This window comes from Ornithinibacillus massiliensis, from assembly GCF_018310345.1.
Classification (GTDB): Bacteria; Bacillota; Bacilli; order Bacillales; family Amphibacillaceae; genus Ornithinibacillus; species Ornithinibacillus massiliensis.
The window spans coordinates 1-57,671 of sequence record NZ_JAGXBY010000009.1 but is presented as its reverse complement, the minus strand read 5'-3'; the positions used below and the strand labels follow the sequence as shown (position 1 = coordinate 57,671).

The following is a 57,671-nucleotide window of genomic DNA, read 5'->3' as shown; positions in this document are numbered from 1 at the left end:
TCGTACGTAATGCTAGTCTTTTTCATGAACTCCTTTTTCCATTGCTTTCCATGCTAGGGTTGCACATTTAATTCGGGCTGGGAACTGTGATACACCGCTAAGTGCCTGTGCATCTCCTAAGTCCAAATCCGACTCAATTTCTTCCCCAAGCATCATGTCAGAAAAGAGCTTAGACATTGCCAATGCTTCAGATACTTTCTTTCCTTTAATTACTTGTGTCATCATCGATGCAGAGGACATACTGATGGAACACCCTTCTCCTTGGAACATCGCGTCCATTACGATTCCATCTTCTACTTGAAGCTGAAGTTGAATTCGATCTCCACAAGTAGGGTTGTTCATATCCACCGTTAGTGCATCACCCTCGAGTTCTCCTCGGTTTCTTGGATTTTTATAATGATCCATGATGACTTGTCTGTACAGTGTTTCCAAATTGTTAAAAGACATGACCGAAAAACTCCTTCGTCTTCAAGAGTCCGTCTACTAATTTTTCTACATCTTCTTCGGTATTATATAGATAAAAGCTTGCTCTTGCTGTTGCTGTAACATTTAACCACTTCATTAATGGTTGGGCACAATGATGTCCCGCTCGAACAGCAATACCAAAGGAATCTAATGCAGTTGCTACATCATGTGGATGAACATCTCCAAGATTAAATGTTACAAGAGCAGCTCGGTGTTCTGGTCCATATACTTTAATTCCTTCAACAGTACGTAATCGGTCCATGACATAATCCGCTAACTTTTGCTCATGTGCTAATATATTATCCATGCCTACTTCTTCTAAAAAGTCGATCGCAGTAGCTAGACCAATAGCACCGCCAATAATTGGTGTACCACCTTCAAATTTCCAAGGAAGCTCTTTCCAAGTGGAATCTTGGAGGGAAACAAAATCAATCATTTCGCCTCCAAATTCAACTGGTTCCATTTCTTCTAATAACTCTCTTTTTCCATAAAGTACACCAATACCAGTTGGTGCAAGCATTTTATGTCCAGAAAAAGCATAGAAGTCACAGTCCAAATCTTGAACATCCACTTTCATATGTGGAATACCTTGTGCACCATCTACTACTAGAATAGCACCCTTTTCATGCGCAATTTTAGCAATTTCTTTAATCGGGTTTATTGTACCCAATACATTGGAAACATGTGCAATTGCTACAATCTTCGTGTTATCCGTAATTAATTGCCGATAATCTTCTAACGCTACTGTACCATCATCCTGTAATGGAACATAGGATAATGTCGCTCCAGTTGCTTTTGCTGCTTGTTGCCAAGGATTAATATTACTATGATGCTCCATAGGCGTAATTAGAATCTCATCACCTGGTTTTAAGTTAGCTCGCCCATAGCTTAAGGCAACTGAATTAATCCCAGTAGTAGTACCACGATTAAAAATAATTTCTCCAGTACTTCTTGCATTAATGAATCTCCGAACCTTTTCTCGTGCACCTTCATATTGATCCGTAGCACGAGAACCAAGCGTATGAACACCTCGGTGGACATTAGCATTATCAAAACGATAGTACTTCTCAACAGCTTCAATAACAGAGATTGGCTTTTGAGAAGTAGCAGAAGAATCCAGATAAACTAATGGATGGCCATTGACTTCCTGATCAAGAATCGGAAACATTTGTCTGATGGCTTTTATATCCATTAGTTAACTTTCCTTTCAATTACTTGTTTCAATTGCTTCTTAACTGCAGCAATAGGTAATTGAGATACTACTGGATCTAAGAATCCATGAATAATTAAACGCTCTGCTTCTTCTTGTGTAATACCACGGCTCATCAAGTAATACAATTGCATTGGATCAACACGTCCTACAGATGCGGCGTGTCCTGCTGTTACATCATCTTCATCAATAAGTAGAATTGGGTTAGCATCTCCACGGGCTTTTTCACTTAACATAAGGACACGAGAGGTTTGCTCATTATTCGCACCAGATGCACCGTGCTCAATTTTCCCAATTGCATTAAATATTGAAGTTGCACTTTCTTTCATAACACCGCGTTGCAGGATTTGTGCGTCCGAATTTTTACCCCATTGGGCAATTTTTGCAGTAAAGTTTTGAATCTGTTTTCCACGTCCAACTGTTACAGCATTTGCATTGGAAACGGAGCCATCACCAATTAGGTGTGTCACATTCTCCGATACAGTATTACCATCGTTCATTTGGCCAAGAGCCCAGTCGATAGTTGCGTGACGGTAAGCGACACCACGACGATTAATATAAGTAGTGGTTCCTGCAGCAAAGTTATCCACCGCACCGAAAGATATCTTCGCATTATCTAGTGCAATTACTTCCGTTACAATATTAGCTACAGTTGCTTCTTCTTTGTTATTTGAAATATAGTTTTCCACATACGTTACTTCACTATTTTCATCTGCAACTACTAGTACATGGTTTACAAGTGCTACTTCTGGATCCTCTTGCCAGAATACCGCTTGAAGTGGTTCTTCAATTTGTACGTTCTTCGGAACATATACAAAGATTCCACCATTCATTAACGCTGCATGTAAAGCAGTTAATTTATGTTCATCAATGGATACGGCATCTTTCATGTAATACCGTTTCACTAAATCCTCATGCTCTTTTAAAGCCGTGAAAATATCAGTGAAAATAACACCTTTACTCATTAAGTCTTCATTAAGTTTAGCGAAAGCTACAGTATGATTACGTTGAATAACAAGATTCTCTGGTAAGTTATCCACATCAAAGAAATCTTGAATTTCTGCAGGTAATTCTGTTAATGAAGAAATGGTTTCACCTGTAGCGACATGCTTGAAACGAGTGAAATTCCAATTACCAATTTTTGTTTTATCTGGTTTTGGTAATTCTAACGATTCAGCTTGTTCTAGTGCATTGACACGTAATTCTTTCATCCATACAGGTTCATTACGTTCGCTAGAAAACTGTTCAATATAACTTTTATCATAAGGTAGCTTTGTGTCTACAGTCATATTACCCCTCCTAACTATTAAGCGTTTTGTCCAACTGTTTCGTCTTCGATACCTAATTCTTCTTTAATCCAGTCATATCCTTCTGCTTCTAGACGTTGAGCTAATTCAGGACCACCAGATTTCACAACGCGACCTTGCATCATCACGTGTACAAAGTCTGGAGTAATATAATTTAATAGACGTTGGTAGTGTGTAATGATTAAGCAACCGAAGTTTTCGCCGCGCATTTTGTTAATACCCTTTGAAACTACTTTCAATGCATCAATATCCAGACCAGAGTCAATTTCATCAAGAATTGCAATGTCAGGCTTGATTTGCATTAATTGAAGGATTTCATTACGCTTCTTCTCTCCACCAGAGAATCCTTCGTTTAAGTATCTTGTTGCCATGCTTTGATCGATTTCTAGGAAATCAAGGTCTTTATCTAGATCCTTAATGAATTTCATTAAAGGAATTTCATCGCCTTCTTCTCGACGAGCATTGATTGCAGAACGCAAGAAATCAGAAGTCGTTACACCACTAATTTCACTAGGATATTGCATTGCTAAAAATAGACCTGCACGTGCACGCTCATCTACTTCCATTTCTAATACGTCTTCGCCATTTAATAGAACTGACCCTTCAGTAATTTCATACTTCGGATGTCCCATAATTGCAGATGCAAGAGTTGATTTACCTGTTCCGTTCGGTCCCATTATTGCATGGAATTCTCCGCCTTTAATTGTTAAATCAACGCCTTTTAATATCTCTTTACCTTCAATTGAAACATGAAGATTTTTAATTTCTAATGTAGATCCTGCCATATCGATACCTCCATATATTGTTATCTTATTTGGATATGATAAATAATGATATCCATTCTCAATTTATTCTCATTACAATCTTATAGCATTTCGAATTGATTATCAACTTTTTTAGGTTGTATAAATCGAATGATATTTTAATTGTTTTTCACTATGTTTTGTATTGATTTATAAGGTATTGCGAGTCCCCTTAACAGTCCGAATCGTCTAATACTTTCCTAATAGTAAGAAGTGACCTAAGCTAAACCTATCCTCCTTCCTACAGAAGATGCATAGGGAAGATGTTACTATGCAAAAGAGATGCCTCCTAAAAGCACTCTTATTGACCACTCCATCCGACATCTCCACATAGAAGGTAGAACGGTTGAACAAACAAATATAGCTTCGATTCCTATATAGTCCAAGTTACAGCAATTCCGACAAAAAAACTGAGGATATTCATTTGAACATCCTCAGCATCATTCACATTATTTAAAAAGATTACTATCAATTTCCGCCAATAGCTGCTTGCATTGGTTGTATTCTTCTTGTCTTTTCTTTTCAACTTGCATTCGATTGTCTAAGTTTCGACAGTATTCAGCGTACCCCATTTGATGTGATGCTTGCAATGCTTTTTCCATTTCAGAGGTATAGTTCATTTTTATCTCACTAGAAATAGTGAATCATCCCTTTTGTTTTGTATTTGACATGTTAATTTTAACACGCCAAATATATGACACCAAGTCGTGTTGAATTTCGAAAATGGATGAATTATACTATTTATCCTCATTAAAACGATATAGTATTATTTTCTACAAACATTTAACCAATTTCTTTAGATTGCTTCGTCTTCCTTTTATCATTTATAGGAGTCAATATCAAAACAAGGTTCTCGACCTTCCCTTATACATTAACATCCTATTTCATATCGAAATATGCATCCAAAATACGTTCACCAATGATAGCATTAACGTGCTCTCCCTGTCCTGCATGTGGTACTACAATAGCTAATGCTACTTCTGGATTCTCCATTGGTGCATAGCTAATTAGGGTAAGGTTTTCGGTATAATCTCCTTCAAACTCATTCTCTGCTGTGCCTGTCTTACCTACCGCATTGTACTTCTTATCATGAAACTCAGCAAAAGCAGTTCCATGGGGTTCTTGAAATACTCGGCGAAATCCTTCTTGAACACGTTTAATATTTACGAGGTCCATTTCAATCCGATTAATTGCTTCAGTATTCATATTCTTATATACTGACCCGATGGTTTCGTCTGAGGTATTCGGGTTTCGAACTTCTTTTAGGAAGTGGGGCTTAACTCGTAAGCCATCGTTTGCAATGGTAGAGACATACTGGGCAAGCTGCATAGTTGTATAGGTATCATATTGTCCAATAGCGAAATCCATAAGATTTCCTGCTACAGGATCTGTCCCCTTATAACCAGTCGCCTCATTTGGGAAATCAACTCCTGTCTCAACACCTAACCCAAATTGATAGAAATAATTACGCATCTCTTGAAACGCATCCATATTAAATGTAACCGGCATATTATATTGGTAGTTATATTCTCCACCCATCCGTAATGCAATATTAAACATATAAATATTAGATGATTCCTTTAGCGCATCTATTTCATTTAGCCAGCCTAGAGTGCTATTCGTGTAGGAGCTTTTTTCTGGGGTCCCTTTAATTTTCATAGGTTTATCATAAAACGTTTCACCTTGTACAACAACACCGGATTGTAATCCTGCTAATACGGTGGCTCCCTTTACCGCTGAGCCCGGAATATGCTGCTCATAGATAGTTTTGTATGCTACATTCTCAAATGTATCTTTTTCTCGATTATAGTGCTGACCAGAAACAGCTAATAATTCTCCTGTTTTAGGTTCGATGACCACCGCTAATGCCTCTGTCATATGCCGGTTATCGTGCGGGTATTTCTTAATAATCTTTCTTAATTCTTCTATTATAATCCTATCCACGGTCTGCTGTAATTCCATATCAATGGATAAGATTAAATCTTTTCCGCGTTGCCCTTCAACCACAACCTTTGTCTCTATAATATCACCTTGTCTATTTGTCTTATATCCAATTTGTTGTTTTCTTCCTCGAAGAATTGATTCATATTGTTGTTCTAATCCACTCTTTCCAACTCGATCATTAAAACTATACCCAAGTGATAAAAAATATTCTTTTTTATCAGCTGGAATACCTTCTCGATGGGATGTAACTGTTCCTAGTAAGCTTTTAATTGTAGAACCATAGGGGTATGTTCGATTCCAATCTAACTCAACATTAACACCTGGAACCATAGCCATATTTTCCGCTACTTTTGCATACTCTTCTTTTGTTACACCTTCACTTTTGATAATGTGACGATTCAATTCCATCGCTTTATCTAGCTCTTTTTTTATTCTAATAATTTCTTTGTCTTTAATCGTAAAACTACTAATATCTTCTTCCGTAATCAATTCCAATGTGGCATTATACTGTTCCCCGTTGTCCATATTAGCTCGCTTTTTTACAGATAAGCGATTGGTCGCTTTCTCTTTATTTAAAAGGTACCAATACTCTTTTAAATCCCGTTCTGTTAACTCTTTATCAAAATACATTTCGGGATTCTCTCCTTTTGGAACAACATTTATTAATTCGGATAAATTTTTTGCGACCAATAACCGTTGTTCTGCTGTGGTGCCTTTAGCTGGTGTGTAGGTAATTGCCTTAGACGGTTGATTGTCTGCGATTACGTGATAATTTCTATCATAAATTTTACCTCTGGGAGTTGGTACCTTTATCGTTTCTAGATTGGTTCGCTCTATATCAGCCCGAAATTCCTTTCCATTTAAAATTTGAATAACACCTAATTGGATAATTAATACGGAAAAAAGGATAAAGATAATAAGAAAAAGGATATTAAGTCGAGTTAGAAAGTTTGATTGTTTTTTCTTTTCCATTTTCCCCCAACTTTCCTCATTTACTGCCGGTAGAATTCAAAAATATCTCTTACCTTAGAAATTGTGTAGCTACTTCCGCCTCTTTGTTTTACATCCTCTATCATCATGGTTAAAAGAAGTTCAGGATTATCAGAATTAAATCCTATGAACCATCCATTTTCTGTTCCGTTTTGATCATCCTTACTAGATTTAATTTCAGCTGTCCCTGTTTTACCAGCAATGGACATACCTGGAATGAATACACCATGCGCAGTTCCAGCTGGATCTTCTACTACTTGAATCAAGTACTTATTTAAATTCTTAACGATATCAGGTTTAATCAAATTCTTCTTCCACACCTGTCGTTTCCCTTCTCCTATGATAAATGGATATAATACATTGCCATTATTCGAAAATGCCGTATAAATTGCCGCAAGATGGATTGGGCTCATCATCACTTCTCCTTGACCATATGCAGTATCCGCCAATTGAATCTCGCTCTTAATTCCATCGTTGGAGAGAGTAGAAGGCGAAATAGGAAAAGAAAACTCTATTTCCTCCTCAAATCCAAACATATTTGCTTCTTTTAAAAACGCATCTGTTCCCAACTCTAGAGCTTCTTGAGCAAAATAAATATTATCAGAGAATACAAAGGCATCTTTTAAATCTACTGATGACTTTTCATGAACACGTGTTACATAATAATCGCCCCACGACTCATCTTTTGCCCAGTGTAGTCCTTCAATCCGTCTAACTCCATCATAGCTAGTTACTCCTGTTTTTAAGCCTATTGCAGCAGTTATGGTTTTAAATACTGATCCTGGTGTATATCGATTTGTAAAACGATTTAAAAACGGGCTATCTGGGTTCTCGCTCCATTCTTTCCATTGCTCTTTAGATAGTCCTCGAACAAATGCATTCGGATCAAATGAAGGCGTGCTAACTAATGATAAGACAGACCCAGTATTAGGATTAAGTGCTACTGCAGTACCTGCATCTCCAGAAAGCTGTTGGTATATTTCCGCTTGTAAAATCGCGTCAATTGTCAATTGGATGTTCTTACCAGGTACTGGTTCTAATTTAGCTAGCGTTTCCTTGAAGCTTCCATCAGCATTTTTAATAAAAATATGTCCTCCATTATTCCCTCGTAACTCCTCTTCAAAAATAAATTCCAGTCCTATCTGACCTAAGAAATCCCCCGCAGTATAGCCATCATCTTGAAGTTCCGAAAGCTGTTCTGCATTGATTTCACGTACATACCCGGTTAAATGAGCGGCTGCTTCACCAAAAGGATAGGTTCGTACCACTTTTTCTTGAATAGCCACACCTGGAACTGCTAGATATTCCTGCAAGTCTTGTTCACCTATTGGAAGTGTACGAATAGGGACAAATAATTCGGGTTTCACCCAGGAAGCATTTAGTTCACCATCAATCTCCTCAACAGAAACATCTAGTAAATTAGCTAGTCTTTTTTTAGATTCATCTGGATTCTCGCCAAGTTTGCTAGGTACAATGCCAATAACATTTGCTTTAGCGTTGATAGCTAGACCACTTCCATGTCTGTCTCTAATCTCCCCTCGTGCTGCTTTTAACATTTGTACCGAAACCTGTTCTCCCTCCTCCATAGATGGAAAAATGAGTGATGGTTCCCAATCGATATACCAGCCTTTTCCTCTATCATTTTCTTCGTTCACTAATGTTGCTTTGTTTGTAAATTCAATTGGACCTGCTAATGTCTCCATGGATACCCTAAAGTCGAAAGTAATAGAATCTTGCTCGGGCATCTCTTTTTCCTTCTTCTCAATCAAACTTTCAACCTGTAGACTACTCACATTCATCCCTGAATAGATATTTTCATAGCGTTCTATAAACTTCTGTTTATCTATCGCTTCCATAGATTGTTTGGAAAGATATCCATACATAGCTTCAAAATCCATTTCTTCCCAACTTGAGAGATAAGAAGCGAAGACATCTTCAGGGTAATTATCCTCAGAACATCCTGTACTAGTTACAATTAATCCAATTAGTATTAAAACGATCCAGCACTTCCTCAAGTCACCAAACTCCTTTATCGTATAATTTTCACAAGATTACATCCGTAGTATTATACTACAAGTGTAGTCTGTGAATGTCAATTTCTTTCTCCACCAAAGTCTAATGACAACATAATATTTATGTGATTGCTAATGCGTGAGCGAAGTGCTACTATTTATGTATTACAAATGAAATCTCAAGAAATGGAGACGATTGCTTTGTTCCTTACTCAACTAACCATATGCCTCATCGTTTCTTCTTTTACCGTGGCTATAATATTGACCATTAAAAAAGTATTTCGAAATCAATTATCCGCAAAATGGCAATACAATATTTGGTTATTCATGTTGTTAGCGATGCTACTACCATTTAGCCCAAGTCACCTTCTTGATTTTGGTGAGAAATTTATTACCTTAGATTGGGATCAACGTGAAGATATAAATACTACTTCCATGCATTCCGAAGATGAGCGATTACAAGAGAATGAAAATTGGATACAGGACTTTACGATTTCTGTCAACCGTAGAGCACCAGAGACTCTAAATATAATAATCGGGAGTATATGGATAGCTGGCACGCTTGTTTCGACTATACTAGTGTCTATGGCATGGTTTCATTTAAGGAAAATAAAACGAAGTGTCTCTATTTTAAACAACAAGGAATATATGAAAATATTTGAGCAATCCAAGCAAACTTTAAATATTTCGAGGCAACTAATTGTAGGAGAATCCCAACTAATAACATCTCCGATGACCTTTGGATTATTCAAGACCTATGTCGTGTTACCGTCACATTTTGATGAATATCTCTCTAGGAGAGATATTTACTATATTTTTTTACATGAGCTGAACCATTATAAATCTAAAGATATTCTCTCCAATTACTGCATGATTTTTTTCCAAACTCTTTATTGGTTTAACCCGCTTGTTTGGTATGCATTTAAACAGATGAGATTAGATAGGGAAATCGCTTGTGATATAGCGGTATTGAAATCAGTAGGTCATGTCCGCTACTCAGATTATGGAAAAACCATTCTACATTTTATGGACCAATCCTCCAAGCGTAATTCTGTCCAATTTGTAACAGAACTGAATGGATCTAAAAAACAGCTAAAAAAACGTATTGAAAAAATTGCATCTTTCAATGGTGAGCCCAAACTTTTACAATTGAAAAGTATAGCCGTATCTATATTGGTCGGAGCAATAATCTTGTGTCAAGTACCATTTATTTCTGCCATGACCATTGACGAAAATCAATACCACTTTGAAAACAAACAAACTGAGTATATCGATTTAGAAAACTATTTTACAGGTTATAGAGGAAGCTTTGTATTATATGATAGTCAAGCGAGGCAATTCAAAATTTATAACAAAGAACTAAGTACTACGAGAATTTCTCCAGATTCTACTTATAAGATTTATAGTGCCTTATTAGGTCTGGAGGCTAATGTAATATCGCCAAATGATACATTTATAAAATGGGATGGTACGAAATATAGTTATAACGCATGGAATCAGAATCAGGATTTGTCAACCGCAATGGCAAACTCAGTTAATTGGTACTTCCAAACTATAGATAGAGAAGTTCAACAAGATGTGATTCAAGCATTTATTGAACAAATAGATTATGGTAATCAAAATCTGTCTAGCCGTTCAGAACCATTCTGGTTAGAGTCATCGTTAAAAATATCTCCAGTAGAACAGGTAAAATTATTAGATGCCTTTTACAACAACCGCCATGGATTTATTGAGGAAAACATCCAAACCGTTAAGTCTGCAATAAAATTAGAGGAGAAAGAAGGTGTTTCCCTCTATGGAAAAACAGGTACTGGGAAAGTAAATGGTAAAAATATTAATGGTTGGTTTATTGGATTTGTGGAAACAAAAAATAACACTTATTTTTTCGCAACAAATATTCAACGTGATGACAATACTCTCGGAAGTACGGCAGCAGCTATCACATTATCTATTTTGAATGATTTTGGCATTTACAAATAAGTATATTGACTTAGCTTTATAAGGAGGAGATTATATATGCCGAAGAACATACCAAATATCTCTGAAGCCGAATGGGAAGTAATGCATACCCTTTGGAAAAATAGTCCCCAAACAGCAAATGATGTTATTTTGGCTTTACAGAATAGAACCGATTGGAAGCCAAAAACAATTCGTACACTGTTAGATCGTCTTGTCCATAAAAAGGTTGTCGGTGTAAATAAAGACCAAAAAGTATATACTTTTTATCCCCTTTATTCTCAAGATGAATGCCAAAGAGCAGAAGCCCAATCATTTATCCAGAGAATCTATGGGGGCACACTAAAATCCATGTTGGTGCAATTTATTAAAGAGGATTCCTTGACTGAAGAGGAGATTAACGAATTGAGAAGTATTTTAGATAAAAAGGAAAAGAAGCAGTCATCCAATCAATGATTCATTACTTTGTACCTCTAGACGGAATTTAAATGCAAAAAAAGCCAGAAAATGGTTAACCATTTTCTGGCTTTTCTCCATATTAGTTATTCCCACCTACAGGTACTACAGCACCATTATAATTATCGATAATGAAGTTTTGAATTTCTTCTGACTGTAAGACCTCTACAACTTTCTTTAAGTCTTCATTATCTTTGTCTTCTGCACGTGCAGCAATAATATTAACGTAGTCTGATTCTTCTCCTTCAATAAATAAAGCATCCTCTAAAGGCGAAAGTTCTGCCTCAATCGCATAGTTTGTATTAATTGCTACAAGAGCATCTGCTTCATTATTATAAGCCTCAATTAAGAATTCTGCGTTCACTTCTCCAAATAAGAACTGGAGGTTTAATGGATTTTCTACAATATCTTCTTGGCTCGGGTAGGCTGTGTCTGCGTCATCTGCAATTTTTATTAGCCCTTGTGCTTCGAATAATTGCAGAATACGATAATGGTCAGGGTCATTACGACTAATAATAACCTCTGTACCTTCTGGAATATTATCTACACTTGTAATATTCTTAGAATATACTCCCATTGGTTCAATATGAACGCCACCTAAATTAACAAGGTCATAGCCTTTTTTCGGATCGTTGATGTCCTTTTCAAAGAATGGTATATGCTGGAAGTAGTTCGCATCAATAGTTCCTTCATCTAGATCAAGGTTTAACAAGTTGTAATCCGAATACTCTTCAATTTCAATAGTAATTCCTTCTTCTTCTAGTATCGGTTTAGCTTTTTCTAATACTTCTGCATGAGGAGTACTTGTAGCACCGATTTTGATAACATGGTCATCACTTCCACAAGCAGCTAACAAACTAATAAGTAAAATAGATAGTAGAACTAATAATTTCTTCATTTGGTAATCTCCTTTTATTTAATATATTTTATCTTTTATCCAATTTATTGGTAATAAAGTCACCAATGAATTGGAATATGAAAACAATAATAACAATTAATACGGTGCATACAAACACGACATCAAAGTCACGTCTAACAAAACCATGGTAATAGGCAAAGTCTCCTAGCCCCCCAGCACCGATAACACCAGCTACTGCTGTATACCCAATTAAGGCAATTGCAGTAACCGTTATTCCAGAAACAAGAGCAGGCATAGATTCTGGCAATAACACTTTAAAAATAATGGTTTTTGTTCTAGCTCCCATTGCCTGTGCTGCTTCAATAACGCCTCGATTTACCTCACGTAACCCAATTTCTACTAACCTTGCATAAAACGGAGCTGCACCCACTATTAACGCAGGAAGAGCCGCGTTTGGTCCCCTAATCGTGCCAATCAAGAAATTAGTAAATGGAATCAATAACAATATTAAGATAATAAAAGGAATGGCTCGAAATACGTTAACAATTGTTGCTACAATAAAATTCAACGCTTTGTTTTCCCATAGTCCACCTTTGGAGGTTAAATAAAGTAAAAGTCCTAATATTACTCCAAAAATAACAGTCCCTACTAAGGCTAAAAGGGTCATATAGAACGTTTCGCCGGTTGCCACTAGTAATTTCTCTATTACTACATTAGGAAATAATTCATTAAGCATGGGTTAAAACCTCCACTTCTACAGTGGTTTTTTCCGTAATAAATTGGATTGTATTGTTTATTTCACGGTCACTTCCGTTAATTTGTACTACTAGGGTCCCATAAGCACCAAGTTTAGTTTGAGTAATTTTTCCTTGAAGAATATTTACTTCAATTTCAAATTCCTTAGATAACTGACTGATTAATGCTTGGTTTGCAGAATCGCCGACGAAATGTAAACGAACAACCCTTCCACTTGTATAAACATCTAATAATTGACTCAAATCACCATCTGAGTCACCCATCACTTGTTCGACAAATTTCTTAGTAACGGGCTGCTTCGGTTTTAGGAACACATCTAACACATCACCCTGCTCCACAATCTTTCCTTTTTCCATCACAGCAACTCGGTTACAAATTTTCTTGATAACATGCATTTCATGGGTAATTAATATAATGGTAAGTCCTAATCTTTCATTAATATCTACCAAAAGGTCTAGTATGGAATCTGTTGTTTCTGGATCTAATGCAGAGGTTGCTTCATCACACAATAACACCTTAGGATTATTCGCAAGTGCTCTTGCAATACCAACTCGCTGCTTCTGCCCACCACTTAATTGAGAAGGATATGCATTCTCTCTTCCAGCAAGTCCCACAAGCTCAATTAGTTCCTTTACTCGATCTTCTCTCTCTTTTGCAGGAACTCCAGCAATCTCTAATGGAAATGCAATATTTTCACGAACTGTACGTGACCATAGAAGATTAAAATGCTGAAAAATCATCCCAATATCCTGTCTAGCAATTCTTAGTTCATTCTTCTTCATTGCCGTTATATTTTTGCCTTGAATGGTTACCTGACCAGAAGTAGGGTCTTCGAGACGATTTAGCAAACGAATAAATGTACTTTTTCCCGCACCACTATAGCCAATCACACCAAATATATCACCATCTTCAATGGTTAAACTTAAGTGATCCACTGCTTTGATTTCTTTCTGATCAAAGCGAAATACTTTAGTCAGATCTTTAATAGATATCATTCCATATCCCTCCTCTTTCTATGATGTACTAATTTCGGAAATGCATAAATACAATCGTATTTATATCACGTAATGGTAAGAATTGATTTTGCCCTTCCCAAATAAAAAACGCCTTTCTGTAAGAGAACAGAAAGACGTAATAGTAACTATTAAATCCTAACGTTCCCTCATCTTTCAAAGCCAATTGCTTTGTAGGACTTGGCACCTTTTTCAAACACGAAAGTTTGAAGGTTGCCGCGGTATCATAGGGCCTTTCCCTCCACCGCTCTGGATAAGAGATTTACATTATTCAATTTTTCAACAGAATTTACTATATCATCAGTATATAGACGTGTCAATAAAAAAATGCAATACAATTTATTTTTTATCTCGAAATAATTCTGGTTGATATTCTAAAAGGTAACGATATATATTCCCAGTGGATTGAAATGCATAGATTTTTTCTTTAATATCATGACCCTTTTTTATGACAAGACAAGGAACACTTTCGATTTTATTGTCTTGCATGAAATCAGGATACAAAGAGGCATTCATTTCATAAAATATGTTCTCCTGATGCACCGCTTCTATCTTATCTAACATTGTCCTGGCTATGTGGCAAGTACCACAAAAAGGGGTATATATATACAGTAAATATTCTTGTTGTTCAAGAACTTCTTTGGAAATCTCGTTCAATTTATCACCTACTTGAAAGCTAGACTAAATAATGGGGATTAACAGCAATTTGCTTACCAAGTAGAAGCATTGCTAAAATTCGTTCTGGGGTAGCAGCTACTTCTCGATACTCACTACTAACATAAATATGCTCTGCATGTGGTAACTCAAGGGAAAGTTGTTTCCGAAGCTTCATCCCAGATTTGTCTTCATCAACAAAGATATAAACATCCTTTTCATCCAACTGATAGGTTTCTAGCATTTCATCAAAACGTTCTATATCAAACGTTCCATTCGTACAAATAATTGTAATCTGGTCATTGATAACTTTCTCAAGTTGCCTTTTATCCGTTAAACCCTCAACAATTATAACACGTTCAGTTTGATGTGAAATCATGATAGATCCCCCTCATATGATTAGAGCGTAAGGCGTCCAAACACAAACAGGTGAACATATTCTCAATAGGGACTGACGCCTAGAGCTGGATATTTTTGAAATGAAAACTGACTCTTTTCCGTAAAGCTTGGAAAAAAGTCAGTTCTTAGATGTTTAACATATTATTCTTGTTCGATTAGTTCTTTATATGCCTCAGGCGAAAGTAGATTTTCTAGTTCAGATTCATCACTAGGCTCGATGACAATCATCCAGGCACCTTCATATGGAGCTTCGTTTACAAGCTCAGGGCTATCCTCTAAATCTGTATTTACTTCGACAATTTTTCCACTAATAGGCGCATATAATTCAGACACTGTCTTTACAGACTCAACGCTACCAAAAGGCTCATCAACTTGTATCTCATCTCCAACCTCTGGAAGCTCAACAAATACGATATCTCCTAATTCGTCCTGTGCGAAGTCTGTTATCCCTACACGAACAGTTTTACCTTCTTTTTTTACCCATTCGTGTTCTTTTGAATATAATAAGTCGTTTGGTAAGCTCACGTAAAATCCCTCCGAATAATTGGTTGTACATTAACTATACAATCTATTATAGATTTATGCTAGTATTATTGATTAGCCCATTTCGCTTGAAACTCTTTTTCCTTAAAGCCAACTGTTACAGTGTTACCATCTGTTACAATAGGCCGCTTAATTAACATACCATCAGAAGCAAGAATCTCTGCCATATCTTCTGTAGATGCATCTTGAATTTTTTCTTTTATATTTAATTCACGATACTTTTTCCCGCTTGTATTAAAGAACTTCTTCGCAGGAAGTTCGCTATTTTCAATTAACTCTAGAATCTCTTCCTTAGAAGGTGTTTCTTCCACAATATGTATGCTGTTATATACTACGTTATGCTCATCAAACCATTTCTTCGCTTTTTTACAAGTTCCACAATTCGGATACCAATAAAATGTTAATGCCATTATAGCTCCTCCTTTTCTACGGATATTTTACCATGTATGAGAAGGAATTATAAGTAGAGAGAATTAATTAATAGATTAGGTTGTGATTAGATGATATGTAACAAGATAACTACATAGTTCTGATTGGATGCATAGCAAGGATAGGGAAACCTTCTAGTTATAAAAACGCTTGGTATCAACCTCTCCAAGATTTCAATTATTTCGATACATGTATATTAATGATCCCCTCAGTGAATTGCCAGGCATCTCATATAACCTATCTATGAATAAATTTATATATCATAAGTTCTACTTAGTTTGTCCATTCCATCTCAAAATACCCCGGCTAAAAAAACTCATAGAGCCCTTCATCAAAATAGGAATATTCTTCCTTCGAAACTTTATACCGTGTGTATCCTTCATAAAAGGACTTTATAAGGACTTCGTTATCGATAAATCGACTAATCGCTAAGGACTCATCATAGCGGGGATCTCCTATCGTCATCCCTGCCACGTCAATAAACATCTGCACTTTTCCATCTACAACTAATACATTGTCTGCAGTACAATCTCCATGGATGATGGTTTGGTTTACTGGTATTGGTTTGGTAGATTTAAGCTTATTAAGGAGTGCTGCATTCCCATCTGCCTCCCCCATTTCCAAATATCTATCGGCCATTACTAACTGATTATCCAACCAATCCCCCCGATGGTTAAATAAATCTATTGGTTTGGTTTCATGAAGCTTCTGTAGCAATTCTCCAGAACCCTTCATTAATGCCTTCTTTTCTGTTGTAGTATCGGCAATTTTCAATGCCGAAGTTAAGGTCATTCCAGCCTCAAACGACATGATCAAATGGCTTCTATCTGCTTCTTCTATATTCCCATAATATGTAGGAACTGGGATTTCCGTATGGCTTGCTAGCTTTTTTAAAACCTCCGCCTCGCTCTTTAACCATTCTCTATACTTCTCTTTATAAGACGTCTTCAATAGAAATTTATTACGTCCCGTAGTAATCTGCTGCACACTAGACGTACACCCTTGGTTGGGTAAAAGGGTAATGCTATTCAATTTACCCACGACTGCTTCAATCTCTTTTTTTAATTGATTATCCATCATTTCCACCCCATTTACGTTATAAAACGAAGGAATGGTTATCTAATTTTTCCATTCCTAATAGATTTCTTCAACCAAATTCATATCAATCAGTCCATTGATTACCTTGCAATAGCCCTACTATTATAATAAAGTAAACGGCATTTAAAAAAGAAGCCTCTTAGGTGAAAAATATGGGTTATCCTAAAAATACAGTTAATAAGTTCGACATTGCTGCGGGGCATCTATCTAATTCATTTGTAGATGCGCCATTTTCTCGATCTCATGCTCCCTTTTCACTGGTAGATGTGCCCTTTCTTCGATTACATGCGACCATTCCTCTTGTAGATACGACCCTTTCTCAATCTCATACTCCCTTTTCACAGCTAGATGCGACCTTTCTTCACTTACATGTGACCGTTCCTTTTGTAGATACGACCCTTTCTCAATCATATGCTCCCCATCCACAAATAGATGCGACCAACCTCCACATATATACTCCCTATCACAGTAAACCCCATACTTAATGAAAAGCAACCCCGATATAGGGTTGCTTTTCATTCGGTACTATTTAACTAACGGTTAATCCTAGCGAAATTTACAATGTATATTTTTCAGCTTCAATAATGCTTGCTGCAATTTCACGTTTCTTGGCAATGACATTTGTAGGTGTGTGGCGGGTTAGCTTACGTAAGGATGAAAGCATCATACGTAATGTATCCCCTTCCTCCACCGCAATTAAAGTTTCCTTGGCATCTGCTTCGATACGGTTGAATGCCTCTTGAACATATACTTGAGTATAAAGTAGTTTCTGTTTATTCTTTTCCACTCCAGTAGCATTAATCGCTTTTTCAGTGCGAAGAATTGCGCTCTCCATATTGTACACTTCAGCGACCATATCAGCTAAGTTCACAAGGATTTCTTGTTCTTTTTCGATTTTTTGCATGTATTTTTGTGCAGCTAAACCAGCACCAAGTAAGACGATTTTCTTAGCATTCTTTAATAAATACTTTTCCTGTTCTAATGGTTCTGTACCTGGCTCTTCTGGCATTAGCATCATTAATTCCTCTTGTAAGCTCATCGCTTTTTGGAATAGAGGTAATTCACCTTTCATTGCTTTCTTGAGCAGTGTACCTGGAACAAGTAGGCGGTTGATCTCGTTCGTACCTTCGAAAATTCGGTTGATACGAGAATCACGATAGATACGCTCTACTTCGTATTCCTGCATAAAGCCATATCCACCATGCATTTGGACTGCTTCATCTGCAGCATGGTCTAATAGTTCCGTAGCCGTATATTTGTTCATTGAGCACTCGATTTGATATTCTGCAATTGCACGAGCAATTTCACGACCATCTTTTAATTGTTCTTCTGTTAATGCCCCCATGCGTTGCTCGAACAAGCCAACTGTACGATACACCGCACTTTCGTTAGCATAGATTTCCGAAGCAATCGTTGCCAGTTTTTCTTGTGTAAGTGTGAATTGTGAAATCGGTGTATTAAATTGCTTACGTTGATTTACGTATTGGGTAGCCACCTCTAAAGCACGTTTCGCTCCCCCAACACCACCAATTGCTAGTTTATAACGTCCAACATTCAAGATATTAAATGCGATAATATGACCGCGACCTTTTTCACCAAGGAGGTTCTCTACCGGTACTTCCGCATCCTCTAAAATCAAAGTACGTGTGGAAGATGATTTAATGCCCATTTTCTTCTCTTCTGGTCCAGTAGAGACACCTGGGAATTCCCGTTCAACAATAAATGCAGTAAAATGCTCGCCATCGATTTTCGCATACACAACAAATACATCAGCAAAAGCGGAGTTCGTAATCCACTGTTTTTCTCCATTTAAAATATAGTGGGTCCCTGCTTCGTTTAATGTAGCTGTTGTTTTGGCACCTAATGCGTCAGAACCTGAGCCTGGTTCAGTTAACGCGTAAGCTGCAATCAGTTCCCCTGTCGCAAGTTTTGGTAAATATTTAGCTTTTTGTTGTTCGTTTCCAAAGAACACGATAGGGAGAGAACCAATTCCTACATGTGCTCCGTGCGTGATGGAAAATCCACCTGCTCGTGAAAATTTTTCTGTGATTAAAGAAGAACTGATTTTATCAAGGGCTAGGCCACCATATTCCTCTGGCACATCAGCACCTAGTAGTCCTAATTCCCCTGCTTTTTTCAATAGTTCTACTGAGTGTTCGAATTCGTGGTTTTCTAACTTTTCTACTAGTGGTAATACTTCACCCGCTACGAAGTCTTCTGTTGTTTTGGCAATCATCTTATGTTCGTCTGTGAAATCTTCTGGCGTGATAATGTCCTCGCCAGTTAAGTCTTCAATTAAGAAGGATCCACCTTTAAATAATTTCTCTTTTGTTTCACTCATTTTTAACATCCTCTCTTGGATATAGTTTCTAAATGGAATAAATATTCTTTGCTCTGAACAAAAATTATTAAATATACTTGTTCCATCGAGTGCTTACATACTGCTGGGAGGACTAATGTCTTTCCCTGCAGGAATCGAATCTATGTGAATTAGAAAAATATATTACTACTGCTTTGCCAAAAATCTACCAACCTACAATAATTCAAATACTCCTGCAGCTCCCATTCCGCCACCAATACACATGGTGACTACTCCAAACTGGGTATTGCGACGTTTCATTTCGTAAGCTAGACTTAACGTTAATTTGGTTCCAGTCATGCCTAATGGATGACCTAGGGCAATAGCACCACCATTAACATTTACTATAGATGGATCTAAATTTAGTGCTTGAATCACCCGAACAGATTGGGACGCAAATGCCTCATTTAGTTCGAATAGTCCAACATCTGATAAGCTTAGCCCAGCTATTTCTAAAGCACTTGGAATTGCTTTAACTGGTCCTACCCCCATTATTTCCGGTTCTACACCAGCAACAGCGAAGGATCGGAATTTAACTAAAGGATTTAAGCCTTCCGCTTCTGCCTTTTCCCTATCCATGACAAGTACTGATGCTGCGCCATCACTCATTTGTGAAGAGTTTCCTGCAGTAACGGTGCCCTTCACATGGAATGCTGGACGTAGCTTAGCCAATACTTCAAGTGTTGTATCAGGTCTTACCCCTTCATCCGTATCAAATAAGAAAGATTTCTCTTCTACCTTATTATTTTTTCCAATAAAGCGCTCTGTCACCTCAACTGGAACGATTTCATCCTTAAACTTACCTTCTTCTAGGGCTTTTGCTGCACGCTTATGACTTTCTACCGCAAATGCATCCTGTTCCTCACGAGATATCCCAAAACGATTAGCCACTTCTTCTGCCGTATGCCCCATTCCCATGTAATAACCTGGTGCACTTTCTACTAGACTAGGGTTTGGTTTAATGACATGCCCTGGCATTGGCACTAGACTCATAGATTCCGCTCCACCTGCGATAATCGTATCACTAGCGCCAAGCATGATACGTTCTGACGCATAAGCAATACTTTGTAATCCAGAAGAACAATAACGGTTTATGGTGATACCTGGTACATCGTGCTTTAAACCAGCAAGCCCTGCAATATTCCGGGCCATGTTCATTCCTTGCTCCGCCTCTGGAATCGCACAGCCAATAATTACATCGTCAATATTTCCGTCATATCCGCCAGCACGCTTCAATGTCTCCTTAATCGTTAATGCTGCTAAATCGTCTGGCCGTGTATCCTTCAATGATCCTTTTTTCGCTTTTCCTACAGGGGTTCTAGCACCTGCTACTATAACTGCCTCTCTCATCCAAACTTCCCCCTATCTAATTCCTTAATGGTTTTCCTTTTAATAGCATGTGTTGCATACGTGCTTGTGTTTTCGGCTCTGCAATTAAGCTCAAGAATGCTTCACGCTCTAAATCAAGCATTACTTGTTCATCAATTAATGTCCCCTCTTTAATCCTTCCACCGGATAAAACATATGCTAACCTTTCAGCAATCTTCACATCATGTTCAGATGCATAGCCACCGAATTGTAATGTTTTAGCCCCTAGTACCATGGCAGCATAACCCGCATCCCCTACAACCGGAATTTTTTCACGTTTAGGTGCCTGGTAGCCGCCATTCGCTAATTCAAGTACACGTTGCTTTGCATCATAGATTAAATGATCTGGATTAACGCTAATTCGATCATTTCGGTCTAAGAAGCCGATTTCCCTCGCTTCATCAGCTGAAGTTGATACTTTTGCCATCGCTACTTTTTCAAACACATCATTGGCAACCTTCGTTAAGTCAAAATCAATACCTTTTGGAAGATTACGAAGCTGCTTTAAGTAAAGTTCCTTCGTTCCTCCTCCACCAGGGATTAACCCGACACCAAACTCCACCAGTCCAATATAGGTTTCTGCTGATGCTTGAAGAGCTGCTGCTGGTAGAGAAATTTCAGCCCCGCCACCAAGCGTCATATTAAATGGTGCTGCGACTACCGGCTTGTTAGAATACTTGATCGTAGTTCCCATGTCCTGGAACATTTTCACAACCATATCCAACTCAAAGAAGTTATCATCTTGTGCTTCCATTAGCATTAAAGCTAAATTAGCACCTACACTAAAGTTCTTTCCTTGGTTCCCAATGACAAGACCTTTATAGTTTTTATTTACTTCTTCAATTGCGTAATTTACCATTTGAATTGTATCAAAGCCAATTGCATTACTTTTCGAATGGAATTCTAGTAAAGCAACACCATCTCCGATATCAATTAAGCTTGCTCCTGAGTTTTTCTTTATGACACCATTAACATCTTTTAAGCGTTTAATGTTAATTTCTTTTGGATTAATTTGTTGTTGTTTATATTCACCTTTTTCAAAGTAATAAACATTTCCATTATCATATTTATAGAAGGAATCATTTCCAGCCTCCAGTAGTTCTAACACCCAATTCGGTACGGTTTCGCCTTCTTCCTTCATACGTTCGACAGAAGATCGTAAACCGATCGCATCCCAAACTTCAAATGGTCCTAATTCCCATCCGAATCCCCACTTCATCGCTTGATCAATTGCGACAATATCATCGGCAATCTCTCCTACGAGCTCAGCGGAGTAAATTAATGACGGCTTTAAAATATTCCAAATCAAGTCACCGGCACGGTCACCTTTTGCGGATACAAGCGCTTTCAATTTGTTGCGAGATCCTTTTGCCTGCTTTGCCAGTTCTACAGCAGGAGTTTTCAATTTCTTACGTTCTTCATATTCCAGTGTTTCAGGATTTAACTCATAAATAACACTTCCATCTTTTGCTTTTTTCTTTAAGAAAAATCCTTGGCCACGCTTAGCTCCTAACCAACCGTTTTCTTGCATCTTTAACATAAATTCTGGAATATCAAATACGTCTTTCTCTGCACCTTCTACTTGCTCATAGACATTACGAGCAACATGTACGAAAGTATCTAATCCTACTACATCTAGTGTTCGGAATGTAGCACTTTTAGGTCGTCCAATTAACGGTCCTGTTATTGAGTCTATTTCACCTACACTATAAGACCCTTTAAGCATTTCTCTCACTGTTACTAACAATCCATACGTTCCAATTCGGTTAGCAATAAAGTTTGGTGTGTCCTTAGCTTCTACGACACCTTTTCCTAATACATCTTCACCAAATTGCTTCATAAAGTGAAGTACTTCTGGATCGGTATATTGGGTAGGAATCACCTCTAGCAACTTTAAATATCTTGGTGGATTAAAGAAGTGTGTACCAAGAAAATGCTTTTGAAAATCTTCTGAACGTCCTTCTACCATTCCTTCTACAGATATTCCGGACGTATTAGAACTAACAATAGAGCCTTTCCTTCGATACTGATCCACCTTTTCAAATACTTGCTTCTTAATATCAAGCCTTTCCACTACTACTTCAATTACCCAATCCACATCGCTTAATTTTTCCATATCATCATCCATGTTGCCGATTTCAATTAGGTCTAAGCTTGATTTGGATGTGATAGGTGATGGTTTTTGTTTTAATAACGCCTGTTTACTTTCAGCTGCTATTCGGTTCCGCACAGACTTATTCTCCAGCGTAAGTCCTTTTTGCTCTTCTTCCTTCGTTAATGCTCTTGGTACTATATCAAGCATTAAAGTTGGAATACCAATATTGGCTAAGTGAGCAGCAATTCCGGACCCCATAACACCTGAGCCTAAGACAGCAGCACGCTTGATTGTTCGCTTCATATTTTGTCCCCCAATCACATTTGAATGAATACTCATTCATTTTATGGTAAAAAATTAAGGACAGTCTCCTATCCATCTATACTAACTATAAAATAAATTCTGATATTTCGCAATAACCAATTCAAGAATTCCATAATTTTTTCTAAGACTTCCCCACATCCTTGACTAGTAATTCGAATAGGTTAGCGGAGTTCGTGGTACATTACAAAAAAGATACAAATTCATTAATCGTAATCATTCCTATTTACAAAATGACATTTGTTACGATATGATATATTTACTACAGGATAAGGTTTTAAATCAGAGCATATTACTATAGTAATTCACACTAGCAAATTAATCTTTTAAATTATTTCAAACATCAATACGCATGCAACTAATGACCAAAACAAAAGACCGATTTAGCTCGTGCTAGAAGGTTTATTTATATGAAAATAAGTATTCGAAGGTTTTATAGTGATAGTTGCAATAATCATAGTCCATTCCTACAGATTAGGAATGGATACGGAATAGTTTACTGAGCAACTCGTATTAGAATGTAAACCCTATAATGTATCGTCAGCATGAGTATTGCCTTCAGAGAGATTTATTAATACACAAGCACTAGTAAGTGGTGTACAATATATCATATTTGAGTAGACCTAGTCGAGTATAGTATGTAAGACTATCCAAAACTATCTTGGTGTTGAGTACTAAACCTATCGAATCGCGAACAAAAAATACTCATAGTAACAAGGATTATTTCCTATTCTATCAGTATTATCATAAAGCAAGTCAATGAAAGGACGCTTAATATATGAGTAATCATTCCATTATTTCATTAAAGAATATTAGTCATTCCTATGAAAAAAGAACCGCCATACTTCAAGATGTCAATTTCGAGCTACCTAAGGGAGCTTTTGTTGGCCTGCTTGGCCCAAATGGCGGAGGAAAGACAACACTTATTAAAATTATACTAGGGATTACAAAGCCTGACCGTGGAACTGTAACCCTGTTTGACAAGCCAATGGAAGAATTTAAAGAATGGAGTAAAATTGGTTTCGTTTCTCAAAAATCCAATTCCTTTAATAAAGGCTTCCCTGCAACGGTATATGAAGTCGTTTCGACAGGACTAACAGGTAAGGTTGGTTACTTTAAATTTTTTAAACAGAAAGATAAAGAAAAAATCTTGGCTGCTATTGAGGCAGTTGGGATGAGTGAATACACTCATCAAAATATCGGGAATTTATCAGGTGGTCAGCAGCAGCGAATTTTCATAGCCCGTGCATTAGTGAGCGAGCCTGAACTACTAATATTAGATGAGCCTACAGTGGGAATCGACTCAGAGAATGTTCAACGCTTCTACGAATTATTACATGAGTTGAATCAAACGAAGGGAATTACATTGCTCCTTGTAACACATGATACCGGGACAATGACTAAGTATGCGACTGATATTGTATGCTTAAATAAGACCCTTCATTTCCATGGTAAGCCAGAAGAATATGCAAACTTAACAGATAAAGAGATGTCAAAACTGTATGGTCACCCGGTGAGTATCGTCTCACACGACCATTAATGTTGGAGGAGAACTAATGATAGCAGATTTAATGACATATGATTTTTTAAGACAAACTTTTTTAACTGGGATTTTGATTGGAATTATTGCACCACTTCTAGGAACCTTCATTGTTGTTAGAAGGCTATCATTGATTGCAGATGCTTTATCCCATGTTACATTATCAGGAATTGCTTTTTCTCTATTTATAGAAAAGAAATTTGCATTTTACATGCTACCACCATTATATGGTGGGTTACTTTTTTCCGTTCTTGGTTCTATTTTCATAGAAAAATTACGCAGTGTCTATAAAGCATATCAAGAAATCGCAATACCAATTATCCTCTCTGGGGGAGTAGGATTAAGTGTAATATTTATTGCATTAGCGGACGGTTTTAATACGGAACTGATGAATTACCTCTTTGGTTCTGCATCAGCTGTTAGTAAATCAGACTTTTTTACGATTTTAATTATTACTGTCTTTGTATTATTTATTATTACAATCTTTTACAAAGAACTATTTACCCTATCCTTTGACGAAGAACATTCTAAGGTTTCTGGAATTCACTCGAAACAAATACATCTATTATTTATAATCTTAACTGCTCTAGTAATTGCTGGTTCCATTCAAATTGTAGGTGTATTATTAGTATCTGCTTTAATGACTTTACCAGTTGCTGCTAGCATGCGCATTGCAAAAGGTTTTAAACAAATGATGTTTTTAGCTATTGCATTTGGTGAATTAGCTGTTATGATAGGATTAATCTCTGGTTATTATTTAAATATCCCACCTGGTGGTACCATTGTTATGGTAGCGATTATAATATTACTATTAAGCATCGCCTATAAACGACTACAAGAATCAAAAATGGGGGCTAAGCAATGAATACCTCGGAAGCAATTGAATTATTAAAGGAAAAAGGCTATAAAACTACTGGAAAAAGAAAAGATATTTTAACCTACTTTGAAAATGCAGATGGCTATCGTACAGCGAAAGAGCTGATTCAGCATTTAGAAGAAACATATGAAGGTATTAGCTTTGATACAATTTATCGTAATCTGCACTTGTATAATGAAGTTGGTATATTAGAAGTAACAGAATTAAATGGTGAGAAGCATTTTCGTATGAAATGTGCTAGTCACCATCATCACCACTTTATTTGCAAGGATTGTGGGAAGACAAAAGAGATTGAAGTATGTCCAATGGATGATGTTAGAAGATCCCTATCTAACTACGAAATTGAAGACCATAAATTTGAGATTTACGGGTTATGCCCAGAATGCCAAACCGTATAAAGCTTTATCTTGCTGTAGGCATTGGTGGCATGCTCGGTGCTTTAGGTAGGTATATGGTTTCAGTGCTATTTACTAGTGCCTATCTATTCCCTTTTGGCACCTTACTGGCCAATTTAATTGGCTGCTTCTTTCTAAGCTATCTACTTCACAATGCATTCATGAAAAGTAGACTGTCAACTATTGTATTCACAGGACTTAGCACTGGATTAATTGGTGCTTTTACCACCTTTTCTACTTTTGCAGTAGAAACAATCCAACTAGTTTATCAAAGCTATTTACTCGCTATTACCTATGTACTATGTAGCGTAGGCGGTGGCTTACTATGTTGTTATATCGGATATCGTGTTGCTCATGTTAAAAGGTAGGAATCTATATGAATATCATGTTTATTTGTTTAGGAGGATTTATTGGTAGCATCCTCCGTTTTTATATTTCTCAGAAACTGAATAAACGATTGATTGGTACCTGGATCGCTAATATTACCGGTTCCATTTTACTAGCGATCACGATTTATTTTTATTCTATTCATGTTTTAACGGAAGCTCTATGGTCATTACTAGGCATAGGCTTTTGTGGTGCCTATACGACCTTCTCAACATTTGGAAATGAAGTCATTCAATTACTACTTTCAAAGAACTACAAAACAGCCGTAGCGTATAGTTTGACTTCCTTACTGATTACTATTTTAGCTGTTTTCATCACACTATTTGTGCTAGGATATCAGCTTTAATCCAACTGCTGCAGTAAGTACCATACAAATAAATAGGATCCGTAAGTAATCCTTTGATTCATGATAAAAAATCATCCCAACTAAAACACTACCAACAGTACCGATACCGGTCCAAACGGCATATGCTGTCCCCATAGAAATCGATTGCATAGCGATAGCTAAAAGGACAAAGCTTAAGGAAAAACCACCAATCAATAACGAAAAACTAGCAACACTTTTCTTCTTATTGACTTGGCTAATCCCGGTAACACCAACTACTTCTCCAACACCTGCAATGACAAGATATATCCATTCCATTATGATTGCTCCCCTTCCTTATCAACTGGCTTTGTGACTACTTTTAAGCCAATAACACCAACTAATAGTAAAGCAATTAATCCTACCTTTATGAGCTGAAAAGGTTCCCCAAATACAACCATTTCAACACATACGGTTCCCGCCGTTCCCATTCCTGTAAATACAGCATAAGTAGTACCGGTCGGTAATTTACTCGATGCGACTACTAGTGCATGCATACTAATGTAAATAGCTATGATTGTTAATCCCCATGTTAACGCTGTATCGGCATGCTTTAAGCCGACAACCCAACCAATCTCAAATATCACACCTAGCCATACTAAATTCCAATACTTATTCACTATTATCATCCCCTTAAGAAAAGCACAAGAATGCTTGTAAGACATCCATTGCTTATTTGTTACTACACCATATAAAAAAAGCCCGGTGAAGATATCATCGATATCCTCCCGGGCTTTTGTCCCTCCGTGTACACTTTCGTGCGTTTTCTCTCGGACCAGACCCTAATTTGGCGGAACCCTAGAAAACTTTCTATTTATATTATGCCATATTTATCATTCTTTTTCTAGTTCATTTTCCTTGTGCGTTTCTAAATACTGCGCAAATTGCTTTAACGTATCTCTTAATTCTTGTTCTTCTTCGGCTGAAGTGTTCAAGTCCCCGTATCGAACCTTTTGGTAAACTTGTAGATCCGCTTCTAGACCTATACGATGAAACCAATTCTCGATGGACTCATGATGTAGCCTTGCAAGGTCTAATTTAGCTGCTTTCTTTTCAAAATCATAAACTAATCTTCTAATTGGGTTACTTGGTTTTTTTGCTTTTCTCCCTTTTCCTTTATTACTACTACTCTTATAACTAGCTAATTCTTCCTCTCTAATTTCAAATCCCAAAGCTTCATCATGCTCCACATCTTTTGCTCTTTCCTTAATTGCTTTATATAAGATAATGACAAAGGCAATGATAATAATTCCCAGCAAGCCAAACATGATAACATCCATACTAATACCTTCACGCTGTTCGAAAACAGGCATTTCCCCCGCTTCTTCTTTTTCAAAACCACCTATTTCAATAGGTTCCATTTCACTAATTCCTTTATTAAAGAAAGCACTTAATCCAAGGAATTCAAAAAAGCGAGCTATCCCCCCTACCAATATAGTTAATACATTACCTAATCCACTCCATAGACTTGCTGTCATCGTTGTCACAAAGTCTGATAGCATATAAACAGCTCCAATTACGATAGCAAAAAAACTTCCCCATTTAAACCACTCTGAACGATTTATTGCTCTTCGTTTTTCCATTTCGATAACGAATAAATGACTTAGAATATAGCCTAATAGAACAATAGCAATCTGGACAATAAGGAAATTAATTACTTCAAAATTACGTGTAATAAATAATCCAAGCAAGCTAAGCAAAATGGTCGCTCCGACGTAAGTTGCTTCATTTCCAATAAATGCATTACTTCGAATGGCAATATACCGCCATACGAATAATCCTGAAAATATGATACTTAATAGTAAGGGATAACCAACGAAGTAAAATAGTAGGAGTAGAAATGGTAATGAAATCAAATATGGTGCATAATTTGTTATATATTTAGAGATGAAAGAATACACCAAGGCAGCCCCTATAGTAATTCCTAGATAGCTCCACATCGAAACATTCTCATAATAAGAGTAAGAGAATGGTAATAAAACTAAATATATGATGATTGCCTCACTCATAAAATGGTATGCATAGGTTACATAAAACTGTTTTAAGTGCAATGTTGTCATCTCCGTAACGATTTTTTATCAAATAGAACATCTTCCACCATCTTTAATTGCTTCTTTAATATCTGTTGGTCCTCTTCATTTACTTGCTGGTTTCCATAGCGAACCCGTTGATATATATTAAAATTAGCATCTATCCCGACACGATGAAACCAATCCTCAACGGTCTCGTACGGTTCTCTACCCTTGTTATATTTAACAGCTTTTTTTTCAAATTGTAAGACCATCTTCCTAATAGGATTATCAGGTAACGGTTTTTTTCGATTAAATAACGATATTCGAATGCTTTCTTCTTGTGATTCCTCTCGATGGATTTGAATCGGACTTTGTGGTTTTCTAAGGTCAACTAGCGATTTTTCTAAACGCTTCTTCACTTGATTCTTTAATATCATCACTATAACTAACACGAGGACAATAATTAATAGTAACCCGACTGCTAAAACAACTAACCCTGTAATTTCTTCTATTACATTATACTCTGGCAGCCTGTTTTCAAATTCCGCATTAAGTTTGGCTTCTTCTGATGACTGCTCTGGCCATCCTCGCTTTTCCACTTGCCAAAAGCTTAGTAAGTTAGAGAAACCAAGAATCGTACCTCCCACTAAGTTTATTATGCCAGTCCAGATTGCAACTGTCATATAGCTAAGAGCAGGATATGCAACAAAAGATAACACTGCACCACCAGCTAGTAGACAAAGAAAGTAGAACGGTATTTTTCGATCTATATCCTTTCTATCATTTTTTCCAACATGTACCAAATGACTAGAAATATACCCCAAAAACAACAAAACAAATTGTAAAAATGGATATATCATCATTTCACTGTCATGAACAAATATACTTACATAAATAGTAGCAATCACAGTCAATAATATATATAGCGACTCTCTCTTTACTACTTGTTGCATTCTAATAAATACATAACTCCATACAAGTAAAACACTAAAGAAAATACTAATCAAGAATGGGTAGTCTAATAGATAAAATGCGATAAAAACAATAGGTACCATCAGAAAATAAATAACCCTATTTGCTTTCTTCCATGTAAGAAGCGTAAAAAGTAGGCAGATTAACGTGATAATCCCTAAATAACTCCAATATGGAACAAAAAAATACCGATGATAAAGTACTGGCAAGAAAATCATAAAGATGAGTATCGCTTCACACATAAAGTGATAAGCATAGGCAATAAGTGGGTGGTTATGTTGCATTTTTGATTGCCTCCCTTGCCACTGGCCGAATAGCAGCGCCTCCTTCTCCTGCTACTACCTGATAGATACTATTTTGCACTTGTTTCCATGAACTCATCATTTCCATGGAACCACCTGTAAGGTCACCGATGAAAATGATGGTCTTCGGCTTTATAAATTGTTTTCCAACCTGAAACATCATTTTATTAAATGGTAAGATAGGAGCCTGCTTATGTATTCGCGCTAACATCTCTAAGGCATACATATAGTGTGTTTTTCCTTCTCCTTCATGTAAGTGAACATATGGAATCTTACCAGGCTTTCTAGCGTTAATATAAATTTCAAATGGGATACGCATTTTTGTCGCATATTCACTTAAATACGCTGTATAGGATAATAGATTTTCTAAATTTTTATTAAAACTCACCATATTTTTATCGTTTTCCGTACTTAGGTTAACAATAAATACAAACGTCCGATCCACTACCTTTTCATAAATATTTGTCTGCATTTTTTGCGTTTTTACAGTAGCTTTCCAATTTATTTTGTGAAATGGGTCACTGTAACTATAATCACGTGTTCCTAATGGACTTTGTACATCCTCATATGGAGAATAATTTAATCTGCTATCTCCAGGCATCATATGAAATACGGCGTTTATCCCATTGACTGGAAGTAATTTCGGATACACTATAAATTCCGTCTGATAAAAATTATAATAACGTAATCGAAGTCTACTGAAATTGAGCAAGTGTGGAAAATCATATGTAATATTTTTTACTCTAGCTACACCTCGTTGCTCTGCTCGAATAGGAAACTCTAATACGGTTTTCTTCTTCTGAAGAATGGAAAGTGGTAGTTGTAACTCTTTCCAATAATCCTCATCTTTTTTCGCTATCGTATATGCTTTAATAGCTGATCCAATTTGAAAAGAAAATTCCCCATTGATAAGTGGAAACATAGATCTATTCTCTATCTCAAATGTAAAGCTTTCTTCTTCTCCAGGGAATAGCTTAATCGTTCTTGTATTATTCTTTAAGTTTAAACTTCTTACAATGCTTTTATCATAAATCTTATAACCTATTAAATAAGCTGCAAAAATACCAACAGCAATAAACACTACTGCAGAACGGAAGATAACACCGATAATAAAGAACACCAATATGGCTAGAAGAATATACTCAAAGCTTCGGGAATCCCCTGTTCCCGCTTCCTTCCTCCATCTCATTGTGAAACTGCCCCTTCTTCAACTGGTACTGGAACTGCTTCTAATATTTCTTTTACTACTTGTTCTGCAGTCTTTTTAATGGAGCCTTCCATTGTTAATATTAGACGATGTTCAAATACATATGGGATAAGCGTCTTAATATCATTAGGTGTTACATATTCTCTTCCTTGCAAATAAGCACGAGCTTGGCTTGCACGCATCAACGCAAGCATTCCACGCGGAGAAATTCCCAACTCCACTTCATGATGATTTCTAGAAGCATGCACTAAATCTAGTAAATAATCATTTACTACTTCTGAAATCATGATTTGTTTAATTTCTTGTTGGATCGTGCGGATTTCTTCTAGTGATAATACAGCATGAATAGCGTCATATGGGTCGTTTGTACGATAGGTGGACAAGATTTCCTTTTCTTCCTCTTTTGTTGGATATCCTATGTCTACTTTAAATAGAAAGCGGTCCAACTGTGCTTCTGGTAACGGAAATGTTCCATAGTTACTTTCTACCGGGTTCTGCGTAGCGATTACGATAAATGGAGGTTCAATTTTTATTGTTTCACCATCAATAGTAGATTGGTACTCTTCCATTACCTCTAATAAACTAGATTGGGTTTTCGGAGTAGCGCGGTTAATCTCATCGGCGAGTAATACGTTAGATACTACGGGTCCTACCCGTAATTCAAATTCTTGTGTTTTTGGGTTGAAGAAGCGAATACCCGTAACATCACTTGGTAATACATCTGGAGTAAACTGGACACGACTAAACTGACCATCCATTACCTTTGCAAAGCTTTTCGCAAGCTTCGTTTTACCTGTTCCAGGAACACTTTCTAATAAAACATGCCCCCCAGCAAATAAAGCAGTAAATAACAGATCTACCACATCTTCTTTACCATAGATAACACGATTTAATGTTTCTTTTGCTGAATTTATATTCTCCATTCTCTAAATCCCCCTAAAAATTATAATTATTAGATAATTAATGTTATTATAACATCTTTTACTAATTTTTTACATGATAGTTGGGAATATTCCAATCCTTTTATAGATAAAGTTACTCAGAGTTTCCCCATTTAACTTGTTACTACGAAAGATTGGTCCTATAACAGTAGATAAATTTCGCGCGAGATAGGGGGAAAATCGCGCGACTTGGAAAAATTTCGCGCGACAGAAGTAGTAACTCGCGCGTCCCGGAAGAAAAATCGCGCGATAGAAGCAAGCTCGCGCGAAAAATAAGAGTGCCCGTGCGAAATAGTAGCAACCTGCGCGACCTGGAAAATTTCACACGACAGAATTGATTTCGGATAAAAAATACACTGTGATTAACCTCACAGTGCATTCCATATCTTCTATTCCTCAGCATCATCTTCCGTATTAACTTTTGATTCTTCAGGTCGAATGATGCGTATTTTCTTCACTTGATACCCGTCAATTTCTTCCACGATAAATCGGTAACCTTCATGCCCCACCGTCGAACCTACACTTGGTTCAACTGTATGATTGATAATCCAACCGGCAATGGTATCTACTTCATTTTCATCTAAGTCAAAATCAAAGTACTCATTAATTTCATATAATAACACTTTACCATCTACTAGGATGGATCCATCTTCTTGTTCTTCAATCATCGGTGTTTCGTTTGCATCAAATTCATCACGAATTTCACCAACAATTTCTTCTAGAATATCTTCAACCGTGATTAAACCAGCAGTACCACCATACTCATCCACAACTATCGCCATATGAATTCGTTCCTTTTGCATTCTTAACAAAGCTTGCTTAATCGGTGTAGATTCCGACACATGAAGAATTGGACGAATATGTGGTTCAATAGATTCTTTTTCACTTGTAATATGACCAGTAAATAATTCTTTTATATTTATTAATCCTATAATATGGTCTTTATCCCCATCCGCTACAGGATAACGTGTGTATTGACCATCACGGATAACATTGATATTGGTTTCATAGCTATCTTCTTTAAAAAAGCACACCATTTCTGTACGTGGAACCATAATCTCTCTAGCAACACGTTCATCAAATTCGAAAATATTGTTCACGTACATCATTTCAGCTTTATTAATCTCACCATTTTTGTAGCTTTCAGAAAGGATTAACCGTAGCTCTTCCTCTGAATGGGCATCGTTTTCTTGTATAGATTTTAATCCAAATAAACGAACTATTAATTTTGCTGTGATATTTAAAATGAACGTAATAGGATATAAAATAAATCGGACTAATAATAAAGGCTTTGCAACAAATAAAGCAATTGGTTCCGCTTTATTCGTCGCAATCGCCTTCGGAACTAATTCGCCGATTACGACACGGAAAAATAGCACGATGAAAAAGGCAATAATAAATGATAAGAAACTAGCTAAACTAGCCGAATCAATATTCTCAAAAAAATGATGAAAGGCTCTTTCTATAGAACTTTTGCCAAGCCAGCCAAGTCCTAATGCCGTCACCGTAATCCCAATTTGGCATACATTAATATAAGCATCCAGATTGTCATCGATTTTTTTCAAGCTAACCGCTCTCGAGCTGCCTTCTTCAATCAATTGGTCTATTCGACTAGAACGGACCTTCACAATGGCAAATTCGGTTGCTACAAAGAATGCGGTTAAAAGAATCAATGCAGCAACCCAAAGTAAGTTAACTATATCCAATTAGTATCCTCGTATCTTTAGATACGGAGGATTTCACCTCCTGATTTGTCTTTAAATTATTCCGTTCTGTTTCGTAGATGATCCATCCTATGGGACATCCATTCATCTACAAGACTCCAATTAAAAAACAATACGTTTACCTTCCCATCAGAATCACCTACCTCCCTAGGATAATTATATTCTATATAAAACAATCAGTCTACAAAATTATATTGTGACTTTTCATCATATGGACAAGTCATTCATACAATAAGATGAAGGCTAAGATGAGGTGGTTTTTAACTTGATTCAGAAAGCTTTAGCAGTTATAATTGGTAGTCTATTTATAGCGATTGGCATTAACTTTTTTGCTATTCCACATCACCTACTGGATGGGGGAATGATTGGACTTGGCTTAATTGGGAAATATGCCTTTGACTTTCCACCTGGCTTAACAATTATTATATTAAGTTTCCCTCTTTATATCATTGCATTTTATTATAATCGGGATTACTTTTATAATGGCGTACACGGACTATTAGTTTCTTCCTTTCTAATTGACTTCTTCCGCTCTTTCCCACCGGATTCGTCCACTCCTATTTGGGTAAGTAGTATTTGTGCTGGGATAATGATTGGAATTTATGTTGATTAATAATATTAGCACCGGAGGGTCTGATTTATTAGCATTAATTGTAGCTAATATAACCACCATTAATGTCGGGCTAATTATTCTACTGATTGATAGTTTGGTAATCCTTTTTGGTTCTATCGTTATTCCAGAAACAAAGATTTTTTACTCTGCAATAGTAGTGACCGTTGGCGGTTGTACTACATTTATCGTAACGAGCTATTTTAAGCCAAAGAAAACAGCTACTAAGGATAAGTAGCTGCTAAGATTCTTTGCCGTCTCTCTTATTTGTTTGATTTGCTTTTAGAAGCTTTATAAAAGCAATCACGATCAAAATTAATACAATCGTAAACGGTAACGCTGAAATCAAGGATGCTGTTTGTAGCGCATCTAATCCCCCTGATATTAGCAACACAACGGCAATTGCAGTAATTAATACTCCCCAGACTATCTTTACGAATAATGCAGGGTTCAAACTACCCTTAGAAGTCATACTACTTAAAATGTATGTAGCAGAATCAGCAGAAGTAACGAGAAAGGTAAAGATTAACAAAATAGATAGGATTGTTAGGACAATGGAAACTGGCATCACCCCAAAAGTTTCAAATAGCGCTACCGCAACATCTTCATTGACCGCTTCAGCAATTTTGGTACCATTATTTAAATCACTATAAAGTGCTGTACCACCAAATGTGGCGACCCATAAACATGCTATTGCAGGAGGTACAAAAAGCACCCCAATTACAAATTCACGAATGGTTCTTCCTCTAGAGACTCTCGCAACAAACGCTCCTACAAAAGGTGACCATGCAATAGCCCATGCCCAATAAAATATAGTCCAGTCTCGAACCCAGCTTCCACCTTGATATGGTGTCAAGCGAAGACTGTATTGAATAAAATTGGTAAGATAATCTCCTAAACCAAGTACAAAAGAATTTAATATAAATACTGTTGGACCTGCAAAGAAAACAAACAATAATAGTAACAGGGCAATACCTAAATTAATATTGCTTAACCATTTTATCCCCTTATTTAACCCGGTGCTGGAAGATAATAAATATAATACTAACATAACAAGGGCAATAATTAATTGAAGAAACGTGGAATTTGCAAAACCAAACGTACTGGAAATTCCACCTGTCATCTGAAGAATACCGAGTCCTAATGATGTTGCGACACCCATAACCGTTGCAATCACAGCAAAGGAATCAATTGCATTGCCAACTATCTTATTCTTCCCAACAACTGGTCGTATAGCTGTTGAGATAAGCCCATTTTTTTCTTTTTTAAATTGGTTATAAGCAATGATTAAGCCAACAACTGCAAACACAGACCACTGGCTAATCCCCCAATGAAAAAAGGAATATCCCATAGCCACTCTAGCAGCTTCTTCTGACTTACTCCCTAAATCAGGAAATGGCGTTAAAAAAAAATGCGACATCGGTTCAGCGACACCCCAGAATACTAAACCTGAACCGAATCCAGCTGAGAATAACATACCAATCCAAGTGAAAAAAGGATATTCAGGGCGGGAATTTTGTGGGCCTAATCGGATCTTTCCATATTTACTGATGGATAACGTGATTAAAAATAAGATGAAAGCAAATACTACTAATAAATAAAGCCAACCAAAATTAATCGTCGTAAAACGAAATAATACTTGTGCAACTTCACCAAAACGTTTTGGAAAAAACGCCCCTAATAGGACAAGTAATAATATTATCGATCCTGACACATAAAATACCGGATTATGATAGGAATGCTTTCTCATAAATTATCCTTTCCTAATTAAAGATTTGATTAGATAAGGATTATTCTTCTACATTCCAGCTATTTTATTCTTGAAACAAAAATGGTTATAAACTAAAAAAGGGTCAAACTTTATAAAAAGTTTGACCCTTTTTATCATACTAATTAGTTTGCTACTCGGCGTACATGTCCTTCAAAATGATCTTTCCAATACCCTGAAGACATATCCGCAACAGCTAATCCTGTTGAATTTTGCGCTCCAATAAATTTACCATTTCCTAAATAAATTCCTACGTGTCCATTAGTCTTATATGTATCAAAGAAAACTATGTCACCTGGTCGGGCATCACTGTAAGAAACTTTAGTACCAACTGACTGCATTGCGGCAGTGCTAGAAGGTAGTGAAATTCCTGCTTGTGCATAAGCCCATGATACAAATCCTGAACAATCAAATCCACCAGGACCTTTTCCACCCCATACATAAGGAGTTCCTAAATGAGGATATCCAGCATTAATAGCTACTTGTGCTGCATTACTTGCTGCAACAGGTGCACTTTGCTTAGATTCTGTTTTCTTACTTAGTTGGGTCAATGAACCGTCAGACTTAGTAGAGTTGTTGTTCCCACTTGAAGCAACAACTGGATTAGATGCGGCTCTTTGGGCAGCTATCTCACGATTTACTTGTGCTTCAATTGATGCTAGTTGACTTGCTTCTAGTTCTAAGTCTTCAATCTTTTTCTGAATACTTTTTTCTTTTTTACTTAGTTCTTTCTTTTTAGCATCGTTTTGTTCTTTTTGAGCTAAAATCGTTTCTTGCATACCAGCTAATTCTGTTTGTAACTCAGATAACTCGTCTAGCTTTTCAGCTACTTTTACTTTATCTGATTCTAATTGGTTAATAAGTTCTTGATCTGATGACGTAATTTTATTCACTGCTGTTACGCGGCTAATAAAATCTGTAAAGCTTTGAGACCCGAAAATCACATCTAAGAATCCAATATTACCACCATTCTTCTGGTAGTTAACCATTCGGTTACTTAGAATTTCAGAACGTTTTTCAATTTCTTTTTCTAGTTCAGCGATTTCATCTTCAGTAGTTTTAACCTTATCATTGGTATCATCAATCATCTTCTGGTTCGATTCCAATGCCTTTTCAACTTGCTTAATTTCTTCATTAAGCTCATCTAATTCTACTAGTACTTCCGCAACTTCCGCTTCAGCTTTCGACAATTTACTTTCAACTTCTGAGCGCTCGTTTTGAACCTCTGCTTTCTTGTTCTGTAAGTCCGTTTCTGCATAAACAGTATTGATGGTGAAACTACTTGTTAAACCAACTACTGTTACTGTTGCTAGGGTAATGAAAGACTTTCTCATTTCGTTCCTCACTTTCTAGACATCCGACTAGTCTACTAAGTCTATTTATGTATCTTTCTACTCTATTATTTCTAGTATTAGTTAAATAGAATTATAGCATCACTTAATTTCATAAGTATTATTGTTATGTTACAAATAGATTTCAAATAATAGTACTAGGTACTAAGACGGATGGGAAATAGTAATAATGATAGAAATAAGAAATGAGAGTTGAAGTACTAATTTGATGAAGAGTGAATGTGGTTAAAGACTTGCTGTAGTCGCGTTTATCCCCCGTATTTCACTTTCAGTATATATATCAAATCTTCTCTAAAAAAACACGAACACGTTAATAAAAGAAATTAACGTGTTCGTTATATATTTCCCGAGAAATTTTTATTTTTGACATATAACTACAATATTCACAAACAGAAAATACTAGTCTTTGATATATTATGACGATTTACTTACTGAACCTTTTTCCAATAAATAGCCAACCAAATAGTAATAACACTGCTGCGATAATTAAATATCTAATAATTGCGTAAATATCCATAAAGCCTATTATTTCTTACCAATAGTTATTGAATCTAATAGTATTCGCTACCATTCAAGGTGATAAAACAGTAGATAATGAAAAGATACATACAGAAGAAATTGGAGAAAACGAGAAGAAAATAGAAGAAAAACCAAAATGGCTGGAAATGACTTTACTCGGGAAGTAGATATGCGATTCCTGGTAGATAGATTAGCTACTCAAGGACTATCGTTGCAGTGTCTTCCTAGCACTTTCCCACAGCACCAGGGCGACTTCTGCTCAGAAAAGACCTTCGCAGTGTCTTCCTAGCCTTCGGGTGGTGAGGTGGGTCTTGTTTATGGGGAGGGTCACCATACTGTCCCCTCTTTAGTCAATGTACGGATTCGTATGAACTCGTCATCATTATCATTTGGTTTATCTTCTAATGGTTTTATTTATGTTATGAAAATCCTATTCATTATGTATTATCGTGAAATAACGTCACTCGAAAACATTTTTCACGAAAATCAATATACTAGTCTATTATCGCTTCTGCTAAAAGCTCATATGACTTATTTCTTGTTTCATAATTTGGAGTATTGGTTAGAATCATGAATTCATCAACCATATGTACTTGCTGAAGCTCCATTAATGCCTCTTTAACTTCTGCTTGATTTCCAATAATCATTTTTTGGCGAGCTTCATGAAATTCTTCTTGTTCTTCCTGCGATAAAGCAGTCGTAACCTTCTTCGATTTTCCCCACAAGAAACTCTCTAACGCAAGTTGCTCTGCTTCCTCTGTGGATTTAGCACAATATATAGAAACCGCCATTATAATTCTTGCTTCCTTATCAGGATACTCCTCTTTGAATATATTTCGATAGGTAGTAAGGATCGGAGCAGCATCCTGATCACTCATGAAATGACCAAATGCATAGTGCATTCCTTTTTTAGCTGCTAAGACAGCACTCTTATCACTAGTACCTAGAAGCCATGGTACTGGCGCTAAGTCTGGTACTGGTGTTGGTTTTACTTTTGAAAACATATGGTCCTTAGGAAAATTTTGATATAAAAAGTGTAACAACTCATCTATTTCCTCTGGCATTTTACGAACATTTTCCAAAAAGTTACCAGACAATGCAATAGAGGCTTCTGCAGATCCACCAGGGGAGCGTCCAATACCTAGATCAATACGACCGGGATATAGGGTAGCAAGCAGATTAAATGCTTCGGCAACTTTAAACGGCTTATAGTGCGGTAGTAACACAGCCCCTGCTCCAATTCTAATTCTTTCGGTGTTCATGCCGATAGCTCCAAGCATGACTTCTGGTGCAGGACATGCTAGTCCATTTAGATCATGATGCTCAGCAATCCAGTAGCGGTGATATCCTAATCGTTCACCAAGTTGGGCCAGATGTACTGATTGAAAAAGCGCATCCTTTGGGGTTGTATCCTGAGCAATTGGTGCTTGATCTAGTATACTTAGCTTCATACTTTTCACCTTCTAATCCTTATTTCTTATTATCTTTTACCTTTTCTTTTTCTTCCTTTACTCGTGGAAGACCATCCACTAATTTCTCTGCTAGTTTACGGTAATAATTACTCATGTTTACTAACGAAGCGATTAAAAGCACTTGTTCTAAGTAATCAGAATCCACATCTTCTAATTTTGATACTTCCTGAGATACCTCATCTTGACATTCTTTAATATCCCCAAGAAATCGTTCTACATTATTTTGTGAAAGCGTTAAGTAGCTTCGATAGATCTTTTCTACATCAAAATCCTCTTCCATTATTTTTTCATTCAATTTATTTAACGTTACCTTTATATCATGAATGGAAAGTGCGCCTTTCAACTGATATATCAGGCTTATTAGGATAAGATGGTTCTTCGAGTATTTCTTATTTTGAATTGGGAAGAGTAGCTTCCCCTTCGCGTAATTATTAATCATCGTTTTCGTTAATACTTTTTCTTGCTCATGACGTTTCGATTTTTCCAGCTTACTTTCAAAAATTTGTATGACCTGATCCATATACAATCCTAAATCAGGCATTTCTTCTAGCAATAATTGATTATCTAAATGTAATTCTTCTAGTGACTTATCTATATTTTCCAATAGCAAAACCCTCTATATCATCATTTTTCTACATTATACTTTACAATTACTTAAAAAGTAAACCTTGACTAGATGATGAAATGGGTGTATCGTAATATGTAGTTATTAAAACTACATTAAAGGGTGTTGTTAACATGAAAACCTATATTCGCGAACCGATTAATGGATTTACTCATCTTTTTGGAGCTGTACTTTCTTTTGTTGGACTATTAGCACTGGTTGTTAAAGCTTCTATTGATAGTGGTTCTCCACTTGCCATTGCAGCAGTTATTATTTTTGGTATAAGCTTGATTCTACTCTATTCAGCATCAGCGACCTATCATATGGTAGTAGCAAAAGATCATATTATTGCTTTCTTAAGAAAGATTGATCACTCTATGATTTTTGTATTAATTGCCGGAACTTATACTCCTATATGTTTGATTGGTCTCGGCGGGAACTCTGGCTGGGTTGTTTTTTCAATTGTAAACGGACTTGCTTTATTAGGGGTTTTATATAAATTAATTTGGTTTAAAGCACCTCGTTGGTTATCAACTGCAATATATGTATTAATGGGCTGGCTCATTGTTTTCTTTAGCCCTTCACTAGTGGATGTCATCTCCCCTATTGGAATGACTTACTTAATTCTTGGCGGGGTATCCTATACGGTAGGTGCAGTCATTTATTGGTTAAAACCAAAGTTTCTCGAATTTAAACATATGGGCTTTCATGAGATATTCCATATTTTCATATTAATTGGTAGTCTATTTCACTTTTTGTGTATCTATTATTACGTATTATAAAATAATGAGTAGCCACAGGGTTGGCTACTCATTTTATTATAGTTATATCTTTCCATACCTACAGATATATGCCAAATAAATCGGTTAATCCTTGCTCGCAACAGCTTCAAACGTAATTATTTCACTTGATTTCGTAGGATATTGTCCATACGCATAATCTGCTGAAATGATAATATCTTTAAATCCAATCTGCTCAAGAATCAGTTTAAACTCCTCTATCCCATACCACCGAATTGGAAATCGCTCTAGTTCAGTTTGAATCAGCTTACCATTCTGCCATTTTTCGTAACGATTATGAGTGATTGTGTATTGGTTAACAGCGTCAACATCAACTAATTTACTTTCAAGTGTGATCATATCCCCATCGTTTGTTTCCCAAGTTCTTGTCGTTACGTTAGTGGTCGTTAAATCATTCGGTAAAAAGATATCTATAATTAGTCTTCCTCCATCTTGAAGATGATGATAGAAATTTTTTAAAGCTTTTAGCGAATCTTCTCTATTATGTAAAAGTAGGAATGTTCCAGTTGGTACAATAATAGCGTCATAGTTTGTTTCTAATGAGAAAGACTCCATATTCTCCTTGAATAATTTTGGTTTTAGTCCTCTTATTTTGCAATTGTGCCTGCAAATGGTTAACATTTCTTCTGAAACATCAAATCCGTCTAAGTTGAAGCCCTTTTCTAATAATGGAATTAGAATTCGACCAGTGCCAACTCCAGGCTCCAATATATTTCCTGTACAAGTTTCTAATCTTTCACTATAAAATTCTACATCCCCGAATGAAAGTCCAATATATTTATCAATATCATATACCTCTGAAGAAAGCTTACTGTAATAACCCAACATAAAATCTCCTCCTTCTTTGATTTATAGACATTTATTAAGTTACTTCGTTTCTCACCATTAGGTAATAATTGATATAGCTAGACTCTCTTGAATTTCAATCCCAACCACTTCTTGCTATAACATTATGATTCCAAAGTAAACTTTTATTACCGTATGGATTTACTTCTCATGTTAACATTATCTTCCACCTAAATACATATTTTTTTCAAAAAAATCACACTTCTAACTTAGGAAGTAGTTTTCATCCATTAAAAAATGGCATCCTATAAGTAGCATGCCATTTTCCAATTAATACGATATCATTTCTGATAACACATATTGATATACTAATTTTTCGGTATTGATAAGTGACTTTTCATGTGTCCGCTCAAAAGCATGGGACGAATCAATTCCCGGACCAATCAATCCGTGGACAATGTCGTGACCTGATTTAATAGCAGCTGATGCATCTGATCCATAATAAGGATAAATATCAAGCTTGTAACCAATAGCATGTTTCTCCGCTAATTGTACTAATCGTTGACGTAAGCCATAATGATAAGGGCCTGATGCATCCTTTACACAAATTGATACCGTATACTCGTCAGTTGACTGACCATCACCCATCGCTCCCATATCCACAGCCAAATATTCTACTGTTTCTGGAGTGATGTTTGAATTACCACCATATCCTATTTCTTCGTTATTAGATATTAAGAAATGTGTTGTATATGGCAGGGTAATATTTTCTTCCTTAAGCCTCTTTATAACCTGTAATAAAATCGCGACACTAGCTTTATCATCTAAATGACGCGATTTTATAAATCCATTATCAGTAAGCTCGACACGTGGATCAAAAGAAACAAAATCTCCTACCTCAATGCCAATATCACGAACCGCTTCAGCATTATCAACTTCAGCATCAATTCGTACTTCCATATTATCCTGGTTTCGTTCTGTCTTGCCTGTATTTCTATACACATGAACCGAGGTTTGGTGCATTAAAATGGTACCTGTTAACACACTGCCACTAGAAGTGTGGATTTTACAGTATTCTCCCTCGACATAGTTATATGGAAAACCACCAATTAAATCTAATTTAAGACGTCCATTGCTCTTCACTTCTTTTACCATTGCACCAAGTGTATCGACGTGTGCAGTCAGAAAGCGGTGCTCCTGATCATTGGCGCCAGGAATCGTTGCAAGTAACCCGCCCTTCCGAATTCGCTTTGTTTTAACGTCTAACTTTTGCAAGAAATCCTCTGTATACTGAATAACATTTGCGGTAAATCCCGTAGGACTTGGAATTGATACTAATTGCTTAATTAATTCTTTTGTTTCTTGAACATTTGGATATATCGTCACCACTTCTACCCCTCTCAAATTCATATACTAATTTATATTGTAACGCGACACGTGATGAATGAACAGGCAATTTCTTAGTAATTCAAGGAATAATCCTATCGAAAGCTTTCAATTAATTGAATTTTTTCCTCATATAGATTAGCTAATTGGTTCTGTAAATAGGTATTTTCCGTATTTAACTTAGCTAATATGCGTCGTACTTGTATTAACTGGTCACCTACTTGGTCAATTGAATCATTAATCTTGCCCTGAACCATCCAATCTACAATTAATCCATCGAAGAAGAAATCCGCAAACTTTAATAAACCTGGCATATCTGTATCAACAGGAATCATTTCATCTATATCCAATAACTCCTTCTGAAAATCTCTCATTCGTGACTGGGCGATATGAATATAATCGGAAGCATCATCCATTCTACTATGTTTTATCGCTGCGGAAATCATCCCACCACCAAACATATCGAGTGTCCCCCAATTAGAGGCAGAGCTCAGTGATTCTTCCGCATTATGAAGTGATTGCTCAGCATATTGGCCAGCTTGAATTGCTTCATTAAATTCCTTTAAATAAGCTTGTATATCCCCTTCTTTTTCACTCAAGCGATATAATTCGTCAGCATACCGATAATGACTTTCCTTTATAAGATGTTCCTTTTTACTAAGCAATTCCTGATACAACTCTTCACTATTCCCTACTTCACCAAGTCTGTTCTGAACATTCAGAATCGAATTCGCAACCTCTTCTCTCGTCTTTTCTGCTTCTTCTAATTGTAATTGAACGGCCAATACTTCTCTATTTTCTTTATCTAATTTTTCATATTTTTTCCCTGTTATGGTAGAGAAAAAATTAGCAATATGAAACCCTTCTAACTTTCTTACATCAGCCTTTTCTTCCATCAATTGGGTGTTTAAGCGATTTATTGTGTTTTCAATTTCGGAGAGTTCCGAGTAGTAATCTTGAAGCTGTGACTCAAGTTTATTTTTCTGTCGAATCTTACCTTTTACTTGAATGATTTGATCATTTAAATTTAAAATCATCGAAATCCCCCTTTTCATTCGCTACCTATACATACGATTAAGCTAGTAAATAGTTTCATGGTTAATCGTATCCATCCTCAAAGCGAAAAAAGGAAGCGCACTTATGCTGCACTTCCTTCTGTCCTACTGCACTTCACCAAAGAACTGGTGGTTAGCCCCATATGGAATCGTTTCTTTTGTAATGTAAACTCCTAAGGATTGGAACGCTTCTACAACATCTTCATACCCGCGTTCAATATGATCCACTCCAGTGATAAAAGTAGTCCCTTCCGCTACCATTCCAGCAAGAATTAACGAGATTCCAGCTCGAATGTCCGAAGTCGTGACTATCGCACCTTTCAAATTACTTTTTCCTTTTACAAAAGCAACACCTGAGCGCACTCTGATGTCTGCTCCCATTTTTCGTAATTGCCCAACATGTTTAAAACGATTTGGGTAGATTTTTTCCGCAATAATACTTTTACCAGTTGCCTGGGTTAATAAAGTCGTCATTGGTTGTTGTAAGTCTGTCGGAAAGCCTGGATACATTCCAGTCCGAATTCGAGAGGCACGTAATTTACCCGTTGAATGAGCTGTTATTGCGTTTTCCTTTACTTCTATCTCTATTCCAATTTCTTGTAGCTTCGTTAGGCATGATCCTAAATGCTCCGGGATAACATTAGTAACCGTCACACTTCCTCCTGCTACTCCTGCACCGATTAAAAATGAGCCGGCAATTAATCGATCTGGAATCACCCGATGGATACCACCCTTTAAGTGATTTACCCCAGTTATGCGAATCGTGTCGGTTCCAGCACCACTAATATTAGCTCCAAGTTTATTAAGAAAAATAGCCGTGTCAATAACTTCTGGATCCCTTGCTGCATTCAGTAATACGGTCTCCCCCTTCGCTCTCACTGCTGTTAACATAGCATTTATTGTAGCTCCAGATGTAATCGTATCGAAATAAATTGTTGCACCACGTAATTCTTTTGCTTCCACTACATAATAATCTTGGTAATAGGTAAAGGTTGCTCCTAGCATTTCTAGTGCCTTTATATGCTGATCAATTGGGCGACTAACAAAATCATCGCCGCCTGGATAACCAACGGACACTTTTCCATACTTAGCCAATAATGCTCCTACGAAATAATAAGCTGTTCTGAAAGAGGATGACTTCTTTGGATTGAAATCCGTTGTGGATATAAATCTAGGATCAATCGAAATATCCCCTGTAATTTCTCGTTTTATTTTAAGGCCAACTTCATCTCCCATTTCTCGAATAACTCGAAAATCAGCTATATTAGGTATCCCTTCGAGTATAATCGTTTCATCAGAAAGACAAGCTGCCGCTAACAAAGCTAGTGAACTGTTTTTAGATCCTGGAATTTGAACAACACCGTTTATAGTAGGTGAATAGTCTACACGAATTGCTTGCAACTAGTATCACTCCTTAGTGGAAGTCGTATTGACAATAATAATTTCCGCATTTGTTTTCTCTATATCTTGAATTACTTTTTCTGATACTGCTTCATCTGTAATAATTAAATCAATTTTATCTATGGGGACAGAAGTAACAAACATGTTTTGTCCGACTTTTTCATTTGGGGCTAAACATATATTTTTTCTTGATACCTCTGCAACTTTACGAGCAAATGCTGCTCCTTCAGGTGTGGCAGTGCTAATTCCACTCGCAGTTATACCACCACCTGTAATAAATCCTATATCTAACGAGAATTTACTCATCATTTCGATAGCAAGTATATCAATAATACTACCTGCTGATTCTCCTCTTAATTTGCCTCCAATTAAGTACGCGGTAATATTTTTTTGTTTACGTACTGATTCAGCGATTTTCATGGAGTTCGTCACTAATGTAAACGGAATGTCTACAGGTAGGTGCTTCAACATCCCATATTGTATTCCCGCTCCACCAATAAATACAGTATCATGCTCCTGAATGTAGGAGGATGCAAGCTTGGAAATGGCATCTTGATGAGGTTCTGGTATACCGTATCTTTTCGATTCAGAGGTTGGTAATGTTCTTACCTTTTGAAGTGCTTTTAATGCTATAGCTCCACCATAGGTTTTTTGTAATAATCCTTGATTTTCCATCATGGAAAGGTCTCTTCTTACTGAATCCACGGAAATCTGGAACAAATCTGCAAGTTCTTTAGCAATTACTCTACCATCTTTTTGCAGAATTTCAAGTATTATTTGCCTACGCTCCTCTGCTAACATCTAGATTACTCCTCACCATTCTCTCTCGAATACGTTACTTTCATACTATGCTTTGTTGTTCTGTTTCGTCAATACTCTTTCATTATTATTCATGTTATTTCTGTTTTTATCCGTTTTATTAAAAAGTAGAGCCTGGGACAAGAGAATTTATCTTAAAGGAAAAACCGAATGATGAGCAAAGACCACGCTCCGGAAATATACTTCGCTTTCACTTCCAGTACAGGGTCGACATCTGCTCGATAAAACCATCGCAGTGTCTACCTTGCCGCCGGGCGGCTGGTGAGCCTCCTCGTGCTACGCACTGTGGGGTCTCACCTATGCCTATCCTCCCGCTGGAGTCTACGTATATTTCCGGAGCTAGTATCATGTATCATTCGGTTTGTCATTTAATTCTTTTCGTTATGTCCCAGTCTCCACCTGTTTAATTTACATCATCTAGCGCGTTAATAAATTTTTTCAGATTAGTAAATTCCGTCTCGCTCTGCCATTTCGCCAATTCTTCTTCCTGATTAGCAAAATATAATGTTAAGATTTCTCTCATTTCTTGATGATATGCCTTACTCTGCTTACTTTCTTCCGCCATTTTGCTAACAAGATGTACCCAGTTGGGGACTATTTCCCCGTATCCGTATTGGGGATACGCTATAGCAATTTCTAATGCATGATTGAAATCACCATTTAAGTATAATTCATTAGCTAACCAATACCCTACATATCGATTATCCCCTTGTTTAGACATTGCTTCTGCAAACTGGCTACTTGCCTCACGATGTAGTCCTTGCATCATTAAAACAGTAGCATATAGGGATTGATCGTATTCATCAAGGATATCAACTTGCTTCCTATATAATTCAAACCATTTATGAAATAATTCCCAATCTCGCTGATTGAAATAATACAGAAATACTTCATGAATGTTAAAGGGGCTAGGTGCTTTCATCGCTAAATCTTCCATATAGGAAATTGCCAATTCATCTCTATCATGTATATGGTCTTCTTCTATCCCGATTAACCGAATAATCATTCGTAAACTATGCAAATCATCTGGATTTTGTTTATAGTTTTCCTTGTACCCGTTTAGAGCTTCTTGTATTTTTCCATCTATTAATAATTGATCTGTTGTCGTTAGTTCTCGTTGTTTTAAATAAAAGAAAGGTAGATTACCATATGATTGATCATCTAACAGAGCGCCATCACTTTTAGTAATTATTTTGCCGTTTTCATCATAGGCAGCCACCTTCCAATAATAACGATTTTCTGGGTGTGTGTATGCTAATAATGATTTAGGGCTTACTATATCAGTATCTCCAAAAGCTACCCCGCCCTGTAAATTATAAATATCCTCTACTGGAATATCTGCTTGAGATTCTTTAATATTCGAAATGGAACCCGTCCCAATCCAGCCACCATCTATTTCATATCCAAATCCTAACTCATAGTAGGAAGCACCTTCTACTTCTTCCCATTCAAAGTGCACTGTATTATCCACTAATTCTTCCTCGTTAACTGGCGTTTTAATAGCAATAAGTTTCTGTAAGGTTATATCATAGGTAACATCATCCTTGCTCCCATCGATTGCCACCGTATCATACATATCTGTCACCCAAGTCCATCCACTAATTTGATCATAATGAACACCAATGGCTAATTGATAATTATTCGGTATGACCCCTTTAAACTCATAATATCCATCGTTATCTGTAAGGGTTTGATATTTTTCATCTGGTCTAATAGCATGAATATTATCACTTTCTTCTTTTAAGAAAACGCCAATATTTTTTAACGGGGTACCATCACTTTTTATTACCCTCCCGGAAATCTTAACTACATTCCCAACACCACCTCGTGCTTTTAGAACACTCAAAGTTTGCTCCAATGATTTCAATCGTTGATAATAAGGATAGTTTTCAAGAGTTGGCTCATCATCAATGTCGGACCATTTTTCTCGTTCAATTTTATAATCTTCTTCATATTGCTTTATCGCTTTTGTAACCTCTTGATACGCTTCCTTAATGTCTCCTTGTTGAAGAAACATTTCAGCTTTCAATTGAGCTAGTTGTGCGATGCTATCTAGTTGAAGTGTTTTGAAGTTTTTCTCCATATCTTGGCTATATTGATTCGCTTCTTCCCATTGGCCATGATTCTTAGCTATTCGTATTCGTTCTATAAGAAGCTCTTCCCGATCATAGGAATAGTTGTTCGATGTTAACCTAGTAGATGCTTGATATAAAGTACTTTTAGCCTTTTCTACTTCTCCAATACGTTCATAATAAAAAGCTAAAGTCTTCGCAGCGGTCACTAAATTCTCATTTAACGGCCCATTCTCCACAAAATCTATTATGAACGGAAGCTTCTCCTCCCAACTAAAATCCATGACTTTCGATTCAAGATCTCCCCATGATGTCATTGATGGACTAATATAGATGTCAAACTTACCGGTATAACCATCATCTATCATATATTGTTGAATAATCTCCCATTTTTTATCTATCGATGTAGTAGATAAAAGCTCGAGAATTTCTTGTTTATCCTCAACCTTACCTGAAATAATTTTCTTTTCAGCCAGATATAACTCCAGATTCGGGATAATGAAAGTCATCAATAATGGAATGAAAGTTAGTATACCTACGACAGCTATAACTAAGTGCTTCACCTTGACCCTAATCTTCACCTCTTTTCACCGCCCCTTTGATTTGATTCCCAATAGAAATACCCCGAACCGTCAACGTGTTTAATCGAATCGGAAGCTCCTTCCTCAGGCCGCTGCTCTATTGATTTTATTGCTGGATATCCCATCACCAGAATAAACAGGACAAGCACTACACTTATTGGTACGAGAGGTATAGAAATCTCTTTATTCCAGAGCTTAAGAAGCTTCTGTTTCCAAGTAGTCGGATAAACATGATTCAGTACTTGTTGATGGTTAGAAAACTGAATATGTTCCATTTCCTTATCGAGTTTGCCTTTTAATTGCGCTTTCGTTTTCTTCAAGAAATTCCTCTCCCTTCACCAAAATATCCTTCAATTTTAAACGTGCTCGCTTTAGCCTCGATTTGATTGTATTTTCCTTTTCCTTTGTATACTCAGCAATTTCGCTAATTTTCATTTCATTAAAGTAAAACAATGTAATCACTTCTCGGTATTTATAATCAAGCTCATGTATTGCTTCGCTTAAATTAGCATTCCATATCCACTCCATTAATTCTTCCTCTGGGGAAAGCGTGGTCTCATCTTCATGAATTTCGTCACTCTCGAAAGCTAGTATAATATTTTTCCAGCTCCATCGACGCATCCGAGTTCGGCAACAATTCATCACAATAGCGGTGAGCCAGCTTTTTAATTTCGCAGGGTCTTCTAGCTGCCTAATCTTCTCATAGGCAATGACAAATGTATCCTGAACGGCTTCCTCTGCTGTTTGATGGTCCTTTAAAAGTAGATAGGCTGTTCGTACTAAATAGTCGCCATACTGGTTCATTAATTCTATAAGTGCACTTTCCTGTTTATCTTTTAACCGGTCAACAAGATGCAAGCTGGCTCCCCCTTTCTGATACTTAGATGCTACTAGTTTAAATTAAGTTGCAACATATCTGTAAAAAATTATAGCATGCCCCTGTTTAGAGCAATAGAAAAGCTTAGTGCGTCCGCTTTGAGCCGTACAGACTGACTAAGCCGTAGCAGATAAAGGAAATACAACGACCGTAGGGAGGTGATGTTGACTTATCGTACAGAGTTGAGGGAAGTCTACTAGTCTCAGGCTCCCGGAACTAGACATCTCTGCTTATACATTCTTATCACGATAAAAAAACACTCTTCCATAAGGAAAAGTGTTACTACTTTACATTAATTTGCTAAATCAATATGAATTTACCTTATGAGTGCAGTCTGGTTAGCCTTCGTTTAGTTGAAAAATTATGCTAACTATATTTATGAATAATAGCTAATACTTTTTTTAATTCTGAAACCGGTATTTGACCTGGTGCTGACTCAGATACACCGGAAGCGAATGTCGCTACAGAACCAAATACGTGACAAGATAACCTACTTATTAATCCATCTCCTCCCATTGAGATGGTAATGAATGGGCGATCGGCATATTTTTCCTTCATTATATTTGTAACCTCTAATAGGGTAATAACATCTTCCTTGTTTTTCGGCATTACCGCTATTTTCGGAATATCTGCCCCAAGATTTTGCATATCTATCAGACGAGAGATAATTTCTTCCTTCTTAGGCGTTTTTTGAAAATCGTGATTAGACAATACAACATACACCTGATTTTCTTTTGCAGAGGAAACTAGTCTTTTTACCATCATATCATCCAAGAACAGTTCGAAATCTACCATATCAGCCACTCTTGATTGAATCACTTTTACCATTAGCTGTTCATAATATTCTAATGGTATTTCCTTATTACCGCCCTCATGAATGGTTCGAAACGTGAATAGCAAAGGCACATTCTTTATTAATTCGCTTATTTTCCCAAGAGCTTTCATTACCGAATGTAAGTCTTCTACAAATTCAAAAGTATCCGCTCTCCACTCGATTATATCCGGCTCCATGGCCATGACTTTTTCTATCTCAGACATTAGTTCCTGCTCAGAACTACCTACAATTGGTACGATTATTTTCGGTAATCCTTCACCAATGGTAATATCACGCACTTTAATGGTTTGCATCTTTTTGTCTACTCCTTGCTTACACAACATATTACCATATTAATCTATTACGATTATCTAAGTAAAGTATAGTTGCTATAGTGTGATTTACGTGTATTCGAAAGTTTATTTATATGTTGGCTTTTTTGGGGGGCGCGGGGTTTGCGCGGGGGCCTGGGTTTCGCGCTAGATTCCTTAATTTTCGCGCGAACTACCTCAAAAATCGCGCGAGGATTCCTATTTTCGCGCGGGCTCCCATGAATTTCGCGCGGCCTTCCCCATAAATCGCGCGAGACTTTATCTGTCGCGCGATTTATGCTAAACGTCGCGCGTTTTTTTATGATACTCGCGCGAATTTGATTGTATATCGCGCGAGTTTTATAAGATTGACTCCTTGTTCAATACGTACCCCTATATAGCTTATGCAATTTCAGAGCTTTCCTTCAATCTAGTAACCTCTTCCTCAATTCGCTCCACATCTATTCGTTCAAATAACGGGTATATCTTCCTTAGAGTAAACGTTGTATACGGTATTTCACCCCACTTTTCCCCCTTAAATCCTAACATTCTTTGTATAGCCTCACTTGAAAAAGGTAGAAACGGAAACAACACTTGAGCAAAATTAACAATCATATAGACACAGGTTGCGAGAGAATCTTCACATGCTCTCCTATTTTCTTTCACTTGAATCCACGGTTTTTGTTTATCAAAGTATTTATTAGCAAAGCGAATACAATGAAATACCGCTTCTATCGCTAGCTTAAATTGTGCCTGCTCAATCAACGTTCCAACTTCCTGATAAAGCTTACCTATTTTTCCTTTTACTGCATTATCCACATGACCATTTGGTGTTACACCATCAAATGACTTTTCAACAAACTTTAAGGTCCGATTTACAAAGTTCCCATAAGCACCGAGTAATTCGCTATTATGACTGTATATAAATTCCCCTCCACGAAAAATCAGCATCCCTGCTTTCAGGAGCATTCGCAATTAAAAAGTATCGAATAGAGTCGGGATGATATCGTTTTAACAAATCTGGTACCCATATAGCCCAGTTTCCGCTAGTCGATAGCTTCTTTTGCTCATCGTTACAAATTCATTAGACACTATATAGGTAGGAAGTGGATTTTTATTAATACTCTTTAGTATGGCTGGCCAAATAATCGAATGAAATGGAACATTATCTTTGCCATGAACATAATAAGCAATCGTGTTTTCATTCCAAAACTCCGCTTCGTCTCTTTTGTTTTCCAAAGCCCACTTCTTACTTGCTGAATAATAACCTGTTACCGCCTCAATCCAGACATAAATTTTCTTCTCTTCATAGCCCTCCACTGGAACCGGTACACCGTTTGGAAGGTCTCTGGAAACTGCTCGATCTACCAATCCTTCTTTAACATAACGCCCTGATAAATGAACCGCATTCTCTCTCCATGTTTTATTTATCTTAGCTTCAGATATAATTTTTTCCATCTCTTTTTGTAACGAGCTTAATTTATAATAAAAATGTTCTGTTGATTTTATAATTGGTTCATCGTCACATGTCTTACAAGCTTTATTTCTAAACTCAATTGGGTTTAATAAATTAGAGCAATAATCACATTGATCTCCACTAGTCTCCGCATTACAATGGGGACAAGTACCCTCAACAAATCGATCTGGTAAGAACTGTTCACATGTTTCACAGAAGCATTGTTCCTCCTTCTTTTTATAAAGCCAACCCTTTTCCAGCAGTTGTAGAAAAACCTTTTGCACCACTTCATGATGTAATCCCGTGTCCATTCGGGTATAACAATCATACGAAAATCCTAACTGATCAAAGCTCTCTTTAAACTCTTTATGATACTTTTCTGCAATCTCTTTTGGCTTTACCCCTTGTTGTTTCGCTTTAATTGCTATTGGCGTACCATTGCAATCACTTCCAGAAACATATAAAACCTCCTCTCCTTTTAAACGATAATACCGTGCTAATACATCTCCCGGTAATAAGCTAGAAAGATGGCCAATATGCAAGGAACCATTCGCATATGACCAAGCGCCACCAATAAAAATACTCATCCTTTTTCCTCCTCATAAAAAAATAAAAAACCCTCGTCCCTAGACAATGTCTAAGGACGAGGGTTAGCTCGTGTTACCACCTTAATTCACTAATAATTCACATTATTAGCCTCAGTAAGTACGGAGTGTAGATACACACTTATACTCTGACATTTGTAACGAGTGCCAAATCTCGTCAGGGGCCTATTTTCAAATATGAAAAGTCGACTCTGAAGCCCCAAGGCCATTTTCAATCAACTATTTTCTGCTTCTTTTCAGCTACCGAAGCTCTCTGGGGAGAAAACACAATTGATTTACTTTCCTCTTCATCACCGTTAAAAGTATTTTTATTATTATGACATATACGTTTCGTTTTGCATAGTTTTTTTCACAGTTACAAAAACATAGCTTCCATATTTCTAGGTAAAGATAAAGATAAGGAGGGTTGATATAGATGGAAAAGCAACAAAATAAGAAACAGTGCAACAAAAACACGAAAAGTTATAGTAATCAGGAAAAAAATCCAGCGTTAACTAACTTATCCCAAGTATTAACTAGCAGTAAATATCAAGATAAGGATAATGAAGATATGTAGAATCCCCATGTGAAAAGTCTCAAGTTCTCTTTATGAACTCCATATATTCAATGAAAGAATGCAGCAACAAGGAGGGGAGTTACTACAGAAAGACATTACTCCCCTCCTTGATTTCTTCGTTCGATTAACTAATATTCTTTTCACCCCTACCCTTAGATTAACTTCAGTGCTGAACGCACTTTAAGGGCACTGACGAACCTTCTCTGTTCCTAGTTTCACGCGGAATTCCTGGTTTCGCGCGAGGGTCCTTAATTTTCGAGCGAACTACCTCAAAAATCGCGCGAGGATTCCTATTTTCGCGCGGGCTCCCATGAATTTCGCGCGGCCTTCCCCAAAAATCGCGCGAGACTTTATCTGTCGCGCGATTTATACTAAACGTCGCGCGTTTTTTAATGAAACTCGCGCGAAATTGATTGTATATCGCGCGAAAATGTTAACTTTTACAGAATTTCACGCACCTCACCTAATATAAAAACACCAAAGTTTAAAACGCTGTGGCGTTCTACATGTCTTTCTATATAAGAAAAGGAGCCTTAATTTAAAGGCTCCTTCTCAATCTTATTCCCCTTCACTATTTTCCTGTTTCTTCGGTAGTCTTCCTGCCTTTTTCATAGCCTCTCTAAGCAAAAACTCAATATGACTATTGACACTGCGAAATTCGTCGTTAGCCCAAGTTTCAAGGGCATCGTACAGTTTCGGGTCAATGCGTAATGGGAAATTCTTTTTCTTCATCATATCACTTCTCTATTGGTATAGTGAACCTGTATTAATGACTGGCTGTGTGCCGTGGTCTGATACAATAGAAACAAGAAGGTTATTAATCATAGCAACTCTACGCTCATCATCTAAATCTACAATACCTTCTTTTTCAAGTCGTTCAATCGCATCCTGTACCATACCCACTGCACCATCGACAATCTGTTTTCGAGCAGAAATAATGGCACTTGCCTGCTGTCTTTGAAGCATCGCTTGGGCGATTTCAGTAGAGTATGCTAAATGGGTTAACCTTGCCTCAATAACCTCAACACCTGCCACACGTAATCTTTCTTGTAATTCTTCCGTTAACTCCGTGGAAACTTCTTCTGCATTTCCCCTTAATGTTAATTCATCAACCTCAAAATTGTCATAAGGATACTTTGTTGCTACAGCACGGATAGCTGTTTCACTTTGGATTTCAACAAATTGTTCATAACGGTCTACATCGAAAACAGCTTTTGCTGCATCAATAACTTTAAATACAATTACTGCTGCGATTTCGATTGGATTCCCATTAACATCATTTACCTTTAATCTATTGCTGTTAAAATTTCGCACACGAAGCGAGATAGTTTTTCGTACAGTAAATGGAATCGTCAGTACAATCCCTTCCCGTCTTATTGTCCCCATATATCTACCAAGAAAAATAACAACGACAGATTGATTAGGTTGAATCATAGTTATACCAGATCCTAGCACAATAGCTAACACAATCAAAATTCCACCAAGGATAAATTGCTCCTCTACAAAGCTAAATACCGTTCCGGCAATTAACCCTGCAATGACAAGAATCCCAAGATAACCATTCATTACCCAAGCATTTTTCTCTTTAATCCCACTCATAACAAATCCCACCTTTTTAATAAATATCGTTCTTATATCATTATGATATCATGTTTATGAATTTTCGCAAATCTTTTCCTCGTTTTCACATAAAAAAACTCACACGGTAATTCATACGAGACGAATTGCCAATGTGAGTTCAGATATATTTTTTTCGAACTAATAAAGCTTATTCCCATGACGAACGTTATTTATAATTCATCGTTGCTTGTACTGCCTTTTTCCATCCTTTATATAGGTTCTCTCTTTTCGATTCTTCCATTTGCGGTTCGAATACGATATCATAATTCCATTGGGATGCAATTTCTTCTTTACTTTCCCAGAATCCTACCGCTAAACCAGCTAAATATGCTGCCCCTAATGCTGTTGTCTCCTTTATAAAAGGTCGTTCAACAGGAACATTTAAAATATCACTTTGGAATTGCATCAGGAAATCATTCTTAACACTACCACCATCTACTCGTAATGATTGTAAAGATATTCCAGAATCTTTAAGCATAGAGGTCAATACATCTTTCGTTTGATATGCTAGTGACTCTAGTGTAGCCCGAATAAAATGCTCTTTTGTTGTTCCACGAGTCAAGCCAAATACCGCACCACGTGCATCACTATCCCAATAAGGCGTACCTAATCCTACAAACGCGGGCACTACATAGACTCCTTCTGTTGAGGAAACCCGTGTAGCATATGTTTCACTGTCAGCAGCATTTTGAAACATACGCATTCCATCCCGTAACCATTGAATAGCTGAACCCGCAACAAAGATACTTCCCTCTAGAGCGTATTCTACCTTTCCGTCAATCCCCCAAGCTATCGTCGTTAATAATCCATGCTTAGATTGAACCGCACGCTCACCGGTATTCATTAACATAAAGCAACCGGTACCATATGTATTTTTAACCATTCCTTCTTGAAAGCATGCCTGACCAAATAAAGCTGCCTGCTGGTCACCTGCCACACCTGCAATTGGGACATTTTGCCCAAATAAATGATAATTGTCTGTCGTTCCATAAACCTCGGATGAGGAACGAACTTCTGGTAGCATGGATTGAGGAATAGTTAACATATCTAATAATTCTTCATCCCATATTAATTCATGAATATTAAACATCATCGTACGAGAGGCATTGGAATAATCTGTTACATGAACTTTTCCACCAGTGAATTTCCAGATTAGCCATGTGTCGATTGTTCCAAATAATAGCTCATCCTTTTCTGCTCTTTCCCTCGTTCCTTCAACATGATCTAAGATCCACTTTACCTTCGTTCCAGAGAAGTATGGATCCACTAATAGACCCGTTTTTTCTCTAATTAGATTCTCATAGCCATTATCTTTTAATTCCTGACAGATTGCTTCTGTTTGACGTGATTGCCAAACGATAGCATGATATACCGGAATTCCAGTATTTTTATCCCAGACTACAGTTGTTTCCCGTTGGTTCGTAATGCCAATTCCAGCTATTTGTTCTGGTTTGATATTTGATTCTACTAGGGATGTAGCGATGACAGATAGCACCGATGCCCATATTTCATTCGCATCATGCTCTACCCAGCCCTGCTTTGGAAAATATTGATTGAACTCCTTTTGGGCTATATGTACAATTTCTCCTTGTTTATTAAAAATAATGGCACGTGAACTAGTAGTACCTTGATCAATTGCTAATATATATGTATCCATTTCGAAATCCCCTCTTTATTCCTCTCTCTTTAATTGCAACATGAAACACTAGTCGGAAGTAGGATTATAATAATCCCAAAGTTCTTTACTTGAAGTCGTAATAGTTGTTGCACCTGCATCTATTGCCTGTTGTACCTCTTCAACGGTTTCAATAAATCCACTAGCGATTATTTCTTTATTGGTCTGTTGACTAAATTGACGTATGATCTTAGGGACAACACCAGGAAGTAATTCAATATAGTCTGGATCAGTTCGTTCTATTAATTTACTACTTCTTTCAATCGACTTCGAGTCCAACAAAAATATTCGTTGAAAAGTCTGAACCCCTTTTTGTTTCGCTTTCATAATAACATTTGGCTTTGTCGAGATAATACCTAAGGGTTTGTACTCCTGACAAATATATTCTGTAGCATATTCATCAGACTTTAATCCCTGAACTAAATCGATATCAAGTAATAATTGTTTCTTATGCTGCTTAGCGAATTGAAAAATCGGTTTCAATCGAGATATATGAGCATTTAATACTGCAAAATACGTATAATTATAATCTGGGAATTTATCAATGTCCTTTATTTCTCCAATTACCGGTATAATTGCTTGCCCTTTAAAATTCAACAAATCACCTCTTTCTTCATCCCTATCGCCAGTATATAAATAATATAATAATGGGGCTGTCCCATAAGTCCTAAAAAATAAGGCAAGGGAGAAAAACGAGTCGTATTTCTCCCTTGCCTTTTCGAGTTGTTCGATTTTTCTCTGAAAGTAGCTGGCGGATGCCTGCTACTTTCAGTA

General features: G+C 36.8%; 56 protein-coding genes, 1 pseudogene, 2 riboswitches and 1 other annotated feature. Of the genes and pseudogenes, 12 read left to right on the top strand and 45 right to left on the bottom strand.

Annotated elements, in window-relative coordinates; genetic code table 11:
• Window positions 1–12: 12 nt before the first annotated feature.
• The 7 genes from sufU to KGF86_RS18305 all read right to left on the bottom strand — a co-directional run bounded on the left by sufU (window position 13) and on the right by KGF86_RS18305 (window position 8,734).
• Window positions 13–447, bottom strand: a complete 435-nt coding sequence (sufU, locus tag KGF86_RS18335) for a Fe-S cluster assembly sulfur transfer protein SufU (RefSeq protein WP_186870938.1) — start codon at window positions 445–447, stop codon at window positions 13–15.
• On the bottom strand, window positions 437–1,657 hold the full coding sequence (locus KGF86_RS18330) for a cysteine desulfurase (RefSeq protein ID WP_211742660.1): 1,221 nt from the start codon (window positions 1,655–1,657) through the stop codon (window positions 437–439). Before KGF86_RS18330 ends, sufU begins: the two co-directional genes overlap by 11 nt.
• A complete protein-coding gene (gene sufD, locus KGF86_RS18325) occupies window positions 1,657–2,964 on the bottom strand; it encodes a Fe-S cluster assembly protein SufD (RefSeq protein WP_211742659.1) in 1,308 nt (435 codons plus the stop codon). Before sufD ends, KGF86_RS18330 begins: the two co-directional genes overlap by 1 nt.
• Window positions 2,965–2,981: 17 nt before the next feature.
• On the bottom strand, window positions 2,982–3,767 hold the full coding sequence (gene sufC, locus KGF86_RS18320) for a Fe-S cluster assembly ATPase SufC (RefSeq protein ID WP_186870941.1): 786 nt from the start codon (window positions 3,765–3,767) through the stop codon (window positions 2,982–2,984).
• 467 nt (window positions 3,768–4,234) lie between these two features.
• On the bottom strand, window positions 4,235–4,405 hold the full coding sequence (locus KGF86_RS18315; protein WP_186870942.1) for a YuzK family famiily protein: 171 nt from the start codon (window positions 4,403–4,405) through the stop codon (window positions 4,235–4,237).
• A 259-nt stretch (window positions 4,406–4,664) separates the two neighbouring features.
• Window positions 4,665–6,701, bottom strand: coding sequence for a peptidoglycan D,D-transpeptidase FtsI family protein (locus KGF86_RS18310; RefSeq protein WP_211742658.1), 2,037 nt, complete (start codon window positions 6,699–6,701; stop codon window positions 4,665–4,667).
• A 20-nt stretch (window positions 6,702–6,721) separates the two neighbouring features.
• Window positions 6,722–8,734 (bottom strand): penicillin-binding transpeptidase domain-containing protein, encoded by a 2,013-nt coding sequence (locus KGF86_RS18305; RefSeq protein WP_211742657.1) that lies wholly within the window; start codon window positions 8,732–8,734, stop codon window positions 6,722–6,724.
• A 132-nt stretch (window positions 8,735–8,866) separates the two neighbouring features.
• Here KGF86_RS18305 and KGF86_RS18300 point away from each other — a divergent pair, with 132 nt between their 5' ends.
• Window positions 8,867–10,711, top strand: a complete 1,845-nt coding sequence (locus KGF86_RS18300; protein ID WP_343221485.1) for a BlaR1 family beta-lactam sensor/signal transducer — start codon at window positions 8,867–8,869, stop codon at window positions 10,709–10,711.
• A 36-nt stretch (window positions 10,712–10,747) separates the two neighbouring features.
• Window positions 10,748–11,143, top strand: coding sequence for a penicillinase repressor BlaI (blaI, locus tag KGF86_RS18295; RefSeq protein ID WP_211742656.1), 396 nt, complete (start codon window positions 10,748–10,750; stop codon window positions 11,141–11,143).
• Window positions 11,144–11,225: 82 nt separating this feature from the next.
• Here the strand turns inward: blaI and KGF86_RS18290 are convergent, their stop codons facing one another.
• From KGF86_RS18290 to KGF86_RS18235, 12 genes are all read right to left on the bottom strand, one after another.
• Window positions 11,226–12,041 carry a MetQ/NlpA family ABC transporter substrate-binding protein gene (locus KGF86_RS18290; RefSeq protein WP_211742655.1) on the bottom strand — a complete coding sequence of 272 codons (816 nt, stop codon included), beginning with the start codon at window positions 12,039–12,041 and terminating at the stop codon, window positions 11,226–11,228.
• A 28-nt stretch (window positions 12,042–12,069) separates the two neighbouring features.
• Window positions 12,070–12,738 (bottom strand): methionine ABC transporter permease, encoded by a 669-nt coding sequence (locus tag KGF86_RS18285; RefSeq protein ID WP_211742654.1) that lies wholly within the window; start codon window positions 12,736–12,738, stop codon window positions 12,070–12,072.
• A complete protein-coding gene (locus KGF86_RS18280; RefSeq protein ID WP_211742653.1) occupies window positions 12,731–13,753 on the bottom strand; it encodes a methionine ABC transporter ATP-binding protein in 1,023 nt (340 codons plus the stop codon). The genes KGF86_RS18285 and KGF86_RS18280 overlap by 8 nt, the downstream gene beginning before the upstream one ends.
• 164 nt (window positions 13,754–13,917) lie before the next feature.
• A riboswitch (SAM riboswitch) is annotated at window positions 13,918–14,031 on the bottom strand.
• Window positions 14,032–14,110: 79 nt separating this feature from the next.
• Window positions 14,111–14,428, bottom strand: a complete 318-nt coding sequence (locus KGF86_RS18275) for a thioredoxin family protein (protein WP_186870949.1) — start codon at window positions 14,426–14,428, stop codon at window positions 14,111–14,113.
• A 19-nt stretch (window positions 14,429–14,447) separates the two neighbouring features.
• Window positions 14,448–14,804 carry a toprim domain-containing protein gene (locus KGF86_RS18270; RefSeq protein ID WP_186870950.1) on the bottom strand — a complete coding sequence of 119 codons (357 nt, stop codon included), beginning with the start codon at window positions 14,802–14,804 and terminating at the stop codon, window positions 14,448–14,450.
• 161 nt (window positions 14,805–14,965) lie between these two features.
• Entirely contained in the window at window positions 14,966–15,349 is a 384-nt protein-coding gene (gene gcvH / locus KGF86_RS18265; protein ID WP_211742652.1) for a glycine cleavage system protein GcvH, read from the bottom strand.
• Between the two features lie 65 nt (window positions 15,350–15,414).
• Window positions 15,415–15,777 (bottom strand): arsenate reductase family protein, encoded by a 363-nt coding sequence (locus tag KGF86_RS18260; RefSeq protein ID WP_211742651.1) that lies wholly within the window; start codon window positions 15,775–15,777, stop codon window positions 15,415–15,417.
• Between the two features lie 325 nt (window positions 15,778–16,102).
• The gene (locus KGF86_RS18255; RefSeq protein ID WP_211742650.1) at window positions 16,103–16,873 is read right to left on the bottom strand and encodes an aminoglycoside phosphotransferase family protein; all 771 of its coding nucleotides are present in this window, start codon (window positions 16,871–16,873) and stop codon (window positions 16,103–16,105) included.
• A gap of 228 nt (window positions 16,874–17,101) precedes the next feature.
• The gene (locus KGF86_RS18250; RefSeq protein WP_211742649.1) at window positions 17,102–17,320 is read right to left on the bottom strand and encodes a hypothetical protein; all 219 of its coding nucleotides are present in this window, start codon (window positions 17,318–17,320) and stop codon (window positions 17,102–17,104) included.
• A gap of 130 nt (window positions 17,321–17,450) precedes the next feature.
• On the bottom strand, window positions 17,451–19,235 hold the full coding sequence (locus KGF86_RS18245; protein WP_186870955.1) for an acyl-CoA dehydrogenase family protein: 1,785 nt from the start codon (window positions 19,233–19,235) through the stop codon (window positions 17,451–17,453).
• A 192-nt stretch (window positions 19,236–19,427) separates the two neighbouring features.
• Complete coding sequence (locus KGF86_RS18240; RefSeq protein ID WP_211742648.1) at window positions 19,428–20,603, bottom strand: acetyl-CoA C-acetyltransferase; 1,176 nt, start codon at window positions 20,601–20,603, stop codon at window positions 19,428–19,430.
• 16 nt (window positions 20,604–20,619) lie between these two features.
• Window positions 20,620–23,019 carry a 3-hydroxyacyl-CoA dehydrogenase/enoyl-CoA hydratase family protein gene (locus KGF86_RS18235; protein ID WP_186870957.1) on the bottom strand — a complete coding sequence of 800 codons (2,400 nt, stop codon included), beginning with the start codon at window positions 23,017–23,019 and terminating at the stop codon, window positions 20,620–20,622.
• 796 nt (window positions 23,020–23,815) lie between these two features.
• Between KGF86_RS18235 and KGF86_RS18230 the strand changes: the two genes are divergently transcribed.
• The 5 genes from KGF86_RS18230 to crcB are packed head-to-tail and all read left to right on the top strand — an operon-like array spanning window position 23,816 to window position 26,582.
• Window positions 23,816–24,577 (top strand): metal ABC transporter ATP-binding protein, encoded by a 762-nt coding sequence (locus KGF86_RS18230; RefSeq protein ID WP_211742647.1) that lies wholly within the window; start codon window positions 23,816–23,818, stop codon window positions 24,575–24,577.
• A gap of 16 nt (window positions 24,578–24,593) precedes the next feature.
• Window positions 24,594–25,442 carry a metal ABC transporter permease gene (locus KGF86_RS18225; protein WP_211742646.1) on the top strand — a complete coding sequence of 283 codons (849 nt, stop codon included), beginning with the start codon at window positions 24,594–24,596 and terminating at the stop codon, window positions 25,440–25,442.
• Window positions 25,439–25,852 (top strand): Fur family transcriptional regulator, encoded by a 414-nt coding sequence (locus KGF86_RS18220; RefSeq protein ID WP_186870960.1) that lies wholly within the window; start codon window positions 25,439–25,441, stop codon window positions 25,850–25,852. Before KGF86_RS18225 ends, KGF86_RS18220 begins: the two co-directional genes overlap by 4 nt.
• Window positions 25,837–26,217 carry a fluoride efflux transporter FluC gene (locus KGF86_RS18215; RefSeq protein ID WP_211742645.1) on the top strand — a complete coding sequence of 127 codons (381 nt, stop codon included), beginning with the start codon at window positions 25,837–25,839 and terminating at the stop codon, window positions 26,215–26,217. The genes KGF86_RS18220 and KGF86_RS18215 overlap by 16 nt, the downstream gene beginning before the upstream one ends.
• An 8-nt stretch (window positions 26,218–26,225) precedes the next feature.
• Window positions 26,226–26,582, top strand: coding sequence for a fluoride efflux transporter CrcB (crcB, locus tag KGF86_RS18210; RefSeq protein ID WP_186870961.1), 357 nt, complete (start codon window positions 26,226–26,228; stop codon window positions 26,580–26,582).
• Here crcB and KGF86_RS18205 read toward each other — a convergent pair.
• The 7 genes from KGF86_RS18205 to KGF86_RS18175 all read right to left on the bottom strand — a co-directional run bounded on the left by KGF86_RS18205 (window position 26,565) and on the right by KGF86_RS18175 (window position 33,740).
• Window positions 26,565–26,879, bottom strand: a complete 315-nt coding sequence (locus KGF86_RS18205; RefSeq protein WP_222619077.1) for a DMT family transporter — start codon at window positions 26,877–26,879, stop codon at window positions 26,565–26,567. The two genes, crcB and KGF86_RS18205, sit on opposite strands and share 18 nt — an antisense overlap.
• Window positions 26,879–27,220 (bottom strand): DMT family transporter, encoded by a 342-nt coding sequence (locus tag KGF86_RS18200; protein WP_343221484.1) that lies wholly within the window; start codon window positions 27,218–27,220, stop codon window positions 26,879–26,881. The genes KGF86_RS18205 and KGF86_RS18200 overlap by 1 nt, the downstream gene beginning before the upstream one ends.
• A 103-nt stretch (window positions 27,221–27,323) precedes the next feature.
• Window positions 27,324–27,413: riboswitch (guanidine-I (ykkC/yxkD leader) on the bottom strand.
• Window positions 27,414–27,433: 20 nt separating this feature from the next.
• Window positions 27,434–28,660, bottom strand: coding sequence for a hypothetical protein (locus tag KGF86_RS18195; protein ID WP_186870962.1), 1,227 nt, complete (start codon window positions 28,658–28,660; stop codon window positions 27,434–27,436).
• Window positions 28,657–29,868 carry a hypothetical protein gene (locus KGF86_RS18190; protein ID WP_211742644.1) on the bottom strand — a complete coding sequence of 404 codons (1,212 nt, stop codon included), beginning with the start codon at window positions 29,866–29,868 and terminating at the stop codon, window positions 28,657–28,659. Before KGF86_RS18190 ends, KGF86_RS18195 begins: the two co-directional genes overlap by 4 nt.
• Complete coding sequence (locus KGF86_RS18185; protein ID WP_211742643.1) at window positions 29,858–31,075, bottom strand: DUF58 domain-containing protein; 1,218 nt, start codon at window positions 31,073–31,075, stop codon at window positions 29,858–29,860. Before KGF86_RS18185 ends, KGF86_RS18190 begins: the two co-directional genes overlap by 11 nt.
• Window positions 31,072–32,016, bottom strand: coding sequence for an AAA family ATPase (locus tag KGF86_RS18180; RefSeq protein WP_186870965.1), 945 nt, complete (start codon window positions 32,014–32,016; stop codon window positions 31,072–31,074). The genes KGF86_RS18185 and KGF86_RS18180 overlap by 4 nt, the downstream gene beginning before the upstream one ends.
• A gap of 407 nt (window positions 32,017–32,423) precedes the next feature.
• Window positions 32,424–33,740, bottom strand: a complete 1,317-nt coding sequence (locus KGF86_RS18175; protein ID WP_186870966.1) for a hemolysin family protein — start codon at window positions 33,738–33,740, stop codon at window positions 32,424–32,426.
• A 283-nt stretch (window positions 33,741–34,023) separates the two neighbouring features.
• Here KGF86_RS18175 and KGF86_RS19720 point away from each other — a divergent pair, with 283 nt between their 5' ends.
• Both KGF86_RS19720 and KGF86_RS19715 read left to right on the top strand, forming a co-directional pair.
• The gene (locus KGF86_RS19720; protein WP_343221483.1) at window positions 34,024–34,371 is read left to right on the top strand and encodes a YitT family protein; all 348 of its coding nucleotides are present in this window, start codon (window positions 34,024–34,026) and stop codon (window positions 34,369–34,371) included.
• Complete coding sequence (locus KGF86_RS19715) at window positions 34,361–34,606, top strand: YitT family protein (RefSeq protein WP_343221482.1); 246 nt, start codon at window positions 34,361–34,363, stop codon at window positions 34,604–34,606. Before KGF86_RS19720 ends, KGF86_RS19715 begins: the two co-directional genes overlap by 11 nt.
• A 3-nt stretch (window positions 34,607–34,609) precedes the next feature.
• Here the strand turns inward: KGF86_RS19715 and KGF86_RS18165 are convergent, their stop codons facing one another.
• Together KGF86_RS18165 and KGF86_RS18160 are read right to left on the bottom strand one after the other, a co-directional pair.
• Window positions 34,610–36,118 carry a BCCT family transporter gene (locus tag KGF86_RS18165; RefSeq protein ID WP_186870968.1) on the bottom strand — a complete coding sequence of 503 codons (1,509 nt, stop codon included), beginning with the start codon at window positions 36,116–36,118 and terminating at the stop codon, window positions 34,610–34,612.
• 143 nt (window positions 36,119–36,261) lie between these two features.
• A complete protein-coding gene (locus KGF86_RS18160; RefSeq protein WP_186870969.1) occupies window positions 36,262–37,470 on the bottom strand; it encodes a C40 family peptidase in 1,209 nt (402 codons plus the stop codon).
• 563 nt (window positions 37,471–38,033) lie between these two features.
• Here KGF86_RS18160 and KGF86_RS18155 point away from each other — a divergent pair.
• Window positions 38,034–38,174, top strand: coding sequence for a hypothetical protein (locus tag KGF86_RS18155; RefSeq protein WP_186870970.1), 141 nt, complete (start codon window positions 38,034–38,036; stop codon window positions 38,172–38,174).
• Window positions 38,175–38,501: 327 nt separating this feature from the next.
• Here the strand turns inward: KGF86_RS18155 and KGF86_RS18150 are convergent, their stop codons facing one another.
• Together KGF86_RS18150 and KGF86_RS18145 are read right to left on the bottom strand one after the other, a co-directional pair.
• Window positions 38,502–39,458 (bottom strand): LLM class flavin-dependent oxidoreductase, encoded by a 957-nt coding sequence (locus KGF86_RS18150; RefSeq protein WP_211742642.1) that lies wholly within the window; start codon window positions 39,456–39,458, stop codon window positions 38,502–38,504.
• 19 nt (window positions 39,459–39,477) lie between these two features.
• Window positions 39,478–40,083, bottom strand: a complete 606-nt coding sequence (locus KGF86_RS18145) for a DUF1836 domain-containing protein (RefSeq protein ID WP_186870972.1) — start codon at window positions 40,081–40,083, stop codon at window positions 39,478–39,480.
• A gap of 134 nt (window positions 40,084–40,217) precedes the next feature.
• Here KGF86_RS18145 and trhA point away from each other — a divergent pair, with 134 nt between their 5' ends.
• Window positions 40,218–40,865, top strand: a complete 648-nt coding sequence (trhA, locus tag KGF86_RS18140) for a PAQR family membrane homeostasis protein TrhA (RefSeq protein WP_186870973.1) — start codon at window positions 40,218–40,220, stop codon at window positions 40,863–40,865.
• An 84-nt stretch (window positions 40,866–40,949) separates the two neighbouring features.
• Here trhA and KGF86_RS18135 read toward each other — a convergent pair whose 3' ends face one another.
• The 10 genes and pseudogenes from KGF86_RS18135 to metG all read right to left on the bottom strand — a co-directional run bounded on the left by KGF86_RS18135 (window position 40,950) and on the right by metG (window position 53,028).
• On the bottom strand, window positions 40,950–41,711 hold the full coding sequence (locus KGF86_RS18135) for a class I SAM-dependent methyltransferase (protein WP_211742641.1): 762 nt from the start codon (window positions 41,709–41,711) through the stop codon (window positions 40,950–40,952).
• Window positions 41,712–41,999: 288 nt separating this feature from the next.
• Window positions 42,000–43,055: a M42 family metallopeptidase gene (locus tag KGF86_RS18130; protein WP_211742640.1), complete on the bottom strand. Its 1,056-nt coding sequence runs from the start codon at window positions 43,053–43,055 to the stop codon at window positions 42,000–42,002.
• A gap of 95 nt (window positions 43,056–43,150) precedes the next feature.
• Window positions 43,151–44,092 carry a hypothetical protein gene (locus KGF86_RS18125; protein WP_186870503.1) on the bottom strand — a complete coding sequence of 314 codons (942 nt, stop codon included), beginning with the start codon at window positions 44,090–44,092 and terminating at the stop codon, window positions 43,151–43,153.
• A 123-nt stretch (window positions 44,093–44,215) separates the two neighbouring features.
• Window positions 44,216–45,511: a UDP-N-acetylglucosamine 1-carboxyvinyltransferase gene (gene murA, locus KGF86_RS18120; protein WP_211742639.1), complete on the bottom strand. Its 1,296-nt coding sequence runs from the start codon at window positions 45,509–45,511 to the stop codon at window positions 44,216–44,218.
• A gap of 6 nt (window positions 45,512–45,517) precedes the next feature.
• The gene (locus KGF86_RS18115; protein ID WP_211742638.1) at window positions 45,518–46,312 is read right to left on the bottom strand and encodes a DeoR/GlpR family DNA-binding transcription regulator; all 795 of its coding nucleotides are present in this window, start codon (window positions 46,310–46,312) and stop codon (window positions 45,518–45,520) included.
• A gap of 421 nt (window positions 46,313–46,733) precedes the next feature.
• Window positions 46,734–48,983 carry a carboxypeptidase-like regulatory domain-containing protein gene (locus KGF86_RS18110; RefSeq protein WP_211742637.1) on the bottom strand — a complete coding sequence of 750 codons (2,250 nt, stop codon included), beginning with the start codon at window positions 48,981–48,983 and terminating at the stop codon, window positions 46,734–46,736.
• On the bottom strand, window positions 48,980–49,303 hold the full coding sequence (locus KGF86_RS18105) for a hypothetical protein (RefSeq protein WP_211742636.1): 324 nt from the start codon (window positions 49,301–49,303) through the stop codon (window positions 48,980–48,982). The genes KGF86_RS18110 and KGF86_RS18105 overlap by 4 nt, the downstream gene beginning before the upstream one ends.
• Window positions 49,263–49,841, bottom strand: coding sequence for an RNA polymerase sigma factor (locus KGF86_RS18100; RefSeq protein WP_211742635.1), 579 nt, complete (start codon window positions 49,839–49,841; stop codon window positions 49,263–49,265). The genes KGF86_RS18105 and KGF86_RS18100 overlap by 41 nt, the downstream gene beginning before the upstream one ends.
• Window positions 49,842–50,226: 385 nt before the next feature.
• Window positions 50,227–50,988 (bottom strand): type I 3-dehydroquinate dehydratase, encoded by a 762-nt coding sequence (aroD, locus tag KGF86_RS18095; protein WP_211742634.1) that lies wholly within the window; start codon window positions 50,986–50,988, stop codon window positions 50,227–50,229.
• Window positions 50,989–51,387: 399 nt separating this feature from the next.
• A pseudogene (gene metG, locus KGF86_RS18090) lies at window positions 51,388–53,028 on the bottom strand (methionine--tRNA ligase).
• A gap of 49 nt (window positions 53,029–53,077) precedes the next feature.
• Window positions 53,078–53,346: a binding site (T-box leader), on the bottom strand.
• A 115-nt stretch (window positions 53,347–53,461) separates the two neighbouring features.
• Between metG and KGF86_RS18085 the strand changes: the two are divergent.
• Window positions 53,462–53,602: a hypothetical protein gene (locus tag KGF86_RS18085; RefSeq protein ID WP_211742633.1), complete on the top strand. Its 141-nt coding sequence runs from the start codon at window positions 53,462–53,464 to the stop codon at window positions 53,600–53,602.
• A 558-nt stretch (window positions 53,603–54,160) separates the two neighbouring features.
• Here the strand turns inward: KGF86_RS18085 and KGF86_RS18080 are convergent.
• From KGF86_RS18080 to KGF86_RS18060, 5 genes are all read right to left on the bottom strand, one after another.
• Window positions 54,161–54,337, bottom strand: coding sequence for a type II toxin-antitoxin system antitoxin (locus tag KGF86_RS18080; protein WP_211742632.1), 177 nt, complete (start codon window positions 54,335–54,337; stop codon window positions 54,161–54,163).
• Between the two features lie 9 nt (window positions 54,338–54,346).
• On the bottom strand, window positions 54,347–55,192 hold the full coding sequence (locus KGF86_RS18075; RefSeq protein ID WP_211742679.1) for an SPFH domain-containing protein: 846 nt from the start codon (window positions 55,190–55,192) through the stop codon (window positions 54,347–54,349).
• Window positions 55,193–55,388: 196 nt separating this feature from the next.
• The gene (glpK, locus tag KGF86_RS18070; RefSeq protein ID WP_211742631.1) at window positions 55,389–56,879 is read right to left on the bottom strand and encodes a glycerol kinase GlpK; all 1,491 of its coding nucleotides are present in this window, start codon (window positions 56,877–56,879) and stop codon (window positions 55,389–55,391) included.
• 48 nt (window positions 56,880–56,927) lie between these two features.
• Entirely contained in the window at window positions 56,928–57,494 is a 567-nt protein-coding gene (locus KGF86_RS18065; protein WP_211742630.1) for a glycerol-3-phosphate responsive antiterminator, read from the bottom strand.
• The coding region (locus KGF86_RS18060; protein WP_211742629.1) for a hypothetical protein at window positions 57,491–57,671 on the bottom strand (181 nt) is incomplete at its 5' end. The genes KGF86_RS18060 and KGF86_RS18065, both read right to left, overlap by 4 nt.

What these genes read in the sequence shown, in the direction of transcription:
- KGF86_RS18165 (WP_186870968.1), bottom strand. Translation starts at nt 36,118, where the DNA reads ATGAGAAAGCATTCCTATCATAATCCGGTATTTTATGTGTCAGGATCG.
- trhA (WP_186870973.1), top strand. Translation starts at nt 40,218, where the DNA reads ATGAAAACCTATATTCGCGAACCGATTAATGGATTTACTCATCTTTTT.
- crcB (WP_186870961.1), top strand. Translation starts at nt 26,226, where the DNA reads ATGAATATCATGTTTATTTGTTTAGGAGGATTTATTGGTAGCATCCTC.
- sufD (WP_211742659.1), bottom strand. Translation starts at nt 2,964, where the DNA reads ATGACTGTAGACACAAAGCTACCTTATGATAAAAGTTATATTGAACAG.
- KGF86_RS18255 (WP_211742650.1), bottom strand. Translation starts at nt 16,873, where the DNA reads ATGGATAATCAATTAAAAAAAGAGATTGAAGCAGTCGTGGGTAAATTG.
- KGF86_RS18185 (WP_211742643.1), bottom strand. Translation starts at nt 31,075, where the DNA reads ATGAGATGGAGGAAGGAAGCGGGAACAGGGGATTCCCGAAGCTTTGAG.
- KGF86_RS18085 (WP_211742633.1), top strand. Translation starts at nt 53,462, where the DNA reads ATGGAAAAGCAACAAAATAAGAAACAGTGCAACAAAAACACGAAAAGT.
- KGF86_RS18235 (WP_186870957.1), bottom strand. Translation starts at nt 23,019, where the DNA reads ATGAAGCGAACAATCAAGCGTGCTGCTGTCTTAGGCTCAGGTGTTATG.
- KGF86_RS18195 (WP_186870962.1), bottom strand. Translation starts at nt 28,660, where the DNA reads ATGACAACATTGCACTTAAAACAGTTTTATGTAACCTATGCATACCAT.
- KGF86_RS18240 (WP_211742648.1), bottom strand. Translation starts at nt 20,603, where the DNA reads ATGAGAGAGGCAGTTATAGTAGCAGGTGCTAGAACCCCTGTAGGAAAA.
- KGF86_RS18285 (WP_211742654.1), bottom strand. Translation starts at nt 12,738, where the DNA reads ATGCTTAATGAATTATTTCCTAATGTAGTAATAGAGAAATTACTAGTG.
- aroD (WP_211742634.1), bottom strand. Translation starts at nt 50,988, where the DNA reads ATGCAAACCATTAAAGTGCGTGATATTACCATTGGTGAAGGATTACCG.
- KGF86_RS18225 (WP_211742646.1), top strand. Translation starts at nt 24,594, where the DNA reads ATGATAGCAGATTTAATGACATATGATTTTTTAAGACAAACTTTTTTA.
- KGF86_RS18245 (WP_186870955.1), bottom strand. Translation starts at nt 19,235, where the DNA reads ATGAGTGAAACAAAAGAGAAATTATTTAAAGGTGGATCCTTCTTAATT.
- blaI (WP_211742656.1), top strand. Translation starts at nt 10,748, where the DNA reads ATGCCGAAGAACATACCAAATATCTCTGAAGCCGAATGGGAAGTAATG.
- sufU (WP_186870938.1), bottom strand. Translation starts at nt 447, where the DNA reads ATGTCTTTTAACAATTTGGAAACACTGTACAGACAAGTCATCATGGAT.
- KGF86_RS18315 (WP_186870942.1), bottom strand. Translation starts at nt 4,405, where the DNA reads ATGAACTATACCTCTGAAATGGAAAAAGCATTGCAAGCATCACATCAA.
- KGF86_RS18190 (WP_211742644.1), bottom strand. Translation starts at nt 29,868, where the DNA reads ATGCAACATAACCACCCACTTATTGCCTATGCTTATCACTTTATGTGT.
- KGF86_RS18330 (WP_211742660.1), bottom strand. Translation starts at nt 1,657, where the DNA reads ATGGATATAAAAGCCATCAGACAAATGTTTCCGATTCTTGATCAGGAA.
- KGF86_RS18205 (WP_222619077.1), bottom strand. Translation starts at nt 26,879, where the DNA reads ATGGAATGGATATATCTTGTCATTGCAGGTGTTGGAGAAGTAGTTGGT.
- KGF86_RS18215 (WP_211742645.1), top strand. Translation starts at nt 25,837, where the DNA reads ATGCCAAACCGTATAAAGCTTTATCTTGCTGTAGGCATTGGTGGCATG.
- KGF86_RS18290 (WP_211742655.1), bottom strand. Translation starts at nt 12,041, where the DNA reads ATGAAGAAATTATTAGTTCTACTATCTATTTTACTTATTAGTTTGTTA.
- KGF86_RS18230 (WP_211742647.1), top strand. Translation starts at nt 23,816, where the DNA reads ATGAGTAATCATTCCATTATTTCATTAAAGAATATTAGTCATTCCTAT.
- KGF86_RS18310 (WP_211742658.1), bottom strand. Translation starts at nt 6,701, where the DNA reads ATGGAAAAGAAAAAACAATCAAACTTTCTAACTCGACTTAATATCCTT.
- KGF86_RS18080 (WP_211742632.1), bottom strand. Translation starts at nt 54,337, where the DNA reads ATGATGAAGAAAAAGAATTTCCCATTACGCATTGACCCGAAACTGTAC.
- KGF86_RS18135 (WP_211742641.1), bottom strand. Translation starts at nt 41,711, where the DNA reads ATGTTGGGTTATTACAGTAAGCTTTCTTCAGAGGTATATGATATTGAT.
- KGF86_RS18180 (WP_186870965.1), bottom strand. Translation starts at nt 32,016, where the DNA reads ATGGAGAATATAAATTCAGCAAAAGAAACATTAAATCGTGTTATCTAT.
- KGF86_RS18220 (WP_186870960.1), top strand. Translation starts at nt 25,439, where the DNA reads ATGAATACCTCGGAAGCAATTGAATTATTAAAGGAAAAAGGCTATAAA.
- KGF86_RS18280 (WP_211742653.1), bottom strand. Translation starts at nt 13,753, where the DNA reads ATGATATCTATTAAAGATCTGACTAAAGTATTTCGCTTTGATCAGAAA.
- KGF86_RS18300 (WP_343221485.1), top strand. Translation starts at nt 8,867, where the DNA reads ATGCGTGAGCGAAGTGCTACTATTTATGTATTACAAATGAAATCTCAA.
- sufC (WP_186870941.1), bottom strand. Translation starts at nt 3,767, where the DNA reads ATGGCAGGATCTACATTAGAAATTAAAAATCTTCATGTTTCAATTGAA.
- glpK (WP_211742631.1), bottom strand. Translation starts at nt 56,879, where the DNA reads ATGGATACATATATATTAGCAATTGATCAAGGTACTACTAGTTCACGT.
- KGF86_RS18270 (WP_186870950.1), bottom strand. Translation starts at nt 14,804, where the DNA reads ATGATTTCACATCAAACTGAACGTGTTATAATTGTTGAGGGTTTAACG.
- KGF86_RS18160 (WP_186870969.1), bottom strand. Translation starts at nt 37,470, where the DNA reads ATGAGAAAGTCTTTCATTACCCTAGCAACAGTAACAGTAGTTGGTTTA.
- KGF86_RS18115 (WP_211742638.1), bottom strand. Translation starts at nt 46,312, where the DNA reads ATGTTAGCAGAGGAGCGTAGGCAAATAATACTTGAAATTCTGCAAAAA.
- KGF86_RS19715 (WP_343221482.1), top strand. Translation starts at nt 34,361, where the DNA reads ATGTTGATTAATAATATTAGCACCGGAGGGTCTGATTTATTAGCATTA.
- KGF86_RS18150 (WP_211742642.1), bottom strand. Translation starts at nt 39,458, where the DNA reads ATGAAGCTAAGTATACTAGATCAAGCACCAATTGCTCAGGATACAACC.
- KGF86_RS18260 (WP_211742651.1), bottom strand. Translation starts at nt 15,777, where the DNA reads ATGGCATTAACATTTTATTGGTATCCGAATTGTGGAACTTGTAAAAAA.
- KGF86_RS18125 (WP_186870503.1), bottom strand. Translation starts at nt 44,092, where the DNA reads ATGATTTTAAATTTAAATGATCAAATCATTCAAGTAAAAGGTAAGATT.